Source organism: Pseudomonas sp. 8_5_2 (genome assembly GCF_059295255.1).
On record NZ_CM181238.1, the window covers coordinates 5814423 to 5869393 of the forward strand.

57 protein-coding genes and 1 pseudogene (2 of these 58 cut by a window edge) are annotated in these 54971 nt (G+C 62.9%); 29 read left to right on the forward strand and 29 right to left on the reverse strand.

Translation table 11 applies throughout. The features are described 5' to 3' along the window. On the reverse strand, positions 1–501 hold the start of the coding sequence (locus AC5O5R_RS26545) for an aldehyde dehydrogenase (protein ID WP_172223110.1). Its footprint begins 993 nt before the window's first position; 501 of the gene's 1494 nt are visible here — the first part of the coding sequence; the start codon lies at positions 499–501; the stop codon falls past the left edge of the window. Positions 502–697: 196 nt separating this feature from the next. On the opposite strand from AC5O5R_RS26545, the gene AC5O5R_RS26550 reads away from it, so the two are divergent. Continuing rightward, positions 698–1057 carry a cupin domain-containing protein gene (locus AC5O5R_RS26550; protein WP_112249410.1) on the forward strand — a complete coding sequence of 120 codons (360 nt, stop codon included), beginning with the start codon at positions 698–700 and terminating at the stop codon, positions 1055–1057. An 83-nt stretch (positions 1058–1140) separates the two neighbouring features. Then, complete coding sequence (locus AC5O5R_RS26555; RefSeq protein WP_172223115.1) at positions 1141–1344, forward strand: hypothetical protein; 204 nt, start codon at positions 1141–1143, stop codon at positions 1342–1344. Positions 1345–1410: 66 nt separating this feature from the next. On the opposite strand, the gene rpmG is transcribed toward AC5O5R_RS26555, so the two are convergent. Together rpmG and rpmB are read right to left on the reverse strand one after the other, a co-directional pair. Next, positions 1411–1566 (reverse strand): 50S ribosomal protein L33, encoded by a 156-nt coding sequence (gene rpmG, locus AC5O5R_RS26560; RefSeq protein ID WP_003253507.1) that lies wholly within the window; start codon positions 1564–1566, stop codon positions 1411–1413. An 11-nt stretch (positions 1567–1577) separates the two neighbouring features. Continuing rightward, positions 1578–1814, reverse strand: coding sequence for a 50S ribosomal protein L28 (rpmB, locus tag AC5O5R_RS26565; RefSeq protein WP_172223119.1), 237 nt, complete (start codon positions 1812–1814; stop codon positions 1578–1580). A gap of 361 nt (positions 1815–2175) precedes the next feature. On the opposite strand from rpmB, the gene AC5O5R_RS26570 reads away from it, so the two are divergent. Further along, entirely contained in the window at positions 2176–3783 is a 1608-nt protein-coding gene (locus AC5O5R_RS26570; protein ID WP_172287607.1) for an ABC transporter substrate-binding protein, read from the forward strand. Between the two features lie 97 nt (positions 3784–3880). Here the strand turns inward: AC5O5R_RS26570 and radC are convergent, their stop codons facing one another. Beyond that, the gene (gene radC, locus AC5O5R_RS26575) at positions 3881–4561 is read right to left on the reverse strand and encodes a RadC family protein (protein WP_172223127.1); all 681 of its coding nucleotides are present in this window, start codon (positions 4559–4561) and stop codon (positions 3881–3883) included. A gap of 128 nt (positions 4562–4689) precedes the next feature. On the opposite strand from radC, the gene coaBC reads away from it, so the two are divergent. The 4 genes and pseudogenes from coaBC to argB all read left to right on the forward strand — a co-directional run bounded on the left by coaBC (position 4690) and on the right by argB (position 8811). Further along, positions 4690–5901, forward strand: a complete 1212-nt coding sequence (coaBC, locus tag AC5O5R_RS26580; protein WP_494514862.1) for a bifunctional phosphopantothenoylcysteine decarboxylase/phosphopantothenate--cysteine ligase CoaBC — start codon at positions 4690–4692, stop codon at positions 5899–5901. A 5-nt stretch (positions 5902–5906) separates the two neighbouring features. Next, positions 5907–6362, forward strand: a complete 456-nt coding sequence (dut, locus tag AC5O5R_RS26585; protein ID WP_172223130.1) for a dUTP diphosphatase — start codon at positions 5907–5909, stop codon at positions 6360–6362. A 145-nt stretch (positions 6363–6507) separates the two neighbouring features. Further along, positions 6508–7875 (forward strand): annotated as a pseudogene (locus AC5O5R_RS26590) (phosphomannomutase/phosphoglucomutase); the annotation flags it as partial. Positions 7876–7905: 30 nt separating this feature from the next. Beyond that, the gene (gene argB / locus AC5O5R_RS26595; protein ID WP_172287983.1) at positions 7906–8811 is read left to right on the forward strand and encodes an acetylglutamate kinase; all 906 of its coding nucleotides are present in this window, start codon (positions 7906–7908) and stop codon (positions 8809–8811) included. A 175-nt stretch (positions 8812–8986) separates the two neighbouring features. On the opposite strand, the gene pyrE is transcribed toward argB, so the two are convergent. Continuing rightward, on the reverse strand, positions 8987–9628 hold the full coding sequence (gene pyrE, locus AC5O5R_RS26600; RefSeq protein WP_003253405.1) for an orotate phosphoribosyltransferase: 642 nt from the start codon (positions 9626–9628) through the stop codon (positions 8987–8989). 80 nt (positions 9629–9708) lie between these two features. Between pyrE and crc the strand changes: the two genes are divergently transcribed. Continuing rightward, on the forward strand, positions 9709–10488 hold the full coding sequence (gene crc / locus AC5O5R_RS26605) for a catabolite repression control protein Crc (protein WP_172229251.1): 780 nt from the start codon (positions 9709–9711) through the stop codon (positions 10486–10488). Positions 10489–10621: 133 nt separating this feature from the next. Here the strand turns inward: crc and AC5O5R_RS26610 are convergent, their stop codons facing one another. Both AC5O5R_RS26610 and rph read right to left on the reverse strand, forming a co-directional pair. Further along, the gene (locus tag AC5O5R_RS26610) at positions 10622–10990 is read right to left on the reverse strand and encodes a DUF4870 domain-containing protein (protein WP_172229253.1); all 369 of its coding nucleotides are present in this window, start codon (positions 10988–10990) and stop codon (positions 10622–10624) included. A 23-nt stretch (positions 10991–11013) separates the two neighbouring features. Further along, positions 11014–11736 carry a ribonuclease PH gene (rph, locus tag AC5O5R_RS26615; protein ID WP_172229255.1) on the reverse strand — a complete coding sequence of 241 codons (723 nt, stop codon included), beginning with the start codon at positions 11734–11736 and terminating at the stop codon, positions 11014–11016. A 228-nt stretch (positions 11737–11964) separates the two neighbouring features. On the opposite strand from rph, the gene AC5O5R_RS26620 reads away from it, so the two are divergent. Both AC5O5R_RS26620 and gmk read left to right on the forward strand, forming a co-directional pair. After that, positions 11965–12828 carry a YicC/YloC family endoribonuclease gene (locus AC5O5R_RS26620; protein ID WP_172229257.1) on the forward strand — a complete coding sequence of 288 codons (864 nt, stop codon included), beginning with the start codon at positions 11965–11967 and terminating at the stop codon, positions 12826–12828. A 14-nt stretch (positions 12829–12842) separates the two neighbouring features. Continuing rightward, positions 12843–13463, forward strand: a complete 621-nt coding sequence (gmk, locus tag AC5O5R_RS26625) for a guanylate kinase (protein ID WP_172229259.1) — start codon at positions 12843–12845, stop codon at positions 13461–13463. 171 nt (positions 13464–13634) lie between these two features. Here gmk and AC5O5R_RS26630 read toward each other — a convergent pair whose 3' ends face one another. From AC5O5R_RS26630 to AC5O5R_RS26640, 3 genes are all read right to left on the reverse strand, one after another. Then, positions 13635–15176 (reverse strand): APC family permease, encoded by a 1542-nt coding sequence (locus AC5O5R_RS26630; RefSeq protein ID WP_494511850.1) that lies wholly within the window; start codon positions 15174–15176, stop codon positions 13635–13637. A gap of 113 nt (positions 15177–15289) precedes the next feature. Beyond that, positions 15290–16063 (reverse strand): gamma-glutamyl-gamma-aminobutyrate hydrolase family protein, encoded by a 774-nt coding sequence (locus AC5O5R_RS26635; RefSeq protein WP_172229263.1) that lies wholly within the window; start codon positions 16061–16063, stop codon positions 15290–15292. 4 nt (positions 16064–16067) lie between these two features. Then, positions 16068–17411 (reverse strand): glutamine synthetase family protein, encoded by a 1344-nt coding sequence (locus AC5O5R_RS26640; RefSeq protein WP_372242450.1) that lies wholly within the window; start codon positions 17409–17411, stop codon positions 16068–16070. 245 nt (positions 17412–17656) lie between these two features. Here AC5O5R_RS26640 and AC5O5R_RS26645 point away from each other — a divergent pair, with 245 nt between their 5' ends. The 5 genes from AC5O5R_RS26645 to AC5O5R_RS26665 all read left to right on the forward strand — a co-directional run bounded on the left by AC5O5R_RS26645 (position 17657) and on the right by AC5O5R_RS26665 (position 22361). After that, the gene (locus AC5O5R_RS26645; protein WP_172285885.1) at positions 17657–18529 is read left to right on the forward strand and encodes a LysR family transcriptional regulator; all 873 of its coding nucleotides are present in this window, start codon (positions 17657–17659) and stop codon (positions 18527–18529) included. A gap of 205 nt (positions 18530–18734) precedes the next feature. Further along, on the forward strand, positions 18735–18998 hold the full coding sequence (gene rpoZ, locus AC5O5R_RS26650; protein ID WP_003253383.1) for a DNA-directed RNA polymerase subunit omega: 264 nt from the start codon (positions 18735–18737) through the stop codon (positions 18996–18998). A gap of 59 nt (positions 18999–19057) precedes the next feature. Then, complete coding sequence (spoT, locus tag AC5O5R_RS26655; protein WP_172285886.1) at positions 19058–21166, forward strand: bifunctional GTP diphosphokinase/guanosine-3',5'-bis pyrophosphate 3'-pyrophosphohydrolase; 2109 nt, start codon at positions 19058–19060, stop codon at positions 21164–21166. A 23-nt stretch (positions 21167–21189) separates the two neighbouring features. Next, on the forward strand, positions 21190–21570 hold the full coding sequence (locus AC5O5R_RS26660; RefSeq protein ID WP_016489827.1) for a RidA family protein: 381 nt from the start codon (positions 21190–21192) through the stop codon (positions 21568–21570). A gap of 59 nt (positions 21571–21629) precedes the next feature. Beyond that, positions 21630–22361 carry a hypothetical protein gene (locus AC5O5R_RS26665; RefSeq protein WP_172285887.1) on the forward strand — a complete coding sequence of 244 codons (732 nt, stop codon included), beginning with the start codon at positions 21630–21632 and terminating at the stop codon, positions 22359–22361. A 131-nt stretch (positions 22362–22492) separates the two neighbouring features. On the opposite strand, the gene AC5O5R_RS26670 is transcribed toward AC5O5R_RS26665, so the two are convergent. Beyond that, positions 22493–23350, reverse strand: coding sequence for an SDR family oxidoreductase (locus AC5O5R_RS26670; protein ID WP_172285888.1), 858 nt, complete (start codon positions 23348–23350; stop codon positions 22493–22495). 190 nt (positions 23351–23540) lie between these two features. On the opposite strand from AC5O5R_RS26670, the gene exbB reads away from it, so the two are divergent. The 6 genes from exbB (at position 23541) to AC5O5R_RS26700 (ending at position 30272) form a co-directional block, all read left to right on the forward strand. Beyond that, the gene (gene exbB / locus AC5O5R_RS26675; RefSeq protein WP_494514863.1) at positions 23541–24527 is read left to right on the forward strand and encodes a tonB-system energizer ExbB; all 987 of its coding nucleotides are present in this window, start codon (positions 23541–23543) and stop codon (positions 24525–24527) included. Positions 24528–24530: 3 nt separating this feature from the next. Next, positions 24531–24959 (forward strand): TonB system transport protein ExbD, encoded by a 429-nt coding sequence (exbD, locus tag AC5O5R_RS26680; RefSeq protein WP_003253367.1) that lies wholly within the window; start codon positions 24531–24533, stop codon positions 24957–24959. After that, positions 24956–25687 carry an energy transducer TonB gene (locus AC5O5R_RS26685; protein ID WP_172232091.1) on the forward strand — a complete coding sequence of 244 codons (732 nt, stop codon included), beginning with the start codon at positions 24956–24958 and terminating at the stop codon, positions 25685–25687. The genes exbD and AC5O5R_RS26685 overlap by 4 nt, the downstream gene beginning before the upstream one ends. Before the next feature lie 94 nt (positions 25688–25781). Then, entirely contained in the window at positions 25782–26708 is a 927-nt protein-coding gene (locus AC5O5R_RS26690) for a hydrogen peroxide-inducible genes activator (protein ID WP_087500924.1), read from the forward strand. A 3-nt stretch (positions 26709–26711) separates the two neighbouring features. Next, entirely contained in the window at positions 26712–28790 is a 2079-nt protein-coding gene (gene recG / locus AC5O5R_RS26695; protein WP_494514864.1) for an ATP-dependent DNA helicase RecG, read from the forward strand. Between the two features lie 78 nt (positions 28791–28868). Continuing rightward, positions 28869–30272 carry an aminoacyl-tRNA deacylase and HDOD domain-containing protein gene (locus AC5O5R_RS26700; RefSeq protein ID WP_172285891.1) on the forward strand — a complete coding sequence of 468 codons (1404 nt, stop codon included), beginning with the start codon at positions 28869–28871 and terminating at the stop codon, positions 30270–30272. A gap of 136 nt (positions 30273–30408) precedes the next feature. Here the strand turns inward: AC5O5R_RS26700 and AC5O5R_RS26705 are convergent, their stop codons facing one another. The 4 genes from AC5O5R_RS26705 to rubA form a co-directional block, all read right to left on the reverse strand. Continuing rightward, the gene (locus tag AC5O5R_RS26705) at positions 30409–30783 is read right to left on the reverse strand and encodes a helicase (RefSeq protein WP_494514865.1); all 375 of its coding nucleotides are present in this window, start codon (positions 30781–30783) and stop codon (positions 30409–30411) included. 148 nt (positions 30784–30931) lie between these two features. Continuing rightward, a complete protein-coding gene (locus tag AC5O5R_RS26710) occupies positions 30932–31231 on the reverse strand; it encodes an HU family DNA-binding protein (RefSeq protein ID WP_172233148.1) in 300 nt (99 codons plus the stop codon). Positions 31232–31418: 187 nt separating this feature from the next. Next, positions 31419–32567, reverse strand: coding sequence for an NAD(P)/FAD-dependent oxidoreductase (locus tag AC5O5R_RS26715; protein ID WP_494511856.1), 1149 nt, complete (start codon positions 32565–32567; stop codon positions 31419–31421). A gap of 16 nt (positions 32568–32583) precedes the next feature. Continuing rightward, entirely contained in the window at positions 32584–32751 is a 168-nt protein-coding gene (gene rubA / locus AC5O5R_RS26720) for a rubredoxin RubA (RefSeq protein ID WP_172228677.1), read from the reverse strand. A gap of 116 nt (positions 32752–32867) precedes the next feature. Here rubA and AC5O5R_RS26725 point away from each other — a divergent pair, with 116 nt between their 5' ends. Together AC5O5R_RS26725 and ubiA are read left to right on the forward strand one after the other, a co-directional pair. Then, positions 32868–33425: a chorismate--pyruvate lyase family protein gene (locus AC5O5R_RS26725; RefSeq protein ID WP_494511857.1), complete on the forward strand. Its 558-nt coding sequence runs from the start codon at positions 32868–32870 to the stop codon at positions 33423–33425. Beyond that, the gene (gene ubiA, locus AC5O5R_RS26730; protein WP_172285894.1) at positions 33425–34315 is read left to right on the forward strand and encodes a 4-hydroxybenzoate octaprenyltransferase; all 891 of its coding nucleotides are present in this window, start codon (positions 33425–33427) and stop codon (positions 34313–34315) included. Before AC5O5R_RS26725 ends, ubiA begins: the two co-directional genes overlap by 1 nt. A gap of 120 nt (positions 34316–34435) precedes the next feature. On the opposite strand, the gene AC5O5R_RS26735 is transcribed toward ubiA, so the two are convergent. Then, entirely contained in the window at positions 34436–34804 is a 369-nt protein-coding gene (locus AC5O5R_RS26735; RefSeq protein ID WP_172228671.1) for a COG4315 family predicted lipoprotein, read from the reverse strand. Between the two features lie 172 nt (positions 34805–34976). On the opposite strand from AC5O5R_RS26735, the gene phoB reads away from it, so the two are divergent. The 3 genes from phoB to AC5O5R_RS26750 all read left to right on the forward strand — a co-directional run bounded on the left by phoB (position 34977) and on the right by AC5O5R_RS26750 (position 38535). Then, positions 34977–35666 (forward strand): phosphate regulon transcriptional regulator PhoB, encoded by a 690-nt coding sequence (phoB, locus tag AC5O5R_RS26740; RefSeq protein ID WP_003253341.1) that lies wholly within the window; start codon positions 34977–34979, stop codon positions 35664–35666. A gap of 48 nt (positions 35667–35714) precedes the next feature. Next, positions 35715–37022: a phosphate regulon sensor histidine kinase PhoR gene (gene phoR / locus AC5O5R_RS26745; protein ID WP_494514866.1), complete on the forward strand. Its 1308-nt coding sequence runs from the start codon at positions 35715–35717 to the stop codon at positions 37020–37022. 172 nt (positions 37023–37194) lie between these two features. Continuing rightward, the gene (locus AC5O5R_RS26750; RefSeq protein ID WP_172228667.1) at positions 37195–38535 is read left to right on the forward strand and encodes a hemolysin family protein; all 1341 of its coding nucleotides are present in this window, start codon (positions 37195–37197) and stop codon (positions 38533–38535) included. A gap of 12 nt (positions 38536–38547) precedes the next feature. Here AC5O5R_RS26750 and AC5O5R_RS26755 read toward each other — a convergent pair whose 3' ends face one another. The 8 genes from AC5O5R_RS26755 to AC5O5R_RS26790 all read right to left on the reverse strand — a co-directional run bounded on the left by AC5O5R_RS26755 (position 38548) and on the right by AC5O5R_RS26790 (position 49022). After that, positions 38548–39444, reverse strand: coding sequence for a M23 family metallopeptidase (locus AC5O5R_RS26755; RefSeq protein WP_172285896.1), 897 nt, complete (start codon positions 39442–39444; stop codon positions 38548–38550). 240 nt (positions 39445–39684) lie between these two features. Next, positions 39685–40578, reverse strand: a complete 894-nt coding sequence (locus tag AC5O5R_RS26760) for a response regulator (RefSeq protein WP_172228664.1) — start codon at positions 40576–40578, stop codon at positions 39685–39687. A 164-nt stretch (positions 40579–40742) separates the two neighbouring features. Continuing rightward, on the reverse strand, positions 40743–41513 hold the full coding sequence (gene phoU / locus AC5O5R_RS26765) for a phosphate signaling complex protein PhoU (protein ID WP_172285897.1): 771 nt from the start codon (positions 41511–41513) through the stop codon (positions 40743–40745). Positions 41514–41569: 56 nt separating this feature from the next. Continuing rightward, positions 41570–42403 (reverse strand): phosphate ABC transporter ATP-binding protein PstB, encoded by an 834-nt coding sequence (gene pstB / locus AC5O5R_RS26770; RefSeq protein ID WP_172233661.1) that lies wholly within the window; start codon positions 42401–42403, stop codon positions 41570–41572. A gap of 72 nt (positions 42404–42475) precedes the next feature. Continuing rightward, entirely contained in the window at positions 42476–44092 is a 1617-nt protein-coding gene (gene pstA / locus AC5O5R_RS26775) for a phosphate ABC transporter permease PstA (protein ID WP_172229204.1), read from the reverse strand. A gap of 71 nt (positions 44093–44163) precedes the next feature. Beyond that, complete coding sequence (locus AC5O5R_RS26780) at positions 44164–46452, reverse strand: ABC transporter permease subunit (RefSeq protein WP_494514867.1); 2289 nt, start codon at positions 46450–46452, stop codon at positions 44164–44166. Positions 46453–46592: 140 nt separating this feature from the next. Continuing rightward, a complete protein-coding gene (locus AC5O5R_RS26785) occupies positions 46593–47591 on the reverse strand; it encodes a phosphate ABC transporter substrate-binding protein PstS (RefSeq protein ID WP_172229196.1) in 999 nt (332 codons plus the stop codon). Positions 47592–47732: 141 nt separating this feature from the next. Continuing rightward, positions 47733–49022, reverse strand: a complete 1290-nt coding sequence (locus AC5O5R_RS26790; protein WP_494514868.1) for an MFS transporter — start codon at positions 49020–49022, stop codon at positions 47733–47735. Positions 49023–49382: 360 nt separating this feature from the next. Between AC5O5R_RS26790 and AC5O5R_RS26795 the strand changes: the two genes are divergently transcribed. Then, complete coding sequence (locus AC5O5R_RS26795) at positions 49383–49781, forward strand: acyl-CoA thioesterase (protein WP_003253317.1); 399 nt, start codon at positions 49383–49385, stop codon at positions 49779–49781. A gap of 71 nt (positions 49782–49852) precedes the next feature. After that, complete coding sequence (locus tag AC5O5R_RS26800) at positions 49853–50749, forward strand: D-hexose-6-phosphate mutarotase (RefSeq protein ID WP_172229200.1); 897 nt, start codon at positions 49853–49855, stop codon at positions 50747–50749. Positions 50750–50842: 93 nt separating this feature from the next. Here the strand turns inward: AC5O5R_RS26800 and AC5O5R_RS26805 are convergent, their stop codons facing one another. From AC5O5R_RS26805 to AC5O5R_RS26825, 5 genes are all read right to left on the reverse strand, one after another. Beyond that, positions 50843–51376 carry a DUF3299 domain-containing protein gene (locus AC5O5R_RS26805; RefSeq protein ID WP_494514869.1) on the reverse strand — a complete coding sequence of 178 codons (534 nt, stop codon included), beginning with the start codon at positions 51374–51376 and terminating at the stop codon, positions 50843–50845. A gap of 48 nt (positions 51377–51424) precedes the next feature. Further along, positions 51425–51670, reverse strand: a complete 246-nt coding sequence (locus tag AC5O5R_RS26810) for a GlsB/YeaQ/YmgE family stress response membrane protein (protein ID WP_172233172.1) — start codon at positions 51668–51670, stop codon at positions 51425–51427. 96 nt (positions 51671–51766) lie between these two features. Further along, a complete protein-coding gene (locus AC5O5R_RS26815; protein WP_172233169.1) occupies positions 51767–52849 on the reverse strand; it encodes a 5-(carboxyamino)imidazole ribonucleotide synthase in 1083 nt (360 codons plus the stop codon). A 10-nt stretch (positions 52850–52859) separates the two neighbouring features. After that, positions 52860–53351 (reverse strand): 5-(carboxyamino)imidazole ribonucleotide mutase, encoded by a 492-nt coding sequence (gene purE / locus AC5O5R_RS26820; RefSeq protein WP_016489856.1) that lies wholly within the window; start codon positions 53349–53351, stop codon positions 52860–52862. A gap of 242 nt (positions 53352–53593) precedes the next feature. Further along, entirely contained in the window at positions 53594–54511 is a 918-nt protein-coding gene (locus AC5O5R_RS26825; protein ID WP_172226012.1) for a LysR substrate-binding domain-containing protein, read from the reverse strand. Between the two features lie 182 nt (positions 54512–54693). On the opposite strand from AC5O5R_RS26825, the gene aspA reads away from it, so the two are divergent. Further along, positions 54694–54971: the start of an aspartate ammonia-lyase gene (aspA, locus tag AC5O5R_RS26830; RefSeq protein ID WP_172226009.1), read on the forward strand. 1147 nt of this gene lie beyond the right edge of the window; the window shows 278 of its 1425 coding nt (coding positions 1–278); the start codon lies at positions 54694–54696; its stop codon lies off the right edge, out of view.

Below are 54971 nucleotides of genomic sequence, written 5' to 3' on the forward strand. Positions count from 1 at the left end.
CCACGGCACGATGGCGCCAACCACACCCACCGCTTCGCGGGTTACCAGGCCAAGCTGGTCGTGCGGGGTCGGGGCGACTTCGTCGTAGACCTTGTCGATGGCTTCGGCAGTCCAGTGGATGGCCTGGGCCGCACCCGGTACGTCGATGCTGGAGGAGTCGCCGATCGGCTTGCCCATGTCCAGGGTTTCCAGCAGCGCCAGCTCTTCTACGTTTTTGCGCAGCAGGTCGGCGAAGCGGATCAGCTTGGCCTTGCGCTTGGCCGGGGCCAGTTGCGACCAGACGCCGGCATTGAAGGTGGCACGGGCGTTTTCCACAGCGCGGTTGGCATCGGCCAGGTCGCAGCTGGCAACCTTGGCCAGGAAGCGTCCGTCGACCGGGCTCAGGCACTCGAAGGTTTCACCGGATGCGGCATCGGTGTATTCGCCGTTGATGAAGGCACGGCCTTCGATCTTCAGTTGCTGGGCACGTTGTTCCCAGTCCGCACGGGTCAGGGTGGTCATACGAAACTCCTCCTCTTGTTTAGGTGCAACGCCGCACTGAGGACTCACAGGCGTTGTCGAAATTCTGGCCGGGCGACGAGCGCACACTGGCAAGCGATACCCTAAACCAGCCGCTGTAAACTATCAATATATTTGACACGGAAGGCTCAAAAGCCTACTGATGTTCATTTTATTAAACAACAACAGGAGCCGCACCATGAGTATCGCCAGCATCATCGACTTCGCACAGGTCATCACCGAAGCCGAACGCTACCGGCCGGCGGCGGAAAAAATCCTCAAGGGCGAACCGGACCAGGCGGTCTACAACCACTACTCCAGCCCTTGCGGGCAGTTTGCCGCCGGTGTGTGGGAAGGTGAGGTGGGCCAGTGGACAGTGAACTACACCGAGCACGAGTACTGCGAGATCGTCCAGGGTGTTTCGGTGCTGCGCGACCAGGATGGCGGGGCGAAAACCCTGCGTGCCGGTGATCGGTTTGTCATCCCGGCCGGGTTCAAGGGCACCTGGGAGGTGCTGGAGCCTTGCCGCAAGATCTATGTGATGTTTGAACAGAAATAACTATTTAGCGCAGCAAGCCAGCTGGCGTGCGTGAGCATGGCCCTGCCCATGTCGGGCCACGCAACTTCAACAGGAAGATCACCATGACCAACGAAGAAGCCCTGCAAACCCTCGCCCACCTGATCGGCACCCGGTACGCGCCAGAACTGAAGGACACCATCTGCACCCTCACCGGCCGCAAGCGGGTGGTTGGCCCCAATGAGATATGCACCCGCGAGTACGACGTTGAACGCATCCAGATCAAGGCCGGCGCCGACCTGCTGATCCAGGGCTTCGACTTCAACTGAGCCGGCTGTAGACATAAAAAAACCCGCGTCCTTACGGATGCGGGTTTTTTTCAGGTCGCCGATCAATTACTTGATCTTGGCTTCCTTGTACACCACGTGCTTGCGAACAACCGGATCGTATTTCTTGATCTCGATTTTGTCCGGGGTGGTGCGCTTGTTCTTGTCGGTGGTGTAGAAGTGGCCGGTACCGGCACTCGAAACCAGACGGATCAATTCACGCATGATGCTCTCCCTTAAACCTTGGTGCCAGCTTTGCGGAGGTCGACCAGAACGGCGTCGATACCGCGCTTGTCGATGATACGCATGCCTTTGGCGGAAACGCGCAGACGCACGAAACGCTTCTCGGATTCAACCCAGAAACGGTGGTGCTGCAGGTTCGGCAGGAAACGACGACGGGTTTTGTTGTTTGCGTGGGAAATGTTGTTCCCGGTTACTGGACCCTTACCAGTAACTTGACAGACTCTCGACATGACTCAGCCCTCTAAAACCACATGCCCAACCCGGCATGGGTTGGCCGCTTAATCTCTCAGTCTTTGGCGCCAGGGCGCCGTGATTCTGGAGGTCTTATCGACCGGATCCGCTTATGCGACAGGCCGAGCCCCTAGAAAAGAGCGCTGCTTTATACCAGAAAGACTTGGCTGCAACAACTGTAGATGCACATTGCTGCAAGCCAGAACGCGCCGGGCCAGCATAGCGGCAGGCCCCGCCAGCCGTCGACCGCTCGTCGCGAGATTTGTAAAAAAGGGTGTGGTCATTTACCGGCGGGCGCACTAGGGTAGGCCTTTTCCAGACTGCACTGGCAGATGGGCCACTGACAGCCAAGGAGCCACTATGCGTGCTGCCGCCCTTTCCTTGTTTTTCAACTCCCTGTTCGCTGCGGGCACCCTGTTCGCCGCCGGCGTTGCTCAGGCTGCCCCGCTGAGCGTCTGCAGCGAGGCCAGCCCTGAAGGCTTCGATGTGGTTCAGTACAACTCGCTGACCACCACCAACGCCACGGCCGATGTGTTGATGAACCGCCTGGTGGAGTTCGATGCGGCGCAAGGCAAGGTCGTACCGAGCCTGGCGGCTAGCTGGACAGTATCGGCCGATGGCCTGGTCTATGACTTCACCCTGCGCGATGGCGTGAAGTTCCACACCACTGCCTGGTTCAAGCCCGGCCGCGAAATGAATGCCGACGATGTGCTGTTCAGTTTCCAGCGCATGCTCTACCCCGCCCACGCCTGGCACAAGAGCGCCCCAGGCGGCTACCCGCATGCCCAGTCGCTGCAGCTGGCCAGCCTGATCAAGGCGATCGAGGCCCCGGCACCGAACACCGTGCGCTTCACCCTCAGCCACCCCGACGCCACGTTCCTGGCCACCCTGAGCATGGGCTTCGCCTCGATCTATTCCGCCGAATACGCCGACAAGCTGCTCAAGGCCGGCACGCCCGAGAAGCTCAACAGCCAGCCGATCGGCACCGGTCCGTTCGTGTTCCAGCGCTTCCAGAAAGACGCCGTGGTGCGCTATCGCGCCAACCCGGACTACTTCGGCGGCAAGCCGGCGGTCGACCCACTGATCTTCGCCATCACCACCGATGCCAACGTGCGCCTGCAGAAGCTCAAGCGTGGCGAGTGCCAGGTGGCCCTGTCGCCAAAGCCGCTGGACATTGCCGAGGCCGGCAAGGATGGCAACCTCAAGGTCGCCACCACCCCGGCGTTCATGACCGCCTTCGTCGCCATCAACAGCCAGCACCCGCCGCTGGACAAGCCGGAAGTGCGCCAGGCGATCAACCTGGCCTTCGACAAGCAGGCCTACCTCAAGGCGGTATTCGAAGACTCTGCGGTGGCCGCCAACGGGCCCTACCCGCCCAATACCTGGAGCTACGCCAAGGATCTGCCCGGCTACCCACTGGACCTGAAAAAAGCCAAGGCCCTGCTGACCAAGGCTGGCCTGGCAGAAGGCTTCAGCACCACTATCTGGACCCGTCCGTCGGGTAGCCTGCTGAACCCCAACCCAAGCCTGGGTGCACAGATGCTGCAGGCCGACCTGGCCAAGATCGGCGTGAAAGCGGAGATCCGCGTGATCGAATGGGGCGAGCTGATCCGCCGTGCCAAGGCGGGCGAGCATGACCTGTTGTTCATGGGCTGGGCGGGCGACAATGGCGACCCGGACAACTTCCTCAGCCCGCAGTTTTCCTGTGCGGCGGTGGAGTCGGGGACCAACTTCGCACGCTTCTGCGACAACCGCCTGGACCAGCTGATCAGCGCCGGGCGCACCACCAATGACCAGAGCGTGCGCAGCCGGCTGTATCAGCAGGCGCAGACCTTGATCCAGCAGCAGGCGCTGTGGGTGCCACTGGCGCATCCAACGGCGGCGACGCTGCTGCGCCAGGGGGTCGAGGGATATCAGGTGAGCCCGTTCGGGCGGCTGGACTTCAGTAAGGTTTCGGTGACCAAGTGAGTTAGGGGCGCCTGCCTTGAGGGGTGTGGCGCTCGATCCCCCAGGCGCCAGACATCTCAAGACAGGCACCCGGCAGCCCTGACCCTATTGACCCGCCTCAGGCCACAATCCACCCCTGCTCAACCATCGACAATGGTTCCCCGTCACCAATGATGATGTGATCCAGCACCCGCACATCGATCAACGCCAACCCCCGCTTCAACGACAGGGTCAGGTGCACATCATCCTGGCTCGGCTCACTGTTGCCCGAAGGATGGTTGTGACACAGGATCAAAGCTGCGGCGTTATGCTGCAACGCCCGCCTCACAACTTCTCGCGGGTAGACACTGGCCCGGTCTATGGTGCCCCTGAACAAGACCTCGAAGGCCAGCGGCCTGTGCTTGGTGTCCAGAAACAGGCAACCGAATACTTCGCTGGCCTCATGCCGTAGCATCGCCTTCAGATAGCGCCGCACCGCCCACGGGCCATCAAGCACTGCTGCGCGCTCGATGCTTGCATCCAGGTACCGCCGGCCAATCTCCAACAGCGCCTGCAGCTGTGCGTATTTCACGACGCCAATACCCGGCTCGCACAGCACGGCTTCACGATCAGCCTCAAGAAACTGCCTGAGGCCACCAAAGCGCACCAGCAGCCCCCGCGCGAGGTCCAGCACGTTACGCCCGGCTACTCCCGAGCCCAGCAGCACCGCCAGCAACTCTGCATCCGACAGCACGGCAGCCCCTCGCTGCAACAACTTCTCCCTCGGCCGCTCTTCAGCCGGCCAGTCCCTGATATTCATCCCGCCCCTCTGCCCATGCTGCGGCCCATTTCGGCCCTGTGTTAATCTATTTCGCCTCGTACATGCGACGTTCTGCCGCAGGCATTTTCAAACGTCGCCGCCCGCTCTCACTGGAAAAAGGCAAGCCTATGCAGCGGCTGTATCGCAAGCGCATCGTTCTCGGCGTGGGGGGCGGCATTGCCGCCTACAAAAGCGCCGAACTGATTCGCCGTCTCCTCGAGCACGGCGCGCAAGTGCGCGTCGTCATGACCCGTGGGGGTGCCGAGTTCATCACCCCGCTGACCCTGCAGGCGCTCTCGGGCCACCCGGTGCACATGGATCTGCTCGACCCTGCCGCCGAAGCGGCCATGGGCCATATCGAACTGGCCAAGTGGGCCGACCTGGTGCTGATCGCCCCGGCTACCGCCGACCTGATGGCGCGCATGGCCCAGGGCATGGCCGACGACTTGCTGACCACGCTGGTGCTGGCCACCGATGCTACCGTCGCCGTGGCCCCGGCCATGAACCAGGCCATGTGGCGCGACCCGGCCACCCAGGCCAACCTCGAGCTGCTCAAGAGCCGTGGCATCCAGGTGTTCGGCCCGGCCTCCGGCAGCCAGGCCTGTGGCGACGTGGGCCTGGGCCGCATGCTTGAGGCCACCGACCTGGCCTGGTGCGCCGCAGAAAGCTTCAAGCGCCAGGCACTCACCGGCAAGCTCGTGCTGATTACCGCCGGCCCGACCCAGGAAAACATCGACCCGGTGCGCTACATCACCAATCATAGCTCCGGCAAGATGGGCTTCGCCCTGGCCGAAGCGGCTGCCGAAGCCGGGGCTCGGGTAACCCTCGTCACGGGCCCTGTGCACCTGCCAACCCCCGACCGGGTCAGCCGCATCGACGTGGTCAGCGCGCGGGACATGCTCGCGGCCTGCGAGGCGGCCATGCCGTGCGACCTGTTCATTGCCTCGGCTGCGGTTGCGGACTACCGCCCTGAAGTCGTTGCCACACAAAAACTGAAGAAAGATCCTACGACCGGCGACGGCATGCTGCTGCAGATGGTGCGCAATCCCGATATCCTTGCCACCATTGCTGGCCGTGCCGACCGCCCGTTCAGCGTCGGCTTTGCCGCCGAAACCGAACACCTGCTCGATTACGCCACGCGCAAGCTCAAGGACAAGAACCTCGACCTGATCGTCGCCAACGATGTGGCCAACCCCAGCATCGGCTTCAACAGCGAAGAAAACGCCTTGACCGTGATCGACCGCCAGCAGCACCAAACCCTCTTCGCGCAGACCAGCAAAGGCAAGATCGCCCGGCAACTGGTCGCCTTCATCGCCGAACGGCTCAATCAGGTTCAATAAGTTACATGCACGCTCTTCAAGCCAAGATCCTCGACCCACGCCTGGGTACCGACTTCCCTCTGCCGACGTACGCCACCCCCGGCTCCGCCGGCCTGGACCTGCGCGCCCTGCTCAAGGAGGACACCGTTCTCGAGCCGGGCCAGACCTTGCTGATCCCTACCGGGCTGTCGATCTACATCGGCGACCCGGGCCTGGCGGCGATGATCCTGCCGCGCTCGGGCCTGGGCCATAAGCACGGCATCGTGCTGGGCAATCTGGTCGGCCTGATCGACTCGGACTACCAGGGCGAGCTGATGGTGTCGTGCTGGAACCGCGGCAACACCCCGTTCACCATCGCCGTTGGCGAGCGCATCGCCCAGCTGGTACTGGTCCCGGTGGTGCAGGCGCACTTCGACATCGTCCAAGCCTTTGACGAGAGCCAGCGTGGCGCTGGCGGCTTCGGTCACTCCGGCAGCCACTGAGCCGACAACAGACCGTTCAGGCCACGGATGGCGAACTCTCTGGCAAAACCACCGTCCAAGCGTTCAGTTTGCGCCTGCCCAGAAAGCCTTTGACTAATGGAGTTTTCCAGAGATGAACGACATGGCCCACCTGGTCCCCGCCGCATTGCCAGACAGCATTTTCCGCGCGTATGACATCCGCGGCGTGGTCGGCAAGACCCTTCACGCCGAAACCGCCTACTGGATCGGCCGCGCCATCGGCGCGCAAAGCCTGGCCCAGGGCGAACCGCAGGTTTCGGTTGGCCGCGATGGCCGTCTCTCCGGCCCGATGCTGGTGGAACAGTTAATCAAGGGCCTGGTCGACGCCGGTTGCCAGGTCAGCGACGTTGGCCTGGTCCCCACCCCAGCCTTGTACTATGCCGCCAACGTGCTGGCCGGCAAGTCCGGGGTGATGCTGACCGGTAGCCACAACCCTTCGGACTACAACGGCTTCAAGATCGTCATTGCCGGCGACACACTGGCCAACGAACAGATCCAGGCCCTGCTGACCCGCCTGAAAACCAACGACCTGACCCTGGCCGCAGGCCGCGTGGAGAAGGTCGGGATCCTTGAGCGCTACTTCCAGCAGATCGTCGACGACGTGAAGCTGGCGAAGAAGCTCAAGGTGGTGGTCGACTGCGGCAACGGCGCTGCCGGGGTGATTGCACCGCAGCTGATCGAAGCCCTGGGCTGCGAAGTGATTCCGTTGTTCTGCGAAGTCGACGGCAACTTCCCCAACCACCACCCGGACCCCGGCAAGCCGGAAAACCTCGAAGACCTGATCGCCAAGGTCAAGGAAACCGGCGCCGATATCGGCCTGGCCTTCGACGGCGACGGCGACCGCGTCGGCGTGGTGACCAACACCGGCAGCATCGTCTATCCCGACCGCCTGCTGATGCTGTTTGCCCAGGACGTGCTGGCACGTAACCCAGGCGCCGAGATCATCTTCGACGTCAAATGCACCCGTCGCCTGACCCCGCTGATCGAGCAGCATGGCGGCCGCGCGCTGATGTGGAAGACCGGCCACTCGCTGATCAAGAAGAAGATGAAGCAGACCGGTTCGCTGCTGGCCGGCGAGATGAGCGGTCACATCTTCATCAAGGAACGCTGGTACGGTTTTGACGATGGCATCTACAGCGCCGCACGTCTGCTGGAGATCCTCAGCAAGGCTGGCCAGAGCGCCGAAGACCTGTTCGCCGCCTTCCCGAACGATATTTCCACGCCGGAAATCAATATTGATGTGACCGACGAGGGTAAATTCAGCATCATTGATGCACTGCAACGCGACGCTGACTGGGGCGAAGCCAGCCTGACCACCATCGATGGTGTGCGGGTCGACTACACCCACGGCTGGGGCCTGGTTCGCGCCTCCAACACCACCCCGGTGCTGGTGCTGCGCTTCGAGGCCGACAGCGACGCCGAGTTGCAACGTATCAAGGATGTTTTCCGTACCCAGTTGCTGCGGGTTGAGCCTGAGCTGCAACTGCCGTTCTGACCGACTATCTGTTCCATACAGGAGCCCTGCATGACCCTCGATCGCGATGCCGCTGCCCATGTAGCCGAGGTTTTGTCCGAAGCACTGCCCTATATTCGCCGCTTTGTCGGCAAGACCCTGGTGATCAAGTACGGCGGCAACGCGATGGAAAGCGAGGAGCTCAAGACCGGCTTCGCCCGCGACATCGTGCTGATGAAGGCAGTGGGCATCAACCCGGTGGTGGTCCACGGTGGTGGCCCGCAGATCGGTGACCTGCTCAAGCGTCTGTCGATCGAAAGCCACTTCATCGATGGCATGCGCGTCACCGATTCGGCGACCATGGACGTGGTCGAGATGGTGCTGGGTGGCCAGGTCAACAAGGACATCGTCAACCTGATCAACCGCCACGGCGGCAGCGCCATCGGCCTGACCGGCAAGGACGCAGAGCTGATCCGTGCCCGCAAGCTGACCGTCAGCCGCCAGACCCCCGAGATGACCACCCCGGAAATCATCGACATCGGCCATGTAGGCGAAGTGGTCAGCGTGAACACCGACCTGCTGAACATGCTGGTGAAGGGCGACTTCATCCCGGTGATCGCACCAATTGGCGTAGGTGCCAACGGTGAGTCGTACAACATCAACGCCGACCTGGTCGCAGGCAAGGTGGCCGAGGCGCTGAAGGCCGAGAAACTGATGCTGCTGACCAACATCGCCGGCCTGATGGACAAGCAGGGCCAGGTACTGACCGGCCTGACCACCGAGCAGGTCAACGAGCTGATCGCCGACGGCACTATCTACGGCGGCATGCTGCCGAAGATCAAATGCGCGCTGGATGCGGTGCAGGGCGGCGTCAACAGCTCGCACATCATCGACGGCCGCGTGCCGAATGCTGTGCTGCTGGAGATCTTCACCGACAGCGGCGTGGGCACCCTGATTACCAACTGCAAGCCGCGCTGACTGGCTAGCTTTCACCGGCCCTGTCGCCGGCAAGCCAGCTCCCACAGAACCCCCACAAACCTTGAAACCTGTGGGGCACTTGTGGGAGCTGGCTTGCCGGCGATGAGGCCGGAACAGGCGGCATAAAAAAGGCGACCTTCACAAGAAGGTCGCCTTTTTCATTGCCAGGCCAGGATCAGATCCCGTACTGCGCCCGGTAGGCCTCGACAGCCGGCAGGTGCTGCTTCAGCTGCGGGTCATCGGCCAGGAACTCCAGCACCTGGGTCAGCGAGACGATGCTGACCACAGGGATGCCGAAGTCGCGTTCCACTTCCTGGATGGCCGACAGCTCGCCATTGCCACGCTCTTCGCGGTTCAGCGCGATCAGCACGCCGGCGGCCTTGGCCTGCTGGGCGTTGATGATCTGCATGACTTCGCGGATAGCGGTTCCGGCAGTGATCACGTCGTCGATGATCAGCACGTCACCCGCCAGCGGCGCGCCAACCAGGCTGCCACCTTCGCCGTGGTCCTTGGCTTCCTTGCGGTTGAAGCACCATGGCACATCGAGCTGATGCTGATCGGCAAGGGCCACGGCGGTAGTCGCCGCCAGCGGAATGCCCTTGTAGGCCGGGCCGAACAGCACATCGAAGGGGATCTTGCTGTCGACGATGGCGGCGGCGTAGCAACGCCCCAGTTCGGCCAATGCGGAACCGGTGTTGAACAGGCCGGCATTGAAGAAATACGGGCTGGTACGCCCCGATTTCAGGGTGAATTCACCGAAGCGCAGTACACCGCGATCGATGGCAAAACGGATAAAGTCGCGCTGATACGGCTGCATGAATAGTCCCGGACACCACGGATTTAGCTAAATGGGTTGAGCTCGGGTATCATACACGCACGAGATTTTTGGGGCCATTTATGCGGATCATCAGTGTGAACGTTAATGGCATTCAGGCTGCGGCCGAGCGTGGTTTGCTCAGCTGGCTACAAGCCCAGAATGCCGACGTCATCTGCCTTCAGGATACCCGCGCCTCGGCCTTTGAACTCGACGACCCAGCTTTCCAGCTCGATGGCTATTTCCTTTATGCCTGCGACGCGGAGGTGCCCGCCCAAGGTGGTGTGGCGCTTTATTCGCGCATGCAGCCCAAGGCAGTCATCACCGGCCTGGGCTTCGAGACAGCCGACCGCTACGGGCGTTACCTGCAAGCAGATTTCGACAAAGTCAGTATTGCCACCCTGCTGTTGCCTTCGGGCATGAACGGCGACGAAGACTTGAACCAGAAATTCAAGTTGATGGACGACTTTGCCAAGTACCTGGACAAGCAGCGTCGCAAGCGCCGCGAGTACATCTACTGCGGCTCGTTCTACGTGGCGCAGCAGAAGCTCGACATCAAGAACTGGCGTGACAGCCAGCAGTCGCCGGGCTTCCTGGCACCGGAACGCGCCTGGATGGATGCGATCACCGGTGAGATGGGTTATGTCGATGCCTTGCGCGAAGTCAGCCGTGAAGGCGACCAGTACAGCTGGTGGCCGGACAACGAACAGGCCGAGATGCTCAACCTGGGCTACCGGTTCGACTACCAGATCCTCACCCCGGGCCTGCGCCGCTTCGTGCGTAACGCCCGCCTGCCGCGTCAGCCGCGCTTCTCGCAACATGCGCCGCTGATTGTGGATTATGACTGGACGTTGACCATCTAAAAAGCCGATTGGGGCTGCTTTGCAGCCCATCGCCGGCAAGCCAGCTCCCACAGGGTCACCACAGACTTCAAAACCTGTGCTGCACCTGTGGGAGCTGGCTTGCCGGCGATGGGCTGCGAAGCGGCCCCAATTGCTATTTGATCGGCCGCCAGATCATCGGGTAGCGATACGGCTTGCCTTCATTGGCCCGCACCGCCGCAATGATGATCAGGATCAGCACCGCCACCGTCAGCATGGCGAACAGCACCAGCCCGATGAACACGAACATCAGCAAAAAGCAGATGAACCCGGCAACCGTCACGCTGATCTGAAAGTTCAGCGCCTCTTTGCCCTGGGCGTCGATGAAAGGATCTTGCTCGCGCTTCAGGTGCCACAGCACCAGCGGGCCCAGCAAGTGCCCGAGCGGCACCACCAGGCCCAGCAGCGCGGAGAGGTGGCAGAACATCGCCCACTGCCGGATTTCGGCATTGGGCGGGGTGATCGACAGGTTCGAATCGCTCATGCCCCGCACCTCCCTGGCTGGGTTCAGTCGGCCAATGCCGCCTGCTGCAGCTCGAAGATTTCGTTCATGCCCTTCTGCGCCAGGGCAAGCATGGCATTGAAGTCTTCAGGCTGGAACGGCGCACCTTCGGCAGTGCCCTGCACTTCGATGAAGCCGCCGGCGCTGGTCATGACCACGTTCAGGTCGGTCTCGGCAGCGGAGTCTTCGGGGTAGTCCAGGTCGAGCACGGCTTCACCCTGGTACATGCCCACCGACACGGCGGCAATCATGTGCTTGAGCGGGTTGCCGCCCTTCAGGCCGCCACGTTTCTTGATCACTGCCAGCGCGTCGCACAGGGCGACCATGGCGCCGGTGATGGAGGCGGTACGGGTGCCGCCATCAGCCTGGATCACGTCGCAGTCGACGTACAAGGTGATGTCACCGAGCTTGCTCATGTCCAGCGCGGCACGCAGCGAGCGACCAATGAGACGCTGGATTTCCAGGGTGCGGCCACCCTGTTTGCCACGGCTGGCTTCACGCTGGTTACGCTCGCCAGTGGAGCGCGGGAGCATGCCGTATTCGGCGGTCAGCCAGCCTTGGCCCTGGCCTTTGAGGAAGCGCGGCACGCCGTTTTCCACACTGACCGTGCAGATGACCTTGGTGTCACCGAACTCGACCAGTACCGACCCTTCGGCGTGCTTGGTGTAGTTGCGGGTGATGCGGATCGAGCGGAGCTGATCGGCGGCGCGACCACTTGGACGTTTCATCTGGGATACCTGTACTGGGACTTTGAATCTGCCGAGCATTATAGAGCCCGCAGCCCGGGGAAGACATGCCTATCGTCGCTGCTGACACAGCCCGTCGCCTTTTCCTGCTGCTGCACGCCCCCCTCTGTAACATAGGCAGATTGGGCGCCAAGGCCGCACTGCGCTACAATCCTGCGCCTTGCAGCCGAGAGGCTGCCACCGTTCATTCATCTACGCGAGGTACTCCCCATGGTGCACAGCATGACCGCTTTTGCTCGTGTCGAGCGCGCCGGCAGCCAAGGCACCCTGGTCTGGGAGCTGCGTTCGGTCAACCACCGTTACCTTGAGCCGCACCTGCGCCTGCCCGAGGCCCTGCGCGACCTTGAAGGCAGCGTACGTGAAGGCCTGCGCCAAGGCCTGTCGCGGGGCAAGGTGGAATGCACCCTGCGCCTCAACGAAGACAGTAACGGCAAGCCGTTGAAGGTAGACCGCGAGCGCGCCGCGCAACTGGTCGCGGCTGCCGAGGAAGTGGCCGGCCTGATCAAGCAGCCGGCACCGCTGAACCCGCTGGAAGTGTTGTCGTGGCCGGGGGTGCTGGTGGCCGACGCCAGCGACCCGCAAGCGCTGAACGCCGAAGCCATGGCGCTGTTCGACGATGCGCTGGCCGAGCTCAAGGCCGGGCGTCAGCGTGAAGGCCAGGAACTGGCCCGCCTGATCAACGAACGGCTGGACAACATGGCCAGCGAAGTCAGCACCCTGCGCGCCCTGGTGCCGCAGATGCTGGCGGCGCAGCGGCAGAAGATCCTCGACCGCTTCGGCGACATGCAGGCCGAGCTGGACCCACAGCGCCTGGAGCAGGAGATGGTGCTGCTGGCGCAGAAAAGCGACGTCGCCGAGGAACTCGACCGCCTCAGCACCCACGTCACCGAAGTACGCCGGGTGCTCAAGGGTGGCGGTGCTGCCGGCCGGCGCCTGGACTTCCTGATGCAGGAACTCAACCGCGAGGCCAACACCCTTGGTTCCAAGGCCTTCGACCCACGCAGCACGCAAGCAGCGGTCAACCTGAAGGTACTGATCGAACAGATGCGTGAACAAGTACAGAACATCGAGTAAGGCCACCCCCGACCATGAACCACAGCAGCGGCACCCTCTACATCGTTTCGGCACCCTCGGGCGCCGGCAAGACCAGCCTGGTCAACGCCTTGACCAAGGACGACCAGCAGATCCGCGTCTCGGTCTCGCACACCACCCGCGCCATGCGCCCGGGCGAGCAGCACGGGGTGAACTATCACTTCGTCGTCCACGAGGAATTCACCACGCTGATCGAGCAGGGCGACTTCCTGGAACATGCCGAGGTGTTCGGCAACTTCTATGGCACCTCGCGCAGCGCGCTGCAACAGACCCTGGACCAGGGCTACGACCTGATCCTGGAAATCGACTGGCAAGGTGCCCAGCAGGTGCGCAAGCTGATGCCGCAGGCATTGTCGGTGTTCATCCTGCCACCAAGCCAGGAAGCGCTGCGTCAGCGCCTGGATGGCCGCGGGCAGGATAGCGAAGAGATCATCGCCGGACGCATGAAAGAAGCCGTCAGCGAGATGGTGCACTACGACGAGTATGACTACGTGATCATCAACGATGATTTCGACGTGGCGCTTGAGGATTTGAAGGCAGTGTTCCGTTCGAACCGGCTGGTGCTGAAGAAGCAGCAACAGCGCAACAGCGGGCTGCTGAAAGAACTGCTCTCCTGAAACACCGCACGGGGCTGCTTTGCAGCCCTTTCGCCGGCAAGCCAGGCTCCCACAGATACCTTGCAGAACCTGAAGGACTCGACGGACCTGAAGGACCTGAAGGACCTGAAGGACTGTGGAGATTTTGTGGGAGCTGGCTTGCCGGCGATAGGGGCGCAAAGCGCCCCCAGCTTATTCGGCCAAAGGCAGGGTAGCCTGCTGACGCAGGGTAGCCCCCAGGAAGTAAGCCGGCGCACGCATGCGCGACAGCATCATCAGCCCGATGCCCAGCACCGAGATGATCGCGGCAATCACGAACACCAGCCCCAACCCGCCCACATGCGAACCGCTGCCGAAGTCCGGCGAGGCGCTGTCGATGGCGGTACGCGCGAAGATCACCGAAAGGATCACCCCACCCACCAGCGGGCACAGGCCGCGCATGACGAAGTGGCGCAAGCTGCCGAACAGGCTGTGGCGGAAATACCACACACAGGCAAACGCGGTCAGCGAGTAGTAGAAGCAGATCATCATGCCCAGCGCGGTGATGGTATCCGCCAGCACGTTCTCGCTCAGGGTACGCATGGTCACGTAGAACAGGCCTGCGGCCAGGCCGGCGCAAATGGTTGCGTAGCGCGGGGTTTGCGACCGCGGGCAGACACTGGCGAACTTCGGCGGCACCGCGCCGTAGTAACCCATGGCCAACAGGGTGCGCGCCGGCGCCACGAAGGTCGACTGCAGCGACGCCGCCGTACTGGCCAGCACGGCGATGGACATCAGGATCGCCAGCGGCCCCATGACCGGGCCCGCCAGGTGAGCAAACACGTTTTCCTGGATACGCGGGTTGTTCAGGCCCAGGCCCGTTTCACTGATCCCGGCAAACTGCAGGGTGGCGATGGCGGTGAACAGGTATAGCCCGAGGATCAGCATCACGGTCCAGGTGGCCGCCTTGCCAGGCATCTCTTCACTGCCCACCGACTCTTCGCTGACCGTCAGGCAGGTATCCCAGCCCCAGAAGATGAAGATCGACAGCGACAGCCCTGCGGCAAAGGCCGAGAACGACTCGACACCGAACGGGTTGAACCAGGCGAAATCGAACTCCAGCGGTGGCGGCGCCGTGGTGCTGCCGAAGGCGGCGAAGGCAAAACCGATCAACACCAGCAACTGCAGGGCCACCAGGCCATATTGCACCGTCATGGTGGTGGCTATGCCGCGACAGCAGATCCACACCGCCAGGGCGATGAACACGCAACAGGTGACAATGTTGATCAACAGGTTGTCAGCCAACGCCGCCAGCTCATGCTTGCCGGTAATCTGACCAAGGAACAGGTAGAAGAAGTCGACCGCCACCCCCGCCAGGTTCGACAGCACGATGGTGGTGGCAACCACCAGCCCCCAGCCGCCGATCCAGCCAATCATCGGCCCGAAGGCACGCGCCGACCAGGTAAACGAGGTGCCGCTGTCCGGCTCTGCCGAGTTCAGCTCACGGTAGCCCAGGGCCACCAGCAGCATCGGCAGGAACCCGACGATGAACACGGCTGGCAGGTGCGCACCCACCTCGCGCACGGTCGGGCCGAGGGCACCGGTCAGGGTATAGACCGGCGCGATGGTGGAAATGCCCAGCACCACGGTAGCCAGCAATCCCAGCCGGCCTTTGGCCAGACCCTTGCTGTTGTGGGTGTTGCCCGCGTCGGCCGCCATATCGGGTGGGCGGCCGGTTTCTGTGTAATTGCTCATGAGTATTTGCCGTAAATTTTGGAATTGTTTTGGCGGGCCTTGCGCACAAGGCCCGCTTTCACTCATTGAAAGCTTGCTGCCGGGAACACGTCATCCGAGACCTTCGGCTGACGTCAGGATGCCTTCTGCCGTGCGCCCTCCCGTGCTGCGTAGGCAATGCAGGCCTCGCGAAACGCCTGAAACAGGCGCAGCGAGACCGGGTTTTCGTTGAAGCGCCATTCCGGATGCCACTGCACGCCAAGCACAAAACCCGGCGCCGCAGGCATGGACACTGCTTCGATCAGGCCGTCCGGGGCCCGTGCCTCGACGCGCAGGCCTGGGGCCAGGCGGTCAATGCCCTGGCTGTGCAGCGAGTTGACCTCGAACTGCGCGGCCAGGCCCAGGCGCTCGAACAACCCGCCTGGCTCGATGCCGACCGGGTGACGAGGGCCGTACTGCACCTCTGTCGGTGCGTCCTCAGGTTCGCGGTGGTCAAGGTAACCAGGCAGTTCCTGCACGCGCTGGTGCAGGCTGCCGCCAAGTGCCACATTCAATTCCTGGTAGCCACGGCAGATGCACAGCACCGGCACACCGGCGGCAATGGCCGCCTTCAGCAGTGGCAGGGTCAGCCGATCACGCGCCAGGTCGTGCCGGGTACCCGCCGCACTGGGGGCGCCATTGTAATGATGCGGTTCGATATTTGAAGGCGAACCGGTAAAAACAATGCCGTGCAGAAGACCCAGCAGCGCTTGCGTATCGCTGCCTGCGTCACGGGCCGGCAATATCAGTGGCAAGCCGGCAAACCCGGCTGCCTCGACATACCTGTCGCCCACTGTGTGCGACGAGTTCTTCCCCACCTGCTGACGGCAGGCGCTGACACCGATCAAGGGGACCGCAGTTGCGCTCATGGGCTTACACCGTGTGCAGGTACCAGTTGTACTCGAGGTCGGAAATCGACACTTCGAACTCTGCCAGTTCGCTTTCCTTGCAGGCCACGAAGATATCGATGTAGTCCGGGCTGATGTATTGGTTGAGGACTTCGCTGTCGTCCAGCGCGCGCAGGGCATCGCGCAGGTTGTTCGGCAGGCTCTGCTCCAGCTGTTCGTAGGAGTTGCCTTCGATTGGCGCCTGTGGCTCGACCTGGTGGGTCAGGCCGTGATGAACGCCGGCCAGGATTGCCGCCAGCATCAGGTACGGATTGGCATCGGCACCGGCTACGCGGTGCTCAAGGCGCACGTTGTCGCTGCTGTCGGTAGGCACGCGTACGGCTACGGTACGGTTGTCCAGGCCCCAGCTCGGCGCATTGGGCACGTAGAACTGTGCGCCGAAGCGGCGATAGGAGTTGATGTTCGGGCACAGGAAAGCCATCGACGCCGGCATGGTTTCCAGCACGCCGCCAATGGCGTGGCGCAACGCGTCGCTTTGCAGCGGGTCGTCACTGGCGAAGATGTTCTTGCCGGTTTTCTTGTCCAGCAGCGAGATATGCACGTGTAGCCCGTTGCCTGCCTGGCCCGGATAGGGCTTGGCCATGAAGGTGGTGTCCATTTCATGGTCGTAGGCAACGTTCTTGATCAGGCGCTTGAGCAGGATCGCGTAATCGCAGGCCTTCAGCGGATCCGCCACGTGGTGCAGGTTGACCTCGAACTGCGCCGGGGCGCTTTCCTTGACGATGGCATCGGCGGGCAGGCCCTGCTCCTTGGCCGCTTCGAGCATGTCCTGCAGGCAGTCGGCGTATTCGTCGAGGTCGTCGATCAGGTACACCTGGGTCGAATGCGGGCGCTTGCCGGAGATCGGCGAACGCGGCGGCTGCGGGCGACCGTTGAGATTGTCCTGGTCGATCAGGTAGAACTCCAGCTCGAACGCGGCGCAGATGGTCAGGCCCAGGTCGTCGAACTTGCTCACCACCTGGCGCAGCACTTCACGCGGGTCGGCGAAGAACGGCTGGCCATCGAGCTCGTGCATGGTCATCAGCAGCTGGGCGGTGGGGCGTTTCTGCCACGGCTCATCGGACAGCGTGCCGGGAATAGGGAAGCAGATGCGGTCGGCATCGCCGATGTCCAGGCCAAGGCCGGTGCTTTCGACGGTGGAACCATTGATGTCCAGGGCAAACAACGACGCCGGCAGATTGATGCCTTTCTCGTACACCTTGTGCAGGCTGGCCCGCTCGATGCGCTTGCCACGTACCACGCCGTTCATGTCGGAGATCAGCAGATCGACGTACTGCGTGTCCGGATGGGCCTGGAGGAAGTCACTCATCTCGCTGGAAGAACTGGCGCACGGGGTTACCGACGTCATGGCTGTACATCCTTTGAATTGCTGCGGCGATGTGGGGATACGGCTGGCGCCTCACGGGCGACGATGGTTGCAGCTGTTGTTTTTTTCACTTTCCCATCGTGGGGACTGGTTGCCCGACCGGGCGCATTGATTCCGGGGGGCCGTTTCACTATAAAATGGCCCTGACGCAACAGACATTGGCAATTCGGCAAGCAGAGCGTGCACCAATGCAATATCAGATCACACATGCCGACCTTTCACTGGTACTGGCGCTGGAACGTGGCCGCTCCCTGGCCAAGGCCGCCGAGCTGCTGAAAGTCGACGTTTCGACCGTATTCCGCTCGATTCGCCGACTCGAGTCGGCACTCGGCACCGCGCTGTTCGTCAAGAGCCGCAAGGGCTACCTGCCGACCGACACTGCCCAGGCCCTGGCCGAGCAGGCCGAGCGCGCCGAACAGGCGCTGGAGGCGGCGCGTATCGCCATGACCAGTGGCGAGCAGGTGGTCAGCGGCACGGTGCGCCTGACCTGCACCGAGGCCGTCATGCACAGCCTGCTACTGCCGGCGCTGGCCGAGTTCATGCCCAACTACCCCGCCTTGTCGCTGGAGATGGGCACCTCCAACACCTTCGCCAACCTCAGCCGGCGCGATGCCGACATTGCCCTGCGCCTGACCAACACGCCGCCGGAGCACCTGGTGGGCCGCAACCTTGGCTCCACCTCCTATGTCATCTGCGGCCAGCCCCAATGGCGCGAGCGCCTGGACGAGGCGCCTGCCAGCGTGCCCTGGATCGCCCCCGACGACTCGATGCAGGATCATCCCACGGTGGTCTGGCGCAACCAGCAGCACCCAGGGCTGAGCCCGCGCTACCAGTGCAGTGGCATGTCGACCATAGCCCAGCTGGTCAGCACCGGGCTGGGCGTGGCGGCGCTGCCGGACTACATGGTGCATGCGCTGCCAGGGGTGGATGCGCTGAGCGGGCCGCTGCCGGGCTGCGATACCCAGCTGTGGCTGCTTACCCGCCCGGATTGTCGGGCATTGCGCTCGGTGCAGACTTTGTTCGAAGAGCTGACCCCGCGGTTGCGCGGTGCGATGCTCTGAGGTTATCGTCGGGCTCATGCATCGAGGGTGTCTGTTGCGGCCCTTTCGCGGGTAAACCCGCTCCCACAGGGTGCGCCGGCAGGCCCGAGGATAAAGCGGCCCGACAAAACAGCGCTTCCCTATTGGCTGGTGAATTTTTATACTATCGAGTCCGCCTGCCCATTATCGGGCTGCACGCCCACCGCATTTGCTACTGAGGAAGACCATGGCCCGCGTAACTGTTGAAGACTGCCTGGAACACGTGGATAACCGCTTCGAGCTGGTCATGCTCTCGACCAAGCGCGCTCGCCAGCTGGCGACCGGCGGCAAAGAGCCACGCGTAGCATGGGAAAACGACAAGCCAACCGTTGTTGCCCTGCGTGAAATTGCCGAAGGCATCGTCACCAACGAGTTCATCGCCGCTGAAGAGATCGTCACCGAGGATCCGGTGTTCGCCGCGTTCGAGGACGAGAACAACGAGGCTGTCTGATTGATGCCAGGTCGACGTCGCACGGCGCAAGGCCGTCTTCCTCGGCAGGAGGTTATCCCATGCCGGGTATAGAAGCCTTGGCCGAACGGCTGTCGACCTATCTGGGCCCTGAACAGGTCAACCTGGTCCGGCGTGCCTATTTCTACGCCGAACAGGCCCACGATGGGCAGCGCCGCCGCAGCGGCGAGCCCTATGTGACCCACCCACTGGCCGTGGCCAGCATCCTCGCCGACATGCACATGGACCATCAGAGCCTGATGGCGGCCATGCTGCACGACGTGATCGAAGACACCGGCATCGCCAAGGAAGCCCTCAGCCAGCAGTTTGGCGAGACAGTGGCCGAACTGGTAGATGGGGTCAGCAAGCTGACCCAGATGAACTTCGAGACAAAGGCCGAGGCGCAGGCCGAGAACTTCCAGAAAATGGCCATGGCCATGGCCCGCGATATCCGCGTGATCCTGGTCAAGCTGGCCGACCGCCTGCACAACATGCGCACCCTCGAAGTGCTGTCCGGCGAAAAGCGCCGACGCATCGCCAAGGAAACCCTCGAGATCTACGCCCCCATCGCCAACCGCCTGGGCATGCACACCGTGCGCGTGGAATTCGAAGACCTCGGCTTCAAGGCCATGCACCCGATGCGCTCGTCGCTGATTCACCGGGCAGTGAAAAGCGCACGCGGCAACCGTAAAGAGATCGTCGCCAAGATCGAGCAGTCGCTGGCCAACTGCCTGGCTGCCGACGGCATCGCGGGCGAGGTTAGCGGCCGGCAGAAACACCTCTATGGCATCTACAAGAAGATGCGTGGCAAGCGCCGCGCCTTCAACGAGATCATGGACGTGTACGCCTTCCGCATCATCGTCGACAAGGTCGATACCTGCTACCGCGTGCTCGGCGCCGTGCACAACCTGTACAAGCCGCTGCCCGGGCGCTTCAAGGACTACATCGCGATCCCCAAGGCCAACGGCTACCAGTCGTTGCACACCACGTTGTTCGGCATGCACGGCGTGCCCATCGAAATCCAGATCCGCACCCGCGAGATGGAAGAGATGGCCAACAACGGCATCGCCGCGCACTGGCTGTACAAGTCCAATGACGACGACCAGCCCAAGGGCAGCCATGCCCGCGCCCGCCAGTGGGTCAAGGGCATCCTCGAGCTGCAGCAACGTGCTGGCAACTCGCTGGAATTCATCGAGAGCGTGAAGATCGACCTGTTCCCGGACGAGGTCTACGTGTTCACGCCCAAAGGCCGAATCATGGAGCTGCCCAAAGGCTCCACCGCGGTGGACTTCGCCTACGCGGTGCACACCGATGTCGGCAACAGCTGCATCGCCTGCCGCATCAACCGCCGCCTGGCGCCACTGTCCGAACCGCTGCAAAGCGGCTCGACGGTGGAAATCGTCAGCGCCCCGGGCGCACGGCCGAACCCGGCCTGGCTCAACTTCGTGGTCACCGGCAAGGCGCGCACGCACATCCGCCACGCGCTCAAGCAGCAACGCCGCTCCGAGTCCATCAGCCTGGGCGAACGCCTGCTGAACAAGGTGCTCACCGGCTTCGACAGCAGCCTGGAGAAAATCCCGCAGGAGCGCGTCCAGGCAATTCTTGCCGAATACCGCCTGGAACTGATCGAAGACCTGCTCGAAGACATCGGCCTGGGCAACCGCATGGCCTACGTGGTCGCGCGCCGCCTGCTGTCGGCCGAAGGCGAGCAGTTGCCGGCGCCGGAAGGCCCGCTGGCGATCCGCGGTACCGAAGGCCTGGTGCTGAGCTACGCCAAGTGCTGCACGCCAATCCCGGGTGACCCGATCGTCGGCCACCTGTCGGCCGGCAAGGGCATGGTGGTGCACCTGGAAAACTGCCGCAACATCAGCGAAATCCGTCACAACCCCGAGAAGTGCGTGCAGCTTTCGTGGGCCAAGGACATCTCGGGCGAGTTCAATGTCGAACTGCGTGTCGAACTGGAGCACCAGCGCGGCCTGATCGCCCTGCTGGCCAGTAGCGTCAACGCCGCCGACGGCAACATCGAGAAGATCAGCATGGACGAACGCGACGGCCGTATCAGCGTGGTCCAGCTGGTGGTCAGCGTGCACGACCGCGTGCACCTGGCGCGTGTGATCAAGAAGCTGCGTACCCTGACCGGAGTGGTCCGCATCACCCGCATGCGTACGTAGTCCGCCAACCGCAAGGAGTCATCATGAGCAAGACCGTCATTACCAGCGACAAAGCCCCTGCCGCTATCGGCACCTACTCGCAAGCGATCAAGGCCGGCAACACCGTATACATGTCGGGCCAGATCCCGCTGGACCCAAAGACCATGGAACTGGTCGAAGGCTTCGAAGCCCAGACCGTGCAAGTGTTCGAGAACCTCAAGTCCGTGGCTGAAGCTGCAGGCGGTTCGTTCAAGGACATCGTCAAGCTGAACATCTTCCTTACCGACCTGAGCCACTTTGCCAAGGTCAACGAGGTGATGGGCCGCTACTTCGAGCAGCCGTACCCGGCCCGCGCCGCCATCGGCGTTGCCGCACTGCCAAAAGGCGCTCAGGTCGAAATGGACGCCATCCTGGTCATCGAATGATGCCTCGGGTGACGGGCGCCCTGCCCGTCACCCTCCCTTCTCTGCAAGGTTTCCCCGTCATGCGTCAAGCACTGCCCCTCGCGCTGGCAGCCCTGCTACTGGGCGGCTGCGCCAGCCACAAACCTGAAGATTTCAACGGCACCTGGATCAACCAGGACGCCATCAAAGCCGCCGTCAAAGGCAACAGCCTGCGCCAGGCCCTGAACCAGCATGGCCCGGTATTCGAATGGAAGCTCGACGTCGCCAACCACCAGGCCAGCTTCAGCAATGGTTTCGAGGCTGCCGACGGCCAGCTGAGCGCGGTTGAAAAACAGCTGCAGGCCACTTTCCTTGGTGGCCAGACCGAGCAGCTGGAGCTCGATGGTGACGAACTGCTGACCAGCGACCAGAGCGGCAGCAAACAGGCATTCGTCCGCGTGAAGAACCCCGTCGCGGGCAACGCGCCATTGGGCAGCAGCTTTGAAAAAGCGCTGTACCAGGCTTACCTGGGTGGGGAATGGAAAATTCTCGAAGGCCAGGGTCAAGGCGCGAAAGTGCGCTTCGGCGATACCGGTAGCGTGACCGGCCTGCCAGGCCCGGACCGCTTCGCCCTGTGCCTGGCCGGCGATTGCGCGACCATGGGTGGCAGCAACGACAGCCTGTGGCTGGAGCGCAACCAGCGTGGTGCGCCGTTCATCATCAAGCGCGATGGCGACAAGCTGGAGATCTTCCAGGCGGTGAACCGTGCGCAGTCGGATGAAATGCCACAGTTGGCGGCGGGTACGCGTCAGTGGGTGCTGGAGAAGGACTGAAAGCGACTGAACTCGCGCTTGGACCTTATCGGCCTCTTCGCGGGTGAACCCGCTCCCACAGGGATAGCACCGCGCTCACCGGCGGTGCAGTTCCTGTGGGAGCGGGTTCACCCGCGAAGAGGCCGGCAGTCTCAGCGCACGCCTTTCAGGATTGCCGCATAGCCTTCCTTGTAACTCGGATACACCGGCGCCCAGCCCAATGCGCGCGCGCGGGCGTTGCTGCAGCGCTTGCTGCCGGTACGCCGCACCCGCTGCTCATCGGACCACTCTGTGACCCCCATATACCCACGCAGCCAGGCCACTACATCGGCCAGCGGCGCCGGGTCGTCGTCGACACCGATGTAATAGTCGTCCAACACCTTGCCGTCGGCGTCGGCCTGCAGCAGGAACGCCAGCAGGCTGGCGGCATCCTCGGCATGGATGCGGTTGCCATAGAGGGGCGGCTCATCGGCCACGCGGTAGCCTTGGCGCACCTGGCTCAGCAGCCACTCACGGCCGGGGCCATAGATGCCGGTCAGGCGCACCACGCTCGCCGGCATACCGCTGGCCAGCGCCAGCTGCTCGGCCTCAAGCATCACCCGCCCGGAATAGCCTTCAGGCTCGGTGGCCGCGCTTTCCTCGATCCATTCCCCGTCTTTTTGCGCATACACGCTGCTGCTGGAAACGAACAGCAGGCGACGCGGGCGCTGGCCACGTTCGGCCAGCCAGGCCAGCACATGGCGCAGGCCGTCGACATAGGCCGCCTGGTAACCCGCCTCGTCGTGCTGGCTGGCCGCCACGCAATACACCAGGTAGTCCGGCGCGCGCTGCGGCCAGGCTGGCGGAATCGATGCGTCGGCAAGGTCTGCGGCAACCGGCACGACACCTGCGGGCAGCTGCGCGACCGCGCGACGCAGGCCGCTTACCTGCCAGCCGCGGGCCAGCAATTGCCGGGCAAGACGCCCACCTACATCACCACATCCCACCACCATTACGGAAAGGTCTGACATCTCTAAACTCCCTAGACCAGTTGATCAGCCCAGCCACGCTACACGATGGGCGGCTACACCATAGGCGAAAAAAGCAACAAGATTACTTTTGTTAACAAGAATTACTTGCAATAATGGCCGCCAATTTGTTCTCGGCCAATCTCGAGGCCTTGGAGAACGTTCACTTTTTTCTTCATCAGGTCCGGCCAGCATGACACGTATTCAACCTTCCGCTTCGCCAACCCCGTCGCGCGCCTGGCGCGCCATCGCCGCGCTGACCCTCAGCCTGGTGCTGGCCCCGGTAGCCATGGCCGATGAGCCAACCGCCAACAGCACCACCCCTGCCGCCGCCTCTGCCCCAGCTGCACCTGCAGCGGCACCGGCACCGGCTGCCGATACCCAGGCGCCAGCTGGCGACGCCTCTGTCAAACCGGCTGATGCGCCAGCTGCAGTAGACCCGAGCGTTGAAGCCCTGGTCGAAGACACTTCGCTGGGCATGGCCCACGACCTGTCGCCGTGGGGCATGTACAAGAACGCCGACATCGTGGTGAAGATCGTCATGATCGGCCTGGCAATCGCCTCCATCATCACCTGGACCATCTGGATCGCCAAGGGCTTCGAGCTGATGGGCGCCAAGCGTCGCCTGCGTGGTGAAATTGCCCAGCTGAAGAAGTCCGCCACCCTCAAGGAAGCCAGCGAAGTCTCCAACAAGGAAGGCACCCTGGCCTACACCCTGGTCCACGACGCCCTCGAAGAAATGCGCCTTTCGGCCAACGCTCGCGAGAAAGAAGGCATCAAGGAACGCGTCAGCTTCCGTCTGGAGCGCCTGGTACACGCCAGCGGCCGCACCATGAGCAACGGCACCGGCGTGCTCGCCACCATCGGTTCCACCGCACCCTTCGTCGGCCTGTTCGGTACCGTCTGGGGCATCATGAACAGCTTCATCGGCATCGCCAAAACCCAGACCACCAACCTGGCCGTGGTCGCCCCGGGCATCGCCGAAGCCCTGCTGGCCACCGCCCTGGGCCTGGTCGCGGCCATTCCGGCCGTGGTCATCTACAACGTCTTCGCCCGCTCCATCGCCGGCTACAAGGCCCAGGTGTCCGACGCCTCCGCTCAGGTATTGCTGCTGGTCAGCCGTGACCTGGACCATCAGGGCAGCGAGCGCGCTGCCCCGCACATGGTGAAAGTGGGGTAAGCCATGGGCCTGCATCTCAACGAAGGTGGCGACGACCTCGCCGAAAACCACGAAATCAACGTTACGCCGTTCATCGACGTGATGTTGGTGCTCCTGATTATCTTCATGGTCGCCGCCCCCCTGGCCACGGTCGACATCAAGGTCGACCTGCCGGCCTCGACCGCCAAACCGGCGCCGAGGCCTGAAAAACCGGTGTTCGTCAGCGTCAAGGCCGACCAGAAGCTGTATGTCGGCGACGATCAGGTAGCGGCACCCGACCAGCTTGGCCCGATGCTCGACGCCAAGACCAAGGGTGACAAGGAAACCACCATCTTCTTCCAGGCCGACAAAGGCGTGGATTACGGTGACCTGATGGAAGTGATGAACAACATGCGCGCGGCCGGCTACCTGAAAGTCGGTCTGGTCGGACTAGAGACGGCAGCCAAGAAATGACAAAAACGCGCTCGAACATGGCGCGCTACGGTGGCAGCCTGGCGATCGTGCTGGGCGTGCACGTGGTCGCCGTGCTGCTGACGCTCAACTGGTCGGTGCCTCAGGCCATCGAACTGCCCCCGGCAGCGATGATGGTCGAACTGGCACCGCTGCCGGAGCCCGCGCCGCCACCACCTCCTAAAGCCGCCCCGCAGCCACCGGCACCGGTAGAAGAACCGCCGCTGCCAAAGGTGGTGGAAGCGCCGAAACCCAAGATTGCCATCCACAAGCCGCCCAAGCCGAAGGTCAAGCCGCAGCCGCCCAAACCCGAGAAAAAGCCTGAGCCGCCCAAGGAAGCACCGCCAACCGAGCAGACCGTAGACGCCCCGCCCAGCACCGCGCCACCGCAGAAATCCGCGGCACCGGCACCGAGCATTGCGTCCAACAGCAACGCCTTGCCTACCTGGCAGAGCGACCTGCTGCGCCACCTGGCCAAGTACAAGCGGTACCCCGAAGACGCGCGCCGTCGCGGCCTGCAGGGCATCAACCGCCTGCGCTTCGTGGTCGACGCCGAGGGCAAGGTAGTGTCGTACGCCATGGCAGGTGGTTCGGGCAGTGCAGCACTGGACCGGGCGACCCTGGAAATGATCCGTCGGGCCGGCAAGGTACCCAAGCCGCCGCCCGAGTTGCTGAACAATGGCACGATCGAAGTCGTGGCACCGTTTGTCTACTCGCTTGACCGCCGCTGAGACTTTTGGTTCTGTCACAAATCGGCAAGTCTGATAACGTGCGTCTATCAATTGCAGCCGCTATGCTGGGCCCGCAACTTCATGGACGCACGTTATGACCCTCACAGAATTACGCTACATCGTCACACTCGCCCAGGAACAGCACTTCGGCCATGCCGCCGAACGCTGCCACGTGAGCCAACCGACCCTGTCGGTCGGTGTGAAGAAGCTCGAGGATGAGCTTGGCGTGCTGATCTTCGAACGCAGCAAGAGCGCGGTGCGCCTGACCCCGGTCGGCGAGAGCATCGTCGCCCAGGCCCAGAAGGTACTGGAGCAGGCCCAGGGCATTCGCGAGCTGGCCCAGGCCGGCAAGAACCAGCTGACCGCCCCGCTCAAGGTGGGTGCCATCTATACCGTCGGCCCCTACCTGTTCCCGCACCTGATCCCGCAACTGCACCGCGTAGCGCCGCAGATGCCGCTGTACATCGAAGAAAACTTCACCCACGTGCTGCGCGAAAAACTGCGCAACGGCGAACTCGACGCAGTGATCATCGCCCTGCCGTTCAACGAAGCCGACGTGCTGACCCTGCCGCTGTACGACGAACCGTTCTGCGCGCTGATGCCCGCCGACCACCCGTGGACGGCAAAAAAGACCATCGACACCGCCATGCTCAACGACAAGAGCCTGCTGCTGCTCGGTGAGGGCCACTGCTTCCGCGATCAGGTCCTCGAAGCCTGCCCAACCCTGAACAAGGGTGGTGAAGGCTCCAGGCACACCACGGTCGAATCCAGCTCGCTGGAAACCATCCGTCACATGGTCGCATCGGGCCTTGGGGTATCGATCCTGCCGCTGTCGGCAGTGCACAGCCATCACTATGCACCCGGGGTCATCGAGGTGCGCCCACTGACTGCACCGGCACCGTTCCGAACGGTAGCCATCGCCTGGCGCGCCAGCTTCCCACGGCCCAAAGCCATCGAGATCCTCGCCGACTCGATCCGTCTGTGTTCGGTGGCCAAGGCCCCTGCAGAACAACCGGCCTGAGTCATGAGTGAGCTGTCGAAAGTCCCGGTCACCGTGCTCAAAGGGGTTGGCGAAGCCATGGCGGAAAAACTCGCCAAGGTCGGCCTGGAGAACTTGCAGGACGTGCTGTTCCACCTGCCCCTGCGTTATCAGGACCGTACCCGCGTGGTGCCGATCGGCCAGCTGCGGCCCGGCCAGGACGCGGTGATCGAGGGCGTGGTCAGCGGCGCCGACGTGACCATGGGCAAGCGTCGCAGCCTGGTGGTGCGCCTGGGCGACGGCACTGGGGTGTTGAGCCTGCGCTTCTACCACTTCAGTAACGCGCAAAAGGAAGGCCTTAAGCGTGGCACTCACCTGCGCTGCTACGGTGAAGCGCGCCCCGGTGCCTCGGGCCTGGAAATCTACCACCCGGAGTACCGCGCGCTTAACGGCGATGAGCCGCCGCCACCGGTCGAGCAGACCCTGACGCCGATCTACCCGTCCACCGAAGGCCTCACCCAGCAACGCTTGCGCCTGCTGTGCCAGCAAAGCCTGAGCCTGCTCGGCCCGCGCAGCCTGCCCGACTGGCTGCCGGACGAGCTGGCCCGGGACTACCAGCTGGCGCCGCTGGACGATGCCATCCGCTACCTGCACAACCCGCCGGCGGACGCCGACCTCGACGAGCTTGCCGAGGGCCAGCACTGGGCCCAGCACCGCCTGGCCTTCGAGGAGCTGCTGACCCACCAGCTGTCGCAGCAACGCCTGCGCGAGAGCCTGCGCAGCCTGCGGGCACCGGTATTGCCCAAGGCCAAGCGCCTGCAGGCGCAGTACCTGGCCAACCTCGGTTTCCAGCCCACCGGCGCGCAGCAGCGGGTGGCCAACGAAATTGCCTATGACCTGAGCCAGCACGAACCGATGCTGCGCCTGGTGCAGGGTGACGTGGGCGCCGGCAAGACCGTGGTCGCCGCCCTGGCTGCGCTGCAAGCGCTGGAGGCCGGCTACCAGGTGGCGTTGATGGCGCCCACCGAGATCCTCGCCGAGCAGCACTACATCACCTTCAAGCGCTGGCTCGAACCGCTGGGCATCGAAGTCGCCTGGCTGGCCGGCAAGCTCAAGGGCAAGGCCCGGGTCAGCGCCCTGGAGCAGATTGCCAACGGCGCACCCATGGTGGTCGGCACCCATGCGCTGTTCCAGGAAGAAGTGAAGTTCAAGCATCTGGCACTGGCGATCATCGACGAACAGCACCGGTTCGGCGTGCAGCAACGTCTGGCCCTGCGCAAGAAAGGCGTGGCCGGCGAGATGTGCCCGCACCAGCTGATCATGACCGCAACGCCCATCCCGCGGACCCTGGCGATGAGCGCCTACGCCGACCTGGACACCTCGGTACTGGACGAACTACCCCCCGGGCGCACCCCGGTGAACACGGTACTGGTGGTCGACAGCCGGCGCTTCGAAGTGGTCGAGCGGGTCCGCGCGGCCTGCGCCGAGGGGCGCCAGGCCTACTGGGTGTGCACCCTGATCGAAGAGTCCGAAGAACTGACCTGCCAGGCGGCAGAAAGCACCTACGAGGAGCTTGGCAGCGCCCTGGGCGAGCTGCGGGTGGGGTTGATCCACGGGCGAATGAAGCCGGCGGAAAAAGCCGAGATCATGGCCGAGTTCAAAGCCGGCAACCTGCAGTTGCTGGTCGCCACCACGGTCATCGAGGTGGGCGTGGACGTGCCCAATGCCAGCCTGATGATCATCGAGAACCCCGAGCGCCTGGGCCTGGCTCAGTTGCACCAGCTGCGCGGCCGGGTAGGCCGGGGCAGCGCCGTCAGCCATTGCGTGCTGCTGTACCACCCGCCGTTGTCGCAGATCGGCCGCGAGCGGTTGGGCATCATGCGCGAAACCAACGATGGCTTCATCATCGCCGAAAAAGACCTGGAGCTGCGTGGTCCGGGCGAGATGCTGGGCACTCGCCAGACCGGCCTGCTGCAGTTCAAGGTCGCCGACCTGATACGCGACGCCGACCTGCTGCCGGCCGTGCGCGACGCGGCACAGGCGCTGATCGCACGCTGGCCCGATCATGTCAGCCCGCTGCTCGACCGCTGGCTGCGGCATGGCCAGCAATATGGCCAAGTGTGACGCCAGTCCCAGAATGGATCCAGATTTGCCCCGGGGCTGGTTATACTTCGCGTTTAAAAGAATCAGTGGATACGGACCATGACTGAAGTTGCCCTGGACACCGCAACCCCACATGCACCCTCTGTCATCAGGCTGCTGCTCGACAAGCTTGGCGTAGCCTACCGCGAGGTGGCCGAAGATTCGCACCTGCCGGCAGCGTCGCGGGTACAGGCCGTGCTGCTCGACGACGAGGTCGGCGCCCTGATGGTGCTGTTCCCGCAGAGCCAGCTGCTGGACCTGAACCGGCTGACGGAACTGACCGGCCGCAAGCTGACTGCGGTGTCGATGCCTCGCCTGAAGCAGATGCTCGACAAGCACCAGCTCAAGGCCCTGCCGGGCATACCGGCCCTGACCAGCTCACCGAGCCAGTACGAAAAAACCCTGCTCGACGCCGAAACCGTCTACATCGAGTCCGGCGAAGCCGGCCTGTTGCTGGCAATCGAGCGTGCGCATTTCAAGCGGATGCTGGCCAAGGCCAGTGCCAGCACGTTTGGGCAGGAGGTCGAGGCGATCAACCCCAACCTCGATCGCCCCGATGATGACACCCACGAAATCAGCCAGGCGGTACAAGCCTTTACGGCCCGGCGAATCCAGAAACGCCTGGAAGAAACCATCGAAATTCCGCCGCTGGCCGACACCGCACAGAAGATCATCAAGCTGCGGGTAGACCCTAACGCCAGCATCGACGACATCACCGGCGTGGTCGAAACCGACCCGGCGCTGGCGGCGCAGGTGGTGAGTTGGGCGGCATCGCCTTACTACGCCTCACCGGGCAAGATCCGCTCGGTGGAAGACGCCATCGTGCGCGTGCTGGGCTTCGACCTGGTGATCAACCTGGCCCTGGGCCTGGCACTGGGCAAAACCCTGAGCTTGCCGAAAGACCACCCGCAACAGGCCACGCCTTACTGGCAGCAATCGATCTACACCGCCGCGATCATCGAAGGCCTGACCCGCGCCATGCCACGGGCTGAACGCCCCGAGGCGGGCCTGACCTACCTGGCCGGCCTGCTGCACAACTTTGGCTACCTGCTGCTGGCGCACGTGTTCCCGCCACACTTTTCGCTGATCTGCCGCCACCTGGAGGTCAACCCGCACCTGCACCACACCTATGTAGAACAGCACCTGCTGGGCATCAGCCGCGAGCAGATCGGCGCATGGCTGATGAAGCTGTGGGACATGCCGGAGGAACTCCAGACCGCGCTGCGCTTCCAGCACGACCCTGCTTATGACGGCGCGTATGCTGCATTCCCCAACCTGGTGTGCCTGGCAACCCGCCTGCTGCGCTCGCGAGGAATTGGCTCGGGGCCGCAGGAAGAGATACCTGACGAGCTGCTGGAGCGGCTGGGGATTACCCGGCACAAGGCAGACGACGTGGTGAACAAGGTGCTCGAAGCCGAGAGCCTGTTGCGGGAGCTGGCCTCGCAGTTCCACGCACCGCACTGACATCAAATGGGGCCGCTTTGCGGCCCAATCGCCGGCAAGCCAGCTCCCACAGGAACACCACTTCCCTCAGGCGTGTACCGAACCTGTAGGAGCTGGCTTGCCGGCGATTGGGCTGCAAGGCAGCCCCCTACAAATTTCAGCCCTTCTTCTTCGGTTTCAGGTATTTCATCAAGCCCTGAAACCACATCACCAGCGCCGGGTTGCCCTTGATCTGGATATTCTTGTCCTGAATCCCCTGCATGAACGCCAACGGCTTGTTGCTCGCCTGCAGGGTGGCAAAGCCATAGGCAGCGTCCTTGAACGCAATGGCGAAGGCCGGCTGCGGGTGTGCACCGCCTTTACTGCCAATCCGCTCGTTACTGACGATGAAGTGCCGGGCGACCTTGCCGTCCAGAGTCTGCATCTGGAACACCAGGTCCTTGCCCTTGAGCTGCTGCTGGAATGCCGGGTTTTTACGGCTGGCCCTGGCCATCAACAGCCCCATGGCCCAGAGAAGAAAGCGGAACTTCATCAACGCGCCTCGAATTAAAAATGACTAAGGCGCGCAGTTTATCCTCTTCCAGAACTATTTACGCAAATTCGAAGCATTTTGCCTTCAGAAAGCACAACGGGCGCTCTGGGGCGCCCGTTTGGCTGACACTGGGATAGTCAGGCAGCGATCACTTGCCCTTCTTGGCCGGCTTGGCAGGCACGTTGACGCTGTCCTTCAGGTTTTTGCCTGGTTTGAAGGCCACGGTATTGCTGGCTTTGATCTTGACCGGCTCACCCGTCTGCGGATTCTTGCCGGTACGCGCGCCGCGATGGCGTTTTTCGAAGGTGCCGAAACCGACCAGGGTCACGGTGTCCTTGTCCAGGGCACCGGTGATGCTGTCGAGAATCGCGTTCAAAACCTGATTGGCCTTTTCCTTGGTCAGATCGGCCTTTTCGGCGATGACTGCGGCGAGTTCTGGTTTGCGCATAGTGAAGCCTCTTTGACGGAATTCTTGTTGTTATGCCGTGCTGCCTCGGGGAGCAGCGCTCAAGGCACCGCAGGCTCTAATCTGCGGCAGACGGAAGTGAGAATGGCACGTGCACCGGGGCCGCGCCAGTATCTGGGCGGCCATTGTGCAGGCAACAACAGGATAAAACCGACAGAACGACCGCTGTTTACGCCATCAGCGGCGGCAGTTGGCGATTCAGCGCCAGCCTTTCCATCACGGCTGCACCCGTCAGTGCGTAGCCCAGCAGTTTGCCGTCGGCATCCAGGCACAGCACCTTGAGGTCACTGCCCTGCCCCTCTACCTGCCAGGTACCTTCGCGGCCCTGAGGCGGCGGCGAAACGACCAGTGGGCAAGCAGGGGTTTTTACGGTAATCGGCATCGGCCCGTAGGCAACCGCCGTCGGTGTCCCGCTCAGGGTTTGCGCCAGGGCCCTGGCACAGCTCATCAGCGGCATTACATAAAGCAGGTTGATGCCATCGACCTCGGCACAGTCGCCAAGCGCGTAGATATTGGCGTGCGACGTGCGCAGCTGGCGATCGACAGTTACGCCGCGGTTGGTCTGCAGGCCGGCGGCGGCGGCCAGGTCGGTACGCGGGCGCAGGCCGATGGCCGAGACCACCAGGTCGCAGGCGATCACGCTGCCATCCGACAGATGCGCCTCCAGGCCATGAGCTGCCTGCTGCAGGCGGGTCAGCACCGGGCCAAGGTGGAAACGCACACCCAGGGCTTGCAGCCCGGCCTGCACGGCGCTGGCAGCAGCCGGATGCAGCAAGGTTGGCATGACCTGCTCGCACGGCGCGACGACGTCGACCTGAAAACCGCCAAGGCTCATGTCGTTGGCGAACTCGCAACCGATCAGGCCGGCACCGAGGATCAGTACCCGCTGCTTGCCATCGGCTGCAGCACGGAAGCGCGCGTAGTCTTCCAGGTCGTTGATCGGGAACACCAGCCGGCTGCCATCGCCCTCGATCGGCACCTGCACGGTCTGGGCGCCCCATGCCAGCACCAGGTCGCGATATTCCACGGCTTCTTCGCCGATCCACAGGCGCTTGTGACCCGGATCGATGCCGCTGATACGGGTGTGGGTGCGTATCTCTGCGTTCAGTTGCTCGGCCATGGCACCCGGCTCGGCCATGCACAGGCCATCGGCGCCTTTGTGCTTGGCAAAGCCGGTGGAGAGCATGGGCTTGGAGTAGGACCGACCGTCATCGGCGGTGATCAGCAGTAGCGGCGTCTGCGTATCGAGCTTGCGAAACTCGCGGGCCAGGTTGTAGCCCGCCAGGCCGGTACCGATGATTACCACGGGGGACGTCATGTCGTGCTTTCCTCTATCAGCCGATGAAGATCATTTCAAAGTCGCTTTTGCCGACGCCGCAATCAGGGCACAGCCAGTCTTCCGGTACATCTTCCCAACGGGTGCCAGGGGGGATGCCGTCGTCCGGCCAGCCCTCGGCTTCGTCATAAATCAGGCCACAAACAATACACTGCCATTTTTTCATCAGGCTCAATCCTCACACAGGGTAGGGCTTTGTAGCGGCCCTGCCGGCAGTATGCAAGCAGTCAGGGCAATCATGCTAAGCTCGCCGCCTCTCTGGCTGTGACAAAGCATACCAACGTGTCGTACGAATCCCCGCAAGCAGCCGCTGTCGCGTGGCTGCCGTATTCACAGCTGGCGACCGACATCGACCAGCCGATCCTTGACTGGCTGTTCGACGAGGGCTCGCTGACTCGCCGCCTGACCCGCCTGGCCAATGACCAGTTTTCCGTCACCCCACTGTTCGAGGGCTGGCAGCCGCTGCGCGATGACGAATGCCAGGCGCTGGGTATCGCTGCGGGTGCCGAAGGCTGGGTGCGCGAGGTGTACTTGCGTGGCCATGGCCAGCCTTGGGTGTTCGCCCGCAGCGTTGCCAGCCGCAGTGCCCTGGAGCGCGGCGGCCTGGACCTGAAAACCCTGGGCAGCCGTTCGCTGGGAGAGTTGCTGTTCTGCGACCAGGCGTTCATCCGCCACCCGATCGAGGTCTGCACTTATCCACAGGCCTGGCTGCCGCCTGCAGCGGCCGATGCAGCGCTCTGGGGGCGTCGCTCGCGCTTCGAACGTGGTGGCCTGGAACTGCTGGTAGCAGAAGTGTTTCTGCCGGCAGTGTGGCAAGCGGCCAAGGAGGATAACCGCTGATGTACCTGCAACTGCTGAAGTCGCTCAACCGTCTGCACCCGCGCGCGTGGGACTTTGTCCAGCTCAGCCGCATGGACCGGCCAATCGGTATCTACCTGCTGCTGTGGCCAACCCTGTCGGCAGTGTGGATTGCCGGCAACGGTTCGCCGACCTTGGCCAACGTGCTCATATTCGGTCTGGGCGTGGTGCTGATGCGCGCTGCCGGCTGCTGCATCAACGACTTTGCCGACCGCAAGGTGGACGGCCACGTCAAGCGCACCGCCGACCGCCCCCTGGCCAGTGGCCGGGTCCGGCCACGCGAGGCACTGGCGCTGTTCGCCATCCTGGTCGGGGTGAGCTTCCTGCTGGTGCTGTGCACCAACAGCCGCACGGTGTGGCTGTCGTTCGGCGCCGTGGCCCTGGCGTTCTGCTACCCGTTCATGAAGCGCTACACCTACTATCCGCAGGTGGTACTGGGGGCAGCGTATTCCTGGGGCATCCCCATGGCCTTCACTGCCGCAGGTGGCGAGCTGCCGGCCAGCGCCTGGCTGCTGTATATCGCCAACCTGCTGTGGACGGTGGGTTACGACACCTACTACGCCATGGTCGACCGCGATGACGACCTGAAAATTGGCGTGAAGTCGACCGCGATCCTGTTCGGCGAGGCCGACCGCAACATCATCCTGACCTTGCAGCTGCTATCGCTCGGCTGCCTGTTGCTGGCGGGCAGCCGTTTCGAGCTGGGTGGCTGGTTCCACCTGGGGCTGCTGGGTGCGGCGGCGTGCTTCGCCTGGGAGTACTGGTCGACGCGCAAGCTGGACCGGGACGCGTGCTTCAAGGCGTTCCTGCACAATCATTGGGCGGGGTTGCTGGTGTTCATCGGGGTGGTGCTGGATTACGCGTTGCGTTAATGCTGATGGCGCTATCGCCGGCAAGCCAGCTCCAACAGGTACGGCGCCACCTTCAGGGCTTGTACATGGCCTGGGGGAGCTGGCTTCCCGGCGATGGGCCGCACAGCGGCCCCGGCACCTTCAAGGCTTGGCAACGTGCCACACGTCCTTCATACCGTCACCGGTCATGTCGCCGGCCTTCTTGTCCTTGACGAAGGTGTACAGCGGCTTGCCGTCATAGGCCCATTGCATCTTGCCGTCATCACGCTTGATCTGCGTCCACTTGCCCTCGGCCTTTTCGCCATCACTGACCATCAATGGCGGCCAGTTGGTAGCGCATTCGCCATTGCACATCGACTTGCCGCCCGCATCCTTGTCAAAGGTGTACAGCGTCATGCCAGCATGATCGACCCACATGCCATCCTTCTCCATGGCATGGTGGGCCGAGGCCACCCCCGGGAGCGCCAGCGCAGTGAAAAGGGCCATCCAGCTCAGCGTTTGTCGTGTCATTGGATTCACCATTGTTTCGGGGGAAATGAGTTCGGATTGCCGCTTCAGCGGCCCTCTGAAGCCTAGTTCAGTCATGGAATGTCGCCAGAACGGCCAACACCCTGTCACACAGCTGCAATAATTCCGTTATCTAATGCGGGCCAAGACACCGAATCCAGGAGAGGTTTTGAGCATGGTTGGCAGGAACATTCTGATCGTCGACGACGAAGCGCCTATTCGCGAGATGATCGCCGTTGCCCTGGAAATGGCCGGCTATGACTGCCTGGAAGCGGAAAACTCCCAACAGGCCCATGCGATCATCGTCGACCGCAAGCCGGACCTGATCCTGCTCGACTGGATGCTGCCAGGCACCTCCGGCATCGAACTCGCCCGCCGCCTCAAGCGCGACGAGCTGACCGGCGACATCCCGATCATCATGCTTACCGCCAAGGGTGAAGAGGACAACAAGATCCAGGGCCTGGAAGTAGGCGCCGACGACTACATCACCAAGCCGTTCTCACCTCGTGAGCTGGTCGCCCGCCTGAAAGCCGTGCTGCGCCGCACTGGCCCGAGCGACAGCGAAGCGCCGATCGAAGTGGGTGGCCTGCTGCTCGATCCGATCAGCCACCGCGTGACCATCGATGGCAAGCCGGCCGAAATGGGCCCTACCGAATATCGCCTGCTGCAGTTCTTCATGACCCATCAGGAGCGCGCCTACACCCGCGGCCAGCTGCTGGACCAGGTCTGGGGTGGCAATGTCTATGTCGAAGAACGCACGGTCGATGTGCACATTCGGCGCCTGCGCAAGGCGCTGGGTGAAGCCTACGAAAATCTGGTACAAACCGTCCGGGGCACTGGCTACCGCTTCTCGACCAAGAGCTGATCGAGTTCAAAAGCGCCAAGCTGCACGTCGTTGTACAAGGACCGTCAATTGAACCAGAACTGGCACGCGACCCTGATTCGCCACTTGCTGCTGCTGATCACCGTCTGCCTGATAGGCGGGCTGGTCAGCGGCTACTATGGCTGGAGCCTGGCCATCGGCCTTGCGCTTTACCTGGGCTGGACCCTCAAGCAACTGTTGCGCCTGCATGACTGGCTGCGCAACCACCAACCCGACGAAGCACCGCCCGATGGTTATGGCCTGTGGGGCGAGGTGTTTGACAGCATCTACCACCTGCAACGCCGCGACCAGCGCGTGCGCGGCCGCCTGCAGGCAGTGATCGACCGGGTGCAGGAGTCCACCGCCGCACTGCGAGACGCAGTGATCATGCTCGACAGCGATGGCAACCTGGAATGGTGGAACCGCGCCGCCGAGACCCTGCTGGGTTTCAAGACCCCACAGGACGGCGGCCAGCAGGTGACCAACCTGGTCCGCCACCCGCGCTTCAAGGAGTACTTCGAGGCAGAGAACTACCTCGAACCGCTGGAAATCCCCTCACCGATCAACGACCGCATGCGCGTGCAGCTGCACATCACCCGCTACGGCAACAACGAGCACCTGATGCTGGTGCGCGATGTCACACGCATCCACCAGCTGGAACAGATGCGCAAGGACTTCGTCGCCAACGTGTCCCACGAACTGCGCACGCCGCTGACAGTCATCACCGGTTACCTGGAAACCCTGCTGGACAACGTCGCGGACGTCAACCCGCGCTGGTGCCGCGCCCTGCAGCAGATGAGCCAGCAGGGCTCGCGCATGCAGACCCTGCTCAACGACCTGCTGCTGCTGGCCAAGCTGGAAGCCACCGATTACCCGTCGGACAACCAGCCGGTGGCCGTCGATGCCTTGCTCGCGGCGATCAAGAACGACGCGCAGGCACTGTCGGGGCCGCGCAACCAGCGCATCACCCTCGAGGCCGCCCCGGGCATACGCCTGAAGGGCAGCGAATCGGAACTGCGCAGTGCCTTTTCCAACCTGGTGTTCAATGCCGTCAAGTACACCCAGGACGAAGGCAACATCCGCATCCGCTGGTGGGCAGATGCGCAGGGTGCGCACTTGTCGGTGCAGGACTCGGGGGTGGGTATCGATGCCAAGCACTTGCCACGCCTGACCGAACGCTTCTACCGGGTGGATTCAAGCCGTGCGTCGAATACCGGCGGCACCGGGCTGGGGCTGGCGATCGTCAAGCATGTGCTGATGCGCCACCGCGGCAAGCTGGAGATCAGCAGCGTGCCGGGGCATGGCAGTACCTTTACCTGTCACTTTACGCCGACACAATTGGCTAACGACAAGGGTTGATAGCGGCGCCGCTGTGCGGCCCTTCGCGGGCACGCCCCTCCCACAGGGACCGCAATAAATCCTCGGCTATTTGCTTTTATTGCCCCAGCCGCTACATTGGATCCCCTGTGCCAGCTAGAGCTGGCACTTTTTTTCTTCCTATCTCAAAGACGGACCCCGTAAAAACTCCATCATGGACCCTTCCCCTGGTATCAGCCTCACCTCGTTATTCGCCGATTTCGGCATGATCATCTTCGCCTTCCTGCTGGTGCTGCTCAACGGCTTCTTCGTTGCCGCCGAGTTCGCCATGGTCAAGTTGCGCTCCACACGCGTCGAGGCCATCGCCGAACAGCACGGCTGGCGCGGCAGCATCCTGCGCAAGGTACACAACCAGCTGGACGCCTACCTGTCGGCCTGTCAGCTGGGCATCACCCTGGCCTCGCTGGGCCTGGGCTGGGTCGGCGAGCCCGCCTTCGCCCACCTGCTCGAACCGCTGCTGGCGTACTTCGGTGTCGACTCGCCCGAAGTGATCAAGGGTGTTTCGTTCTTCGTCGCCTTCTTCGTCATCTCATACCTGCACATCGTAGTCGGCGAACTGGCACCCAAGTCGTGGGCGATCCGCAAGCCGGAGCTGCTGTCGCTGTGGACGGCGGTACCGCTGTACCTGTTCTACTGGGCGATGTACCCGGCTATCTACCTGCTCAATGCCAGTGCCAACACCATCCTGCGCATTGCCGGCCAGGGCGAGCCCGGCCCGCACCACGAGCACCACTACAGCCGTGAGGAGCTGAAGCTGATTTTGCACTCCAGCCGTGGCCAGGACCCAAGCGACCAAGGCATGCGTGTGCTGGCTTCGGCGGTGGAGATGGGCGAGCTGGAAGTGGTCGACTGGGCCAACTCGCGCGAGGACATGGTCAGCATCGACGCGCAGGCGCCGTTGAAGCAGATCCTGGCCCTGGTGCGCCGCCACAAGTTCAGCCGTTACCCGGTGTACGACGCCCAACGCGAGGAGTTCACCGGCCTGCTGCACATCAAGGACCTGCTGCTGGAGCTGGCCGAACTGGAGCACTTGCCCGAGAACATCGATCTGGAAGACCTCGCCCGGCCACTGGAGCGCGTGTCGCGGCACATGCCCCTGTCGCAGTTGCTGGAGCAGTTCCGCAAGGGCGGCGCGCACTTCGTGCTGGTGGAGGAAGCCGATGGCAAGGTCATCGGCTACCTGACCATGGAAGACGTGCTTGAAGTGCTGGTGGGCGATATCCAGGACGAGCACCGCAAGACCGAACGCGGCATCCTCGCTTACCAGCCGGGCAAGCTGCTGGTGCGCGGCGACACGCCGCTGTTCAAGGTCGAGCGCCTGTTGGGCATTGACCTTGACCATATCGAGGCAGAAACCCTGGCCGGGTTGATCTACGAGACGCTCAAGCGTGTGCCTGAAGAAGAGGAAGTGCTGGAGGTCGAAGGGCTGCGCATCATCATCAAGAAGATGAAAGGGCCGAAGATCGTGCTGGCCAAGGTGCTCAAGCTGGATTGACGGCTATACCGATCAGGGGTTGCCCGCAGTAAAATCCGGCAACCCGCTGATGGGCCTGTCGAACCGGTATGGAATCGACTCCAGCGCCAACCCGACGTTGCGCTGCACCACGAAATGCAGGTGCGGGCCGGTGCTGTTACCGGTATTGCCCGACTTGGCCAGCACCTGGCCTAGCCGCACCCGCTGCCCCGCCGCCACGGCCACCGATCCGCGCATCAGGTGCAGGTAGACGCCCATTGTGCCGTCGGCGTGCAGGATCCTGACGAAGTTGCCGGCCGGGTTCGGCCCGCGTCCGCTCTGGCTATTCTCCATGCTCACCACCACACCCTCCCGCGCCGCAATGATGGTAGTACCTTCGGGCATGGCGATATCCATGGCGTAACGCCCCTTGGGGCCGAAATGGCTGACACGACCATTCGGGCCCTGGGTGACACGGAAAGGCCCCCCCACCCACGGGAACGCGTAACGGTAGCCTTGCGGCCGCTTGCCGGGGTCACCCATTGCCTGCAGCAGGGTCGAGCGGTAATTCAGCAATGTCCCGGGGCGCCCCCTCAGCACGCTGAGCAGCTGTGTTGTACGCGGCGGCAGCACGCGGCGCACGAAGCGCGGGGCATCGCCGCCTTGTGCATTGACCAGGTTGTCCAGGCGCAACTCGACCTGCACGGGCACAAGCAGTTCGTTACGTGCCGAGAAACTCACGCCCCCCTGAAACACGATCGCGTTCAGGCGTACCTCGCTTTCCATCATCTCGAACATGGGTTCGTTCAGCTGCGTAGCCCTGGAACCGGGGCCTGGCCGATCGGAGTACGAGACCGTCCCGCGGTCATCGGTGATCGCATGCAGGGTAACGCCCAGGCTCGACGCCGAGGCCAGGAGCAAGGCACAGAACAGCAGCAGGCGGGCGGGCATGATAGTGGCTTTTTGACAGTTGTGATCTGTCGAAGCCTAGCAGCGGGTTTTGTGGCGGGTATGACAGCTGGTCGGATGACACGCTGTGTGGGAGCGGGCGTGCCCGCGAAGCAGGCGACGGGGTGGATGGCACGGGCTTCGCCCGTGTTCGCGGGCAAGCCCGCTCCCACAGGGATCGCACAGGCTTTTCAAGTTCTGCGCCAGGCAGTCGCTCCCCTGGGCGCATCCTGCCCTTGGCTATCAAGCGCCGGGGGAGAAGTGTTTCTGCGCAGTGCCACGGGCAATCAGCCGCGACAGGTAGTCGAGCTTCTGGGCGTCCTGGTCGACAAACTTGAAGGTCAGTTGCAGCCAGTCACTGTCAGGCTTGGGCTCCAGTGCGGCAACGGCATGCAGGTAGCCATTGAGCCGTGCCACTTCAGCGCTTTCGCCCTGTTCCAGGTCCAGCACCGCGCCCTCCAGCACCTGCGGCAGCGCTTCGCTGCGGCGCACTACCAGCAGCGCTTCTTTAAGGCTCAGCGCCTTGATCACGCACGGCTGCATGCCACTGGCCAGGCGCAGCTGGCCCTGCCCGCGACCGCTCGGCGTGGTGCTAGCCGTCGCGGCTGCAGCGGGAGCCGTGACCACTGGCCTGGCGGGAGCCGGCGCCGCGACCTTGACCGCCTCCGGCTTGCCGGCTGTCAGCGCATTCAGCGAATCATTGGCAAACGCTGAATTGCCCCGTGCAGGGCCGATGGCCATCAGGCTGTCGAGCTTGCCGATTTTGCTCAGGGCCTTTTTCACCTTGGTCAGCAGTTGCTCGTTGGTGAACGGCTTGCCGACAAAATCGGAAACGCCCGCCTGAATCGCCTGAATGACGTTTTCCTTGTCGCCACGGCTGGTCACCATGATGAACTGCAGGTTTTTCAGCGCAGGCTGCTGACGGCACCAGGTGAGCAGTTCCAGGCCGGACATTTCCGGCATTTCCCAGTCACACAGGACCAGGTCGAATGCTTCCTTGCCCAGCATGGCCATGGCCTTGCGACCGTTGACCGCATCGTCGATGGCCATGCCCGGAAAGGCATTGCGCAGGCACTTGCGGACCAGGTCACGGATAAACGGGGCGTCATCCACGACCAGCACATTCACTTTACTCATCGATACTCCTTTTGAATCCCGACTAGCCTACTGGCAAATAATGGCCATTTGCTACAACCTGGTCACGCCGGGACTTCTTCACATCGTTCGCGGGTGCCTGCCGGCTCCTCGACCGCAAACGAAAACGCCCGGCGTAGGCCGGGCGTCGATGCACGGGAGCAACCTTATTTATCGTCAGGTTTGCCCGGAACATTAGCCTTTTCGCCGTCGGCGAAAGCGGTACCCTGCACTTCTGCAGTCATGCGCTTGAGGCCCATGTGGCGCACGTCGGTGCCGCGCACCAGGTAGATCACCAGCTCGGAGATGTTGCGCGCATGGTCACCGATACGCTCCAGCGAACGCAGCGCCCAGATCACGCTGAGTACCCGCGAGATCGAGCGCGGGTCTTCCATCATGTAGGTCACCAGCTCGCGCAGGGCGGTCTTGTACTCGCGGTCGATGGTCTTGTCGTACTGGGCCACCGACAACGCCAACTCGGCGTCGAAGCGGGCAAAGGCGTCCAGCGCGTCGCGCACCATGTTGCGCACCTGGTCACCGATATGGCGCACTTCGACGTAACCGCGCGGCGACTCGCCCTCTTCACACAGCTGGATGGCACGGCGGGCGATCTTGGTCGCTTCGTCACCGATGCGTTCCAGATCGATCACCGACTTGGAAATGCTGATGATCAGGCGCAGGTCGGAGGCCGCCGGCTGACGACGGGCGAGGATGCGCACGCACTCCTCGTCGATATTGCGCTCCATCTGGTTGATCTGCTCGTCCACTTCGCGCACTTGCTGGGCCAGGCCCGAGTCGGCCTCGATCAACGCGGTTACCGCGTCGTTGACCTGCTTTTCCACCAGGCCGCCCATGGCCAGCAGATGGCTGCGCACCTCTTCGAGCTCGGCGTTGAACTGCTGGGAGATATGGTGGGTCAGGCTTTCTTTGTTGATCATCGTTTTGTCCTTTGGTAGCGCGGCCTTGTAGGAGCGGGTGCTCTTGCGAGCCGCGCTTAACCGTAGCGACCGGTGATGTAGTCTTCGGTCTGCTTCTTCGCCGGATTGGTGAACAGGGTATCGGTATCCCCGAATTCGACCAGTTTGCCCATGTACATGAAGGCGGTGTAGTCCGAAACACGGGCCGCCTGTTGCATGTTGTGGGTCACGATGACGATGGTGTATTTGGATTTCAACTCGTAGATCAGTTCTTCGACCTTCAGGGTCGAGATCGGGTCCAGTGCCGAGCACGGTTCATCGAGCAGCAGCACTTCCGGCTCGACGGCGATGGTGCGAGCAATCACCAGACGCTGCTGCTGCCCCCCGGACAAGCCCAGCGCCGATTCGTGCAGGCGGTCCTTGACCTCGTCCCACAGCGCCGCACCCTTCAGCGCCCACTCGACCGCTTCGTCAAGCACGCGCTTTTTGTTGATGCCCTGGATACGCAGGCCATAGACCACGTTTTCGTAGATGGTCTTGGGAAACGGGTTGGGTTTCTGGAACACCATGCCCACCCGACGGCGCAGCTCGGCCACGTCTTCGCCCTTGCGGTAGATGTTGTTGCCGTACAGGTTGATGGCGCCTTCCACTCGGCAACCGTCAACCAGGTCGTTCATGCGGTTGAAGGTGCGCAGCAGGGTCGACTTGCCGCAGCCGGACGGGCCGATGAAGGCGGTCACGCGCTGTTTCGGGATATTCATGCTGACGTCGAACAGGGCTTGCTTGTCGCCGTAGTACAGGCTCAGGCCGGGGACTTCAATGGCCACGGTCTCTTCGGCCAGGCGCAGGCCCTGCTTGTCGCGACCCAGGGCGGACATGTCGATGCCGTGAGTGTGGGAATCTTGCTGCATGGTCAACTCCATACGCTATCAATTCGTTTCAAAGGGCCGCCCGGCTCACGGGCGGCACGCTTGCAGGCTGGGTCAGCTGTCGAGCGCCTTGTACTTCTCGCGCAGGTGGTTACGTATCCACACGGCCGAGAGGTTGAGGGAGGCGATCACCATCACCAGCAACAGCGCAGTGGCGTATACCAGCGGCCGCGCGGCTTCGACGTTCGGGCTCTGGAAGCCGACGTCATAAATGTGGAAGCCCAGGTGCATGATCTTCTGGTCCAGGTGCAGGTACGGGTAGTTGCCATCCACTGGCAGCGACGGCGCCAGCTTGACCACACCCACCAGCATCAGCGGCGCCACTTCACCGGCGGCACGGGCCACGGCGAGGATCATGCCGGTCATCATGGCCGGGCTGGCCATGGGCAGGACGATTTTCCACAGGGTCTCGGCCTTGGTCGCGCCCAAGGCTAGCGAGCCTTCGCGCACGGTGCGCGGAATGCGTGCCAGGCCTTCTTCGGTGGCCACGATCACCACCGGCACTGCCAGCAGCGCCAGGGTCAACGATGCCCACAACAGGCCTGGTGTACCCAGGGTCGGCGCCGGCAGCGCTTCGGGGAAGAACAGCCGGTCGATCGAGCCACCCAGCACGTAGACGAAGAAGCCCAGGCCGAACACACCGTAGACGATCGCCGGAACGCCAGCCAGGTTGTTCACCGCGATGCGGATCAGCCGGGTCACCGGGCCTTGCCTTGCGTATTCGCGCAGGTAGACGGCAGCCAGGACACCGAACGGGGTCACGATCACCGCCATGATCAGGGTCATCATCACGGTACCGAAGATGGCCGGGAAGATACCGCCCTCGGTATTGGCTTCACGCGGGTCGTCGCTGAGGAACTCCCAGACTTTGGCAAAGTAGGTGCCCAGCTTGGTGAACGCGGACATGCCGTTGGGCTGGATCGCGTGCACCACCTTGCTGAGGTTGATTTCCACTTCACGGCCGTTGCCATCGCGGGCCACCAGGCTGTCCCGGGCAAAGGCCTGGTGCAGGCCGCTGAGGCGGTCTTCGATGGCCTTGTAGCGGCTGTTCAGCTCGGCCCGGTCGGCATCCATGTCGGCCTGGGCGGCGGCGTCCAGCTTGCCGGCCAGCTCCAGCTTGCGGGCTTGCAGGCGCAGGCGCTCGAGGCCATGGTTGATGGCGCCGATGTCCTTCTTCTCCAGCTGCTGCAGCTCACCGTTGAGCTGGCTGGCACGCTTGAGGCGGGCCTGCAGTTCGCTCCAGGCGGCCGGGCCCTCGGCGACCACACGGCCCTGTTCCTTGACGCTGACCAGATAGCCATAGAAGTTGCCCCACTCGCGGCGCTCCAGGGCGATCAGATCGGTCGGGTACTTTTCGTCGACCAGCCAGTCGCCAACCACCCAGGTGAAGTCGCTGCCGTTGAGGTCGCGGTTACCCACCTTGATCAGCTCGCGGGTCATGAACTCCGGGCCCTGGTCAGGTACCGGCAGGCCGGCCCCTTTCAGGCGCGCACGGGGTACGTCTTCCTTTTGCACCACTTCGCCGACGACGACGTGGTCAGCCTGGCCGGGCACCTTGTAGGTGGCCTGGACAAGATCGGCCGGCCAGAAGTGGCCCAGGCCGCGGACGGCGATCACCGCCAGCAGGCCGACGGTCATGATCACCGCCATGGCCACCGCGCCGCCGCTCATCCAGACGCCTGGGGCGCCGCTCTTGAACCAGCCTTTGAGGGAATCCTTTTTCACGGATCGCTACCTTTCTATCAAAGCGACGAGTATTTCTTGCGCAGACGCTGGCGAATCAGCTCGGCCAAGGTGTTCATGACGAAGGTGAACATCAGCAGCACCAGGGCGGCCAGGAACAGCACGCGATAGTGGCTGCCGCCAACTTCCGATTCGGGCATTTCCACGGCCACGTTGGCGGCCAGGGTGCGCATGCCCTCGAACAGGTTCATCTCCATCACCGGGGTATTGCCGGTGGCCATCAGCACGATCATGGTCTCGCCCACCGCACGGCCCATGCCGATCATCAGCGCCGAGAAGATGCCCGGGCTGGCAGTGAGGATGACCACGCGGGTCAGGGTCTGCCAAGGCGTTGCCCCCAGCGCCAGCGAACCGAGAGTAAGGCTGCGCGGCACGCTGAACACGGCGTCTTCGGCAATCGAGTAGATGTTGGGGATGACCGCGAAACCCATGGCGATACCCACGACCAGGGCGTTGCGTTGGTCATAGGTGATCCCCAGGTCGTTGGTAATCCACAAGCGCATGTCGCCGCCGAAGAACCAGCTTTCCATGTGCGGGCTCATGGTCAGCGCGAACCAGCCGGTGAACAGGATGACCGGGATCAGGATCGCCGCTTCCCAGCCATCCGGCACCCGCAGGCGGATCGACTCGGGCAGGCGGCTCCAGGTGAAGCCGGCCAGCAGGATGCCGAGCGGCATCAGCAGGAACAGGCTGAACACACCTGGCAGGTGGCCCTCAAGGTACGGGGCCAGGAACAGGCCGGCGAAGAAGCCGAGGATCACCGTTGGCATCGCTTCCATCAGCTCGATCACCGGCTTGACCTTGCGGCGCATGCCGGGGGCCATGAAATAGGCGGTGTAGATGGCCGCGGCAATGGCCAGCGGCGCAGCCAGGATCATTGCGTAGAACGCGGCCTTCAGGGTGCCGAAGGTCAGCGGCGACAGGCTGAGCTTGGGTTCGAAGTCGGTGTTCGAGGCGGTCGATTGCCAGACGTACTTGGGCTCGTCGTAGTTCTCGTACCAGACCTTGCCCCACAGCGCGCTGAAGGATACTTCAGGGTGCGGGTTGCGCAGGCTCAAGGGCAGCAGCTTGCCGCCTTGCTCGATGATGATGCGGTTGGCCCGCGGCGACAGGGCCAGGATGCCCGGGCCATCGGCCACCGGCTCGACCAGCAGGGTGCGGTGTGCGGTGCTGTGGAACACGCCCAGATTGCCCTCGGCGTCCAGGGCGATGAAGCCCTTGCGGCGCTCTTCGGCATCAATCTGCACAATCGGTGCCTTGTCCATCTGGAAGGTGCGGATCTGCTTGAAACGCGACTCGCCGTCCGGATCACGGGCCATGAACCATTGGGCCAGGCCACCTTTGGAGTCGCCGATGATCAGTGAGATGCCGCCCACCAGCTGAGCCGTGGCGGTGATTTCGGTGTCAGCGCTTTCAGACAACTTGTAGCGGCCATTGAGGCTCTTGTCGCGCAGGCTGAACACGTCCGCGGTAGCGCGGCCGTTGATTACGTACAGCCACTGCTGGCGCGGGTCGATGAAGATGTTCTTCACCGCTTCGGTCATCTGCGGCAAGACGATGCGGTTCTGCTCGGTGGTGACCTCTCCGGTCATCATGTTTTCCGTGCGGGTCAGCTCCATCACCTGCAAGTGCGCGCCGGTGGAGCCGGCCAGCAGCAGGGTGTCATTGTTGACGTTGACGGTGACGTGCTCCAGCCCACGGCCCTGCTCGTCGAGCACGAACGGCTGCTCGCCGTAGGGGTAATCGATGCCGGGAGTGATGGTTTTCTTGTTGTCCGGGTAGGTGATCTTGTAGGTGTGGTGGAACACCAGCGCCTGACCATTGGACAAGCCCAGCACCACCAGCGGGCTGCCCGGCACATCGGTACTGATCGATGTAACCTGGGTATCTGCCGGTACCGCCAAATCGACACGCTTGAGCTCGCTACCGGTCTTGGTGTCGAAAAACAATGCCTGGCCCTTGTCCGAAACGCGCATGCCCACCAGGTTCTGCTCTTCAAGCGCGATCATCAGCGGCTTGCCGGTATCCTGCTGCAGCCAGGTCGGCTCCAGGGCCTTCTTGCTGGTCAGCTCGGCGCCCTGGAACAGTGGCAGCACAACGTAGGCCAGGTAGAAGAAGATCAGGGTGATTGCCGCCAACACGGCAAGCCCGCCCACCAGTACGTACCAGCGGGTCAGGCGATCCTTCAGTGCGCGCATGCGGCGCTTGCGTTGCAACTCGGGCGTATTGAAATCAATGCGCACGGGCTGGGAGTTTTGAGTCATGGTGGAGTTGGCCAGATCATTCATGCGCACACCCTAGCGGTCCCGTGTGACAAAAACATTACAAAGTGGTGACGCACGAAAGCCCGCCGCTCAGGATACCTGGGCGTCGGACTGGAAATTCGTGGACGAGGCCGGGCAGCTGCGCCGGCCTCCTCCTCAGTTACTTACTTCTTTGCGACGTTACCGGCGTGGGACAGGCCCAGGTCAGCCAGGGTCTTGTCGACCACTTTGGCCGGCAGTGGAATGTAGCCATCCTTGACCACGACCTGCTGGCCAGCTTGCGACAGCACCAGCTTGACGAACTCGGCTTCCAGCGGGGCCAGAGGCTTGTTCGGGGCCTTGTTGACGTACACGTACAGGAAGCGCGACAGCGGGTAGCTGCCGTTCAGGGCGTTGGCTTCGTTGTCTTCAACGAACTCGCCGCCTTCTTTCTTGGCCAGGGCTACGGTCTTGACGCTGGCGGTCTTGTAGCCGATACCCGAGTAGCCGATGCCGTTCAGCGACGAGCTGATCGACTGCACCACCGAAGCCGAGCCAGGCTGTTCGTTGACGTTAGGCTTGAAGTCGCCTTTGCACAGGGCTTCTTCCTTGAAGTAGCCGTAGGTGCCCGATACCGAGTTGCGGCCGAACAACTGGATAGGCTTGTTGGCCAGATCGCCGGTCACACCGACGTCGCCCCAGGTCTTCATCTCGGCCTTGCCACCGCACAGGCGGGTGGAGGAGAAGATGGCGTCGACCTGGGCCATGGTCAGGCCCTTGATCGGGTTGTCCTTGTGCACGAACACGGCCAGGGCGTCGACAGCAACCGGAATGGCAGTTGGCTTGTAGCCGTACTTCTGCTCGAAGGCCTGCAGCTCGACATCCTTCATCTTGCGGCTCATCGGGCCGATGTTGGCGGTGCCTTCAGTCAGCGCGGGTGGCGCGGTGGAGGAGCCAGCCGCCTGGATCTGGATGTTTACGTTCGGATATTCCTTCTTGTACGCCTCGGCCCACAGCGTCATCAGGTTCGCCAGGGTGTCGGAGCCTACGCTGGAGAGGTTGCCCGAAACACCGGTGGTCTTGGTGTAGGTCGGGATCGACGGATCGACGGCGGCTACCGCGTTGGCGGTAGCTACGCCCGCGGCGGCGAAGGTAAGGGCCGCCATCAAACGCTTCAGTTTCATGCCTTGCTCCTAGCAGGAATATTGGGGTGTTGGATGGAACGGGCCCAAGTATCGGCAGGCCGCATGAACACGATATGACCTAATTGTGACAAATGGATGAAAGGCCATCACCGAATTCAGTTCTGGCCTATTCCAAGCAGATCAGCGCTTATTGGCGAGCAGGTACAGGCCGACAGCCAGGCCAACCGCACACAAGCCTGCTACATAGTAGGCCGGCGCCATCGGGCTCACCTTCAGCAGCGCCGTCACCACCATCGGCGTCAGCCCGCCAAAGATGGCGTAGGCCACGTTGTACGAGAACGAAAGCCCGCTGAAGCGCACCGCCGCCGGGAACGCCTTGACCATCACGTAGGGCACCGCGCCGATCACGCCCACGCACAGGCCGGTCACCGCATACAGCGGGAACAACAGGTCGGGCCGGGTCGGCAGGCTGTGGTAGAAGCTCCATGAGCTGACCAGCAGCAGCAGGCTGCCGATCACGAACACTCGCCCCGCGCCAAAGCGGTCGGCCAGGCTGCCGGCGCCGATGCAGCCGACGCTGAGCAGCACGATGGCCAGGCTGTTGGCCTTGAGCGAGTCGGTGGGACTGATGTGGTAGAAGCTCTGCAGCAACGCCGGGGTCATCAGGATGACCACCACGATGCCGGCCGACAGCATCCAGGTCAGCAGCATCGACAGGATGATCGGTCCACGGTGGTCACGCAGCACCGCGCGCAAAGGCAGCTCTTCGGCCAGCGCCTTGCGCTGCTGCATCTCGGCGAACACCGGGGTCTCATGCAGCCAGCGGCGCAAGTACACCGAGAACAGGCCGAACATCCCACCGAGCAGGAACGGGATGCGCCAGGCGTAATCGGCCACCTCTTCCACGCTGTAGACGCTGTTGATCAGGGTCGCCACCAGCGAACCGAGCAGGATGCCTGCAGTCAGGCCGGCCGTGAGGGTGCCGCACGCGTAGCCGGTATTGCGCGCCGGTACGTGTTCGGACACGAACACCCAGGCGCCCGGCACCTCGCCACCAATCGCAGCACCCTGGATAACCCGCATCAGCAGCAACAGGATCGGCGCCCACATGCCGATCTGCGCATAGGTGGGGAGCAGGCCCATGATCAACGTCGGCAGGGCCATCATGAAGATGCTCAGGGTAAACATCTTCTTGCGCCCGAGCAGGTCACCGAAGTGCGCCATGATGATGCCGCCCAGCGGCCGCGCCAGGTAGCCGGCGGCAAAGATGCCGAAGGTTTGCATCAGGCGCAGCCATTCCGGCATGTCCGCCGGGAAGAACAACTTGCCGACCACGGTGGCGAAGAACACGAAGATGATGAAGTCGTAGAACTCCAGCGCGCCACCCAGGGCGGACAGCGAGAGGGTCTTGTAGTCACTGCGGGTCAGCGGCCGCGAGGGCTGCTCGATACTGCTCGGCACGGAAGTCATCGCTCGTTGTTCTCTTGGTAGGGCATGCAGGCCGCTTGGCACGCGGCTTCTGGATTGGTAGTGCAGCGAAGATAGCAAATTGCCGAGCCGCGCCGAAAGCGATACAAAAACCAGACAGATATTCATGAATGCGCGGTCGTCGCTGGCCGTTATGCTCTATATACTGGCAATTCGTAGGAAAAGGTTATTGCTAGTGTGGGATGTTGTGCGAAAACGCCGGTCTTTATGTCAGGCGGTTTCGCAGAGTCTCCCTACGGCCGCCAAGTGAAACGAAATCGGCGTAGTATGTTTCAAGCTGAATCGTTTACCCGGCCTTGCGCCACACCAACGAAAAGCGTCACGGGTCAGAGGCCCCATCGCATGATTGAGCTCGAACAAGAAGATCCAATCCCGCAAGGCGACCTGGCCTTGCAGATCACCGCACTCCCACGTGAAACCAACGGCTTTGGCGATATCTTCGGCGGCTGGCTGGTTGCCCAGATGGACCTCGCCGGCACTGCCATGGCCAGTCGTGTGGCTGGAGGCCGCGTGGCCACCGTGGCCATCGACCGCATGGCCTTCCTGGTACCGGTCGCCGTGGGCGCGCAGCTGTCGTTCTATACCCAGACCCTGGAAATCGGCCGCAGCTCGATCCAGATGATGGTCGAAGTGTGGAGTGACGACCCGCTGTCCAGCGAATGGCGCAAGGTGACCGAAGCGGTATTCGTGTTCGTTGCCATCGACGGCAGTGGCCGTACCCGCTCCGTGCCTCGTCGCTGAGCCACGCCGGCGGTAAACTCATTGCATGTGCCCGGGTCCAAGGCCCACTGGCAATCAATGAGAAGAACGCAATGGCTACTTTCAAGGTCGATACCGAGCAACATGGCGGACTCAACTGCTGGCGTATCAGCAGCGACCGCGCCGAACTCCTGATCGCCCAGCAGGGCGCGCAGATCCTCAGCTACCAGCGGGTGGGCGAACCACCACTGCTGTGGCTGAGCGACCAGGCCATCTTCGACAAGGGCAAGTCGGTACGCGCTGGCGTGCCAGTGTGCTGGCCGTGGTTCGGCAACCTGCAGCGCAACCCCGAGGCCGTACAGGCCATGTACCGAGGCGAGCAGGCACCTGCTCATGGGCTTGCACGCACCCGTGACTGGCTGTTGCTGGGCGTCGAGGAAGCGGCTGACGGCCTGCGCATCGAATTTGAACTGCCCGACGCGCAGGGTGACTTGCCAGGCTGGCCTCACGATGTCGAGCTGAAGCTGGCCGTGGTCCTGGGTGATGACCTGAAACTGAGCCTGACCAGCCGCAACATGGGCAATACTCCCGTGACCATCAGCCAGGCCCTGCATAGCTACTTCGCGGTCAGCGACGTACGCCAGGCGCGGGTCGAAGGGGTCGAGGGGCTGAGCTATATCGAGACCCTTGCCGACTGGCAACAGCGCCAGCAGCAGGCGGCATTGACGTTTTCCGGGGAGACAGACCGGATCTACCTCGCTACCCCGCAAACACTGAGCATTGTCGATCCGCACTGGAACCGGCGGATTACCCTGACCAGTAGCGGGTCGCGCTCGGCGGTGATCTGGAACCCGTGGACCGAGCGGGCCAGGGAACTGCCGGACATGGCTGATGATGGCTGGCAGCGGATGCTGTGCATCGAGACCGCGAATGTGTGGGACGACCTGGTGGACTTGAAGCCCGGGGCCAGCCACTCGCTGGGGGTAAAGATTGGCTGTGAAATGATCTGAGAGGTGTGTTGCCAGCTCGGGCCTCATCGCCGGCAAGCCAGCTCCCACAAGCTGTGGGAGCTGGCTTGCCGGCGATGAGGCCGGTACTGGCAATCAGAGGTCGGCGTCCTCCACCACCCTCACTTTCCCCGCATCCAGCGCATACGCCGCATCGGCCAGGTCATTGCTGACCTGCTCCACCTTCAGCTTGCCGCTGACCCACAGCGGGGTGTAGATATCGTCAATCCTCAGCCCTGTCGGGTAACGCACCAGCACCAGCTGGTTCGGTGGCGGTGGCGGTACGTGAATGCACGCGCCCGGGTACGGCACCAGGAAAAACAGCGTGCTGTTGCCCTTGGCATCGCTCTCCAGCGGCACCGGGTAGCCGCCCAGGCGAATGTCCTTGCCGTTCATGGCCGCCACGGTCTTGGTCGAATACATCACCGCCGGCAGGCCCTTGCTCTGTTTCAGTCCGCCCTTGTCGGTAAAGGTGCCCATGGCCTCTGGCGAGTCATGGTCGATTTCGGGCATTTGCTCAAGCGCTCTCTGGTCCGACTTGGGCATCAGCTCCAGCCAGTCGGTTTCGGGCAGTTCGGCATGGGCCAGGGTACTGGCCAACAGCAGGGGGACGAGGAAAAAGGCACGCATGGAAATGCTCGGCAACTCGAATGAATTGCCGGGCATTCTAACCAGTATTCAGCGTTTCTTGATGAATCCGTAGATCACCAGCAGCACGACGGCACCGACCAGCGCCCCGAAGAAGCCCGCCGCCTGCCCGGCCTGGTAAATGCCCAGCGCCTGGCCGCCATAAGTGGCCAGCAGCGAGCCGGCAATACCCAGCAGGATGGTCATGATCCAGCCCATGCTGTCGTCGCCCGGTTTGACGAAACGGGCCAGCAGGCCGACGATGAGACCGATGAAGATGGTTCCGATGATGCCCATGGCAATCCCTCTGCAGTGAAGATGAAACAAGCCAAAGCCTAGACAGCGCTTTGGCTTGTTGCCATCTCAGAGGGCCAGCCGTTGCCAGAAGTTCGATCAGTTGCTGATCAGAGCCTCTACTTCGGCAATCTTGCGCTCGAGGGTGGCCATGTCATGGCAGCGCAGGGTGGCATGACCAACCTTGCGGCCGGCCTTGAAGGCCTTGCCGTAGTGGTGCAGGTGGCAGTCATCGATGGCGACCACTTTGTCCACAGCCGGCACTTCACCGATGAAGTTGAGCATCGCGCTCTCGCCAACCTTGGCAGTCGAGCCCAGTGGCAGGCCGGCGACGGCGCGCAGGTGGTTCTCGAACTGGCTGCACTCGGCGCCTTCGATGGTCCAGTGCCCGGAGTTGTGCACGCGTGGAGCAATTTCGTTGGCCTTCAGGCCACCGTCGACTTCGAAGAACTCGAAGGCCATCACGCCAACGTAATCCAGCTTCTGCAGTACGCGGCCGACGTAGTCTTCGGCCAGCGCTTGCAGCGGGTGTGCCTGGCTGGCCACCGACAGCCGCAGGATGCCGCTGTCGTGGGTGTTGTGCACCAGCGGGTAGAAGCGCGTTTCGCCGTCACGGCCACGCACCGCCACCAGCGATACTTCGCCAGTGAATGGCACGAAGCCTTCCAGCAGGCATGGCACGCTGCCCAGCTCGGCGAAAGTGCCCACCACGTCTTCAGGCGTGCGCAGCACTTTCTGGCCCTTGCCGTCGTAACCCAGAGTGCGGGTCTTCAGTACGGCAGGCAGGCCGATACTGGCCACTGCGGCGTCCAGGTCTGCCTGCGAGAGAATGTCGGCGAAGGCCGGGGTAGGGATACCCAGGTCGCGGAACATGCTTTTTTCGAACAGGCGGTCGCGGGCGATGCGCAGCGCCTCGGCGCTGGGGTACACCGGCACGAACTGCGAGAGGAAGGCCACGGTCTCGGCCGGGACGCTTTCGAACTCGAAAGTGACCAGGTCGACTTCGTCGGCCAGCTGACGCAGGTGGTCCTGGTCGCCGTAGTCGGCCCGCAGGTGCTCGCCCAGTGCTGCAGCGCAGGCGTCCGGCGCGGGGTCGAGGAAAGCGAAGTTCATGCCCAGCGGGGTACCCGCCAGGGCCAGCATGCGGCCCAGCTGGCCGCCACCGATTACACCGATCTTCATGGGTTGAGCCTCAAGCCTGGCGCGGGTCTGGGTTATCCAGAACGGTGTCGGTCTGTTCTGTGCGGAACTGCTTGAGCGCCGCGTGGTACTGCGGGTACTTGGCGCCCAGGATGCTGGCCGACAGCAGCGCAGCGTTGATGGCACCGGCACGGCCGATGGCCAGGGTGGCTACCGGCACGCCGGCTGGCATCTGCACGATCGACAGCAGCGAATCGACACCCGACAGCATCGACGATTGCACCGGCACACCCAGCACCGGCAGGTGAGTCTTGGCGGCGCACATGCCTGGCAAGTGGGCTGCGCCACCGGCACCGGCGATGATCACCTCGATACCACGGCCTTCGGCCTCCTCGGCATACTGGAACAGCAAGTCCGGGGTGCGGTGGGCGGAAACCACCTTCACTTCGTAGGGAATGCCGAGTTTTTCCAGCATATCGGCGGTGTGGCTAAGGGTGGACCAATCGGACTTGGAGCCCATGATCACGCCAACCAGTGCACTCATCGTCGAGCCTCTCCTGCAAGCGCCTTCGGGCGCGCTAAAAGCAACAAGCCACGCAGGTGGGCCGGCGTGGCTTGTCATACGGATTCTGAATCGACCAGGTCGGCCGAAGGCGCGGGATTGTAGCGTATTTAAAGGCGGGCCGCCCACCCCCACAAGCACATGCCGGATCAAAGGGCAAGCTGTCTCGCGGGACAACTTTTCCTGCTGCTCACCAACCCGGCTGCTTCAGAAAATTCGCCCCCTCAAACTGATACCTCGCCCGGGTTGCCGGCCGACTCCAGCTTGCGCCACAACAGGCGCACATTCGCCTTGCGCACGAGTGCACAGCGGTACAGGCGGATTTCCAATGGCACGTGCCACTGGCTCCCCCCGCAGATCACCAATTCCCCGCGCTGCAGTTCGCCCCGCATCGACAGGCGCGGCACCCAGGCGATGCCCATTCCTTCCAGCGCCATACTCTTGAGGCTGTCGGCCATCGCCGTCTCGTAGACGGTGGTATAGCGCAGGTTGCGCTGGCGCAGCAGCAAGCTCACCGAACGCCCGAGGAACGCGCCGGCGCTGTAGGCCAGCAGCGGCACGCTGGCATCGCCTTCAAGATCGAACATGGGCTTGCCGTCGGCATCCGGCGTGCACACCGGCAACATTTCAGTGGTGCCCATGTGTAACGAAGGGAAGATCTCGGCGTCCATCTGCAGGGCGGCGTCGGGATCATAGAAAGCCAGCATCAGGTCGCAGCCACCTTCGCGCAATGCATGCACGGCATCCCCGACGTTAGTCGCAACCAGGCGCGTGGCAATGTTCAACCCATCGTTGCGCAACTGGGCGACCCAGCGCGGGAAAAAGCCCGATGCCAGGGAGTGAGCGGCTGCTACTTGCACTACCTCGCCCTGCCCGCCTTCCAGATGGTGCAAATGACGGAGAATTTCGCTCAACTGGTCGACAACGGTACGCGCAGTGACGAGAAACAGCTGGCCGGCCTCAGTCAGTTCGATCGGTGTGCGGGAACGATTGACCAGTTGCAGGCCCAAGGCTGCTTCAAGGCTGCGAATGCGCCGGCTGAAGGCCGGCTGGGTCACGAAACGCCGCTCTGCCGCCTGGGAAAAACTGCGGGTGGCGGCCAGCGCGCTGAAGTCTTCCAGCCATTTGCTTTCAAGGTTCACGAAGCACATCTCCTGGCATGCACCAAAATGGAACACGCTCGAATGTCAATTGGCGTCACATGAAACAGTATGCCGTTTACGCATAGGTTAGCGTGCAACAGCATTGGCCGCAAAATCACCTTAAGGCCTAGGATTAGCGCCATTCCGGCATGTGCCGGGTCAAAATCGAGATGATATACATCATGTCTTCCGCTGCATCGTTCCGCGTCGAAAAAGATCTGTTGGGTACCCTTGAAGTTCCTGCCGATGCCTACTACGGCATCCAGACCCTGCGCGCTGCCAACAACTTCCACCTCTCCGGCGTTCCGCTGTCGCACTACCCGAAACTGGTAGTCGGCCTGGCGATGGTCAAGCAGGCTGCTGCTGATGCCAACCGAGAGCTGGGGCACTTGAGCGATGCCAAGCATGCTGCCATCAGCGCTGCTTGCGGGCGACTGATCAAAGGCGACTATCACGAGCA

Excerpts from the sequence above, each read along its gene's own strand:
- rpmG (WP_003253507.1), bottom strand. The coding sequence starts at position 1,566 with ATGCGTGAATTGATCCGTCTGGTTTCGAGTGCCGGTACCGGCCACTTC.
- AC5O5R_RS26660 (WP_016489827.1), top strand. The coding sequence starts at position 21,190 with ATGAGCAAGACCGTCATTACCAGCGACAAAGCCCCTGCCGCTATCGGC.
- AC5O5R_RS26665 (WP_172285887.1), top strand. The coding sequence starts at position 21,630 with ATGCGTCAAGCACTGCCCCTCGCGCTGGCAGCCCTGCTACTGGGCGGC.
- rph (WP_172229255.1), bottom strand. The coding sequence starts at position 11,736 with ATGAAACGTCCAAGTGGTCGCGCCGCCGATCAGCTCCGCTCGATCCGC.
- AC5O5R_RS26555 (WP_172223115.1), top strand. The coding sequence starts at position 1,141 with ATGACCAACGAAGAAGCCCTGCAAACCCTCGCCCACCTGATCGGCACC.
- gmk (WP_172229259.1), top strand. The coding sequence starts at position 12,843 with ATGAACCACAGCAGCGGCACCCTCTACATCGTTTCGGCACCCTCGGGC.
- AC5O5R_RS26790 (WP_494514868.1), bottom strand. The coding sequence starts at position 49,022 with ATGACTTCCGTGCCGAGCAGTATCGAGCAGCCCTCGCGGCCGCTGACC.
- AC5O5R_RS26690 (WP_087500924.1), top strand. The coding sequence starts at position 25,782 with ATGACCCTCACAGAATTACGCTACATCGTCACACTCGCCCAGGAACAG.
- AC5O5R_RS26630 (WP_494511850.1), bottom strand. The coding sequence starts at position 15,176 with ATGAGCAATTACACAGAAACCGGCCGCCCACCCGATATGGCGGCCGAC.
- ubiA (WP_172285894.1), top strand. The coding sequence starts at position 33,425 with ATGTACCTGCAACTGCTGAAGTCGCTCAACCGTCTGCACCCGCGCGCG.
- phoU (WP_172285897.1), bottom strand. The coding sequence starts at position 41,513 with ATGATCAACAAAGAAAGCCTGACCCACCATATCTCCCAGCAGTTCAAC.
- pyrE (WP_003253405.1), bottom strand. The coding sequence starts at position 9,628 with ATGCAGCCGTATCAGCGCGACTTTATCCGTTTTGCCATCGATCGCGGT.
- AC5O5R_RS26645 (WP_172285885.1), top strand. The coding sequence starts at position 17,657 with ATGCAATATCAGATCACACATGCCGACCTTTCACTGGTACTGGCGCTG.
- AC5O5R_RS26705 (WP_494514865.1), bottom strand. The coding sequence starts at position 30,783 with ATGAAGTTCCGCTTTCTTCTCTGGGCCATGGGGCTGTTGATGGCCAGG.
- AC5O5R_RS26750 (WP_172228667.1), top strand. The coding sequence starts at position 37,195 with ATGGACCCTTCCCCTGGTATCAGCCTCACCTCGTTATTCGCCGATTTC.
- crc (WP_172229251.1), top strand. The coding sequence starts at position 9,709 with ATGCGGATCATCAGTGTGAACGTTAATGGCATTCAGGCTGCGGCCGAG.
- AC5O5R_RS26685 (WP_172232091.1), top strand. The coding sequence starts at position 24,956 with ATGACAAAAACGCGCTCGAACATGGCGCGCTACGGTGGCAGCCTGGCG.
- rpmB (WP_172223119.1), bottom strand. The coding sequence starts at position 1,814 with ATGTCGAGAGTCTGTCAAGTTACTGGTAAGGGTCCAGTAACCGGGAAC.
- pstA (WP_172229204.1), bottom strand. The coding sequence starts at position 44,092 with ATGAGCGGCGGCGCGGTGGCCATGGCGGTGATCATGACCGTCGGCCTG.
- AC5O5R_RS26735 (WP_172228671.1), bottom strand. The coding sequence starts at position 34,804 with ATGACACGACAAACGCTGAGCTGGATGGCCCTTTTCACTGCGCTGGCG.
- AC5O5R_RS26760 (WP_172228664.1), bottom strand. The coding sequence starts at position 40,578 with ATGAGTAAAGTGAATGTGCTGGTCGTGGATGACGCCCCGTTTATCCGT.
- AC5O5R_RS26620 (WP_172229257.1), top strand. The coding sequence starts at position 11,965 with ATGGTGCACAGCATGACCGCTTTTGCTCGTGTCGAGCGCGCCGGCAGC.
- recG (WP_494514864.1), top strand. The coding sequence starts at position 26,712 with ATGAGTGAGCTGTCGAAAGTCCCGGTCACCGTGCTCAAAGGGGTTGGC.
- AC5O5R_RS26670 (WP_172285888.1), bottom strand. The coding sequence starts at position 23,350 with ATGTCAGACCTTTCCGTAATGGTGGTGGGATGTGGTGATGTAGGTGGG.
- radC (WP_172223127.1), bottom strand. The coding sequence starts at position 4,561 with ATGAATATCAGGGACTGGCCGGCTGAAGAGCGGCCGAGGGAGAAGTTG.
- AC5O5R_RS26795 (WP_003253317.1), top strand. The coding sequence starts at position 49,383 with ATGATTGAGCTCGAACAAGAAGATCCAATCCCGCAAGGCGACCTGGCC.
- exbD (WP_003253367.1), top strand. The coding sequence starts at position 24,531 with ATGGGCCTGCATCTCAACGAAGGTGGCGACGACCTCGCCGAAAACCAC.
- AC5O5R_RS26800 (WP_172229200.1), top strand. The coding sequence starts at position 49,853 with ATGGCTACTTTCAAGGTCGATACCGAGCAACATGGCGGACTCAACTGC.
- argB (WP_172287983.1), top strand. The coding sequence starts at position 7,906 with ATGACCCTCGATCGCGATGCCGCTGCCCATGTAGCCGAGGTTTTGTCC.
- AC5O5R_RS26635 (WP_172229263.1), bottom strand. The coding sequence starts at position 16,063 with ATGAGCGCAACTGCGGTCCCCTTGATCGGTGTCAGCGCCTGCCGTCAG.
- rpoZ (WP_003253383.1), top strand. The coding sequence starts at position 18,735 with ATGGCCCGCGTAACTGTTGAAGACTGCCTGGAACACGTGGATAACCGC.
- phoB (WP_003253341.1), top strand. The coding sequence starts at position 34,977 with ATGGTTGGCAGGAACATTCTGATCGTCGACGACGAAGCGCCTATTCGC.
- coaBC (WP_494514862.1), top strand. The coding sequence starts at position 4,690 with ATGCAGCGGCTGTATCGCAAGCGCATCGTTCTCGGCGTGGGGGGCGGC.
- AC5O5R_RS26810 (WP_172233172.1), bottom strand. The coding sequence starts at position 51,670 with ATGGGCATCATCGGAACCATCTTCATCGGTCTCATCGTCGGCCTGCTG.
- AC5O5R_RS26700 (WP_172285891.1), top strand. The coding sequence starts at position 28,869 with ATGACTGAAGTTGCCCTGGACACCGCAACCCCACATGCACCCTCTGTC.
- AC5O5R_RS26550 (WP_112249410.1), top strand. The coding sequence starts at position 698 with ATGAGTATCGCCAGCATCATCGACTTCGCACAGGTCATCACCGAAGCC.
- AC5O5R_RS26640 (WP_372242450.1), bottom strand. The coding sequence starts at position 17,411 with ATGAGTGACTTCCTCCAGGCCCATCCGGACACGCAGTACGTCGATCTG.
- rubA (WP_172228677.1), bottom strand. The coding sequence starts at position 32,751 with ATGAAAAAATGGCAGTGTATTGTTTGTGGCCTGATTTATGACGAAGCC.
- AC5O5R_RS26780 (WP_494514867.1), bottom strand. The coding sequence starts at position 46,452 with ATGAATGATCTGGCCAACTCCACCATGACTCAAAACTCCCAGCCCGTG.
- AC5O5R_RS26610 (WP_172229253.1), bottom strand. The coding sequence starts at position 10,990 with ATGAGCGATTCGAACCTGTCGATCACCCCGCCCAATGCCGAAATCCGG.
- AC5O5R_RS26715 (WP_494511856.1), bottom strand. The coding sequence starts at position 32,567 with ATGACGTCCCCCGTGGTAATCATCGGTACCGGCCTGGCGGGCTACAAC.
- spoT (WP_172285886.1), top strand. The coding sequence starts at position 19,058 with ATGCCGGGTATAGAAGCCTTGGCCGAACGGCTGTCGACCTATCTGGGC.
- dut (WP_172223130.1), top strand. The coding sequence starts at position 5,907 with ATGCACGCTCTTCAAGCCAAGATCCTCGACCCACGCCTGGGTACCGAC.
- purE (WP_016489856.1), bottom strand. The coding sequence starts at position 53,351 with ATGAGTGCACTGGTTGGCGTGATCATGGGCTCCAAGTCCGATTGGTCC.
- AC5O5R_RS26710 (WP_172233148.1), bottom strand. The coding sequence starts at position 31,231 with ATGCGCAAACCAGAACTCGCCGCAGTCATCGCCGAAAAGGCCGATCTG.
- AC5O5R_RS26570 (WP_172287607.1), top strand. The coding sequence starts at position 2,176 with ATGCGTGCTGCCGCCCTTTCCTTGTTTTTCAACTCCCTGTTCGCTGCG.
- exbB (WP_494514863.1), top strand. The coding sequence starts at position 23,541 with ATGACACGTATTCAACCTTCCGCTTCGCCAACCCCGTCGCGCGCCTGG.
- AC5O5R_RS26785 (WP_172229196.1), bottom strand. The coding sequence starts at position 47,591 with ATGAAACTGAAGCGTTTGATGGCGGCCCTTACCTTCGCCGCCGCGGGC.
- AC5O5R_RS26755 (WP_172285896.1), bottom strand. The coding sequence starts at position 39,444 with ATGCCCGCCCGCCTGCTGCTGTTCTGTGCCTTGCTCCTGGCCTCGGCG.
- pstB (WP_172233661.1), bottom strand. The coding sequence starts at position 42,403 with ATGCAGCAAGATTCCCACACTCACGGCATCGACATGTCCGCCCTGGGT.
- AC5O5R_RS26805 (WP_494514869.1), bottom strand. The coding sequence starts at position 51,376 with ATGCGTGCCTTTTTCCTCGTCCCCCTGCTGTTGGCCAGTACCCTGGCC.
- AC5O5R_RS26815 (WP_172233169.1), bottom strand. The coding sequence starts at position 52,849 with ATGAAGATCGGTGTAATCGGTGGCGGCCAGCTGGGCCGCATGCTGGCC.